The sequence below is a fragment of the Aliidiomarina haloalkalitolerans genome (assembly GCF_003987315.1).
Lineage (GTDB): Bacteria > Pseudomonadota > Gammaproteobacteria > Enterobacterales > Alteromonadaceae > Aliidiomarina > Aliidiomarina haloalkalitolerans.
Genome location: NZ_PIPI01000006.1, coordinates 115,344 through 166,561, shown reverse-complemented (window position 1 = coordinate 166,561; position 51,218 = coordinate 115,344). Strand labels below are relative to the sequence as shown.

General features: G+C 49.6%; 55 protein-coding genes (1 of these 55 only partly in view). 29 read left to right on the top strand and 26 right to left on the bottom strand.

Annotated elements, in window-relative coordinates; genetic code table 11:
• Positions 1-705: 705 nt before the first annotated feature.
• From CWE06_RS09435 to CWE06_RS09415, 5 genes are all read right to left on the bottom strand, one after another.
• Entirely contained in the window at positions 706-3,036 is a 2,331-nt protein-coding gene (locus CWE06_RS09435) for an AAA family ATPase (RefSeq protein WP_126793466.1), read from the bottom strand.
• Positions 3,011-3,676, bottom strand: a complete 666-nt coding sequence (locus tag CWE06_RS09430; RefSeq protein ID WP_126793465.1) for an ABC-three component system middle component 1 — start codon at positions 3,674-3,676, stop codon at positions 3,011-3,013. Before CWE06_RS09430 ends, CWE06_RS09435 begins: the two co-directional genes overlap by 26 nt.
• Complete coding sequence (locus tag CWE06_RS09425; RefSeq protein ID WP_126793463.1) at positions 3,657-4,889, bottom strand: ABC-three component system protein; 1,233 nt, start codon at positions 4,887-4,889, stop codon at positions 3,657-3,659. The genes CWE06_RS09430 and CWE06_RS09425 overlap by 20 nt, the downstream gene beginning before the upstream one ends.
• A gap of 147 nt (positions 4,890-5,036) precedes the next feature.
• On the bottom strand, positions 5,037-5,699 hold the full coding sequence (locus tag CWE06_RS09420) for a hypothetical protein (RefSeq protein WP_126793461.1): 663 nt from the start codon (positions 5,697-5,699) through the stop codon (positions 5,037-5,039).
• Positions 5,700-5,800: 101 nt separating this feature from the next.
• Positions 5,801-6,232, bottom strand: coding sequence for an Imm32 family immunity protein (locus CWE06_RS09415; RefSeq protein WP_126793459.1), 432 nt, complete (start codon positions 6,230-6,232; stop codon positions 5,801-5,803).
• A gap of 885 nt (positions 6,233-7,117) precedes the next feature.
• On the opposite strand from CWE06_RS09415, the gene CWE06_RS09410 reads away from it, so the two are divergent.
• Entirely contained in the window at positions 7,118-7,504 is a 387-nt protein-coding gene (locus CWE06_RS09410) for a thiol-disulfide oxidoreductase DCC family protein (RefSeq protein WP_126793457.1), read from the top strand.
• Positions 7,505-7,583: 79 nt separating this feature from the next.
• Here the strand turns inward: CWE06_RS09410 and CWE06_RS09405 are convergent, their stop codons facing one another.
• On the bottom strand, positions 7,584-7,991 hold the full coding sequence (locus CWE06_RS09405; protein WP_126793455.1) for a hypothetical protein: 408 nt from the start codon (positions 7,989-7,991) through the stop codon (positions 7,584-7,586).
• Between the two features lie 121 nt (positions 7,992-8,112).
• Here CWE06_RS09405 and CWE06_RS09400 point away from each other — a divergent pair, with 121 nt between their 5' ends.
• Both CWE06_RS09400 and CWE06_RS09395 read left to right on the top strand, forming a co-directional pair.
• The gene (locus tag CWE06_RS09400; protein WP_126793453.1) at positions 8,113-9,027 is read left to right on the top strand and encodes a DMT family transporter; all 915 of its coding nucleotides are present in this window, start codon (positions 8,113-8,115) and stop codon (positions 9,025-9,027) included.
• Between the two features lie 191 nt (positions 9,028-9,218).
• Positions 9,219-9,566 (top strand): flagellar protein FlaG, encoded by a 348-nt coding sequence (locus tag CWE06_RS09395; protein ID WP_126793451.1) that lies wholly within the window; start codon positions 9,219-9,221, stop codon positions 9,564-9,566.
• A gap of 117 nt (positions 9,567-9,683) precedes the next feature.
• On the opposite strand, the gene fliE is transcribed toward CWE06_RS09395, so the two are convergent.
• Positions 9,684-10,019 (bottom strand): flagellar hook-basal body complex protein FliE, encoded by a 336-nt coding sequence (fliE, locus tag CWE06_RS09390; protein ID WP_126793449.1) that lies wholly within the window; start codon positions 10,017-10,019, stop codon positions 9,684-9,686.
• A 205-nt stretch (positions 10,020-10,224) separates the two neighbouring features.
• Here fliE and fliF point away from each other — a divergent pair, with 205 nt between their 5' ends.
• From fliF to fliR, 13 genes are all read left to right on the top strand, one after another.
• Positions 10,225-11,994 carry a flagellar basal-body MS-ring/collar protein FliF gene (fliF, locus tag CWE06_RS09385; protein WP_126793447.1) on the top strand — a complete coding sequence of 590 codons (1,770 nt, stop codon included), beginning with the start codon at positions 10,225-10,227 and terminating at the stop codon, positions 11,992-11,994.
• Positions 11,981-13,006 carry a flagellar motor switch protein FliG gene (gene fliG / locus CWE06_RS09380; RefSeq protein ID WP_126793445.1) on the top strand — a complete coding sequence of 342 codons (1,026 nt, stop codon included), beginning with the start codon at positions 11,981-11,983 and terminating at the stop codon, positions 13,004-13,006. Before fliF ends, fliG begins: the two co-directional genes overlap by 14 nt.
• Positions 12,999-13,787, top strand: coding sequence for a flagellar assembly protein FliH (locus CWE06_RS09375; protein WP_126793443.1), 789 nt, complete (start codon positions 12,999-13,001; stop codon positions 13,785-13,787). Before fliG ends, CWE06_RS09375 begins: the two co-directional genes overlap by 8 nt.
• Complete coding sequence (fliI, locus tag CWE06_RS09370) at positions 13,784-15,178, top strand: flagellar protein export ATPase FliI (RefSeq protein ID WP_126793442.1); 1,395 nt, start codon at positions 13,784-13,786, stop codon at positions 15,176-15,178. The genes CWE06_RS09375 and fliI overlap by 4 nt, the downstream gene beginning before the upstream one ends.
• On the top strand, positions 15,175-15,645 hold the full coding sequence (gene fliJ, locus CWE06_RS09365; RefSeq protein ID WP_126793440.1) for a flagellar export protein FliJ: 471 nt from the start codon (positions 15,175-15,177) through the stop codon (positions 15,643-15,645). Before fliI ends, fliJ begins: the two co-directional genes overlap by 4 nt.
• A 3-nt stretch (positions 15,646-15,648) precedes the next feature.
• Positions 15,649-17,139, top strand: coding sequence for a flagellar hook-length control protein FliK (locus CWE06_RS09360; protein ID WP_126793438.1), 1,491 nt, complete (start codon positions 15,649-15,651; stop codon positions 17,137-17,139).
• 96 nt (positions 17,140-17,235) lie between these two features.
• Positions 17,236-17,736, top strand: coding sequence for a flagellar basal body-associated FliL family protein (locus CWE06_RS09355; protein ID WP_126793436.1), 501 nt, complete (start codon positions 17,236-17,238; stop codon positions 17,734-17,736).
• 17 nt (positions 17,737-17,753) lie between these two features.
• Positions 17,754-18,836 (top strand): flagellar motor switch protein FliM, encoded by a 1,083-nt coding sequence (fliM, locus tag CWE06_RS09350; protein ID WP_126793434.1) that lies wholly within the window; start codon positions 17,754-17,756, stop codon positions 18,834-18,836.
• Positions 18,829-19,230, top strand: coding sequence for a flagellar motor switch protein FliN (gene fliN, locus CWE06_RS09345; protein WP_126793432.1), 402 nt, complete (start codon positions 18,829-18,831; stop codon positions 19,228-19,230). Before fliM ends, fliN begins: the two co-directional genes overlap by 8 nt.
• A gap of 22 nt (positions 19,231-19,252) precedes the next feature.
• Entirely contained in the window at positions 19,253-19,666 is a 414-nt protein-coding gene (gene fliO / locus CWE06_RS09340; RefSeq protein ID WP_126793430.1) for a flagellar biosynthetic protein FliO, read from the top strand.
• Positions 19,667-19,669: 3 nt separating this feature from the next.
• Positions 19,670-20,416: a flagellar type III secretion system pore protein FliP gene (gene fliP, locus CWE06_RS09335; RefSeq protein ID WP_126793428.1), complete on the top strand. Its 747-nt coding sequence runs from the start codon at positions 19,670-19,672 to the stop codon at positions 20,414-20,416.
• A gap of 15 nt (positions 20,417-20,431) precedes the next feature.
• Positions 20,432-20,701: a flagellar biosynthesis protein FliQ gene (gene fliQ, locus CWE06_RS09330; protein ID WP_126793426.1), complete on the top strand. Its 270-nt coding sequence runs from the start codon at positions 20,432-20,434 to the stop codon at positions 20,699-20,701.
• Between the two features lie 37 nt (positions 20,702-20,738).
• Entirely contained in the window at positions 20,739-21,536 is a 798-nt protein-coding gene (gene fliR / locus CWE06_RS09325) for a flagellar biosynthetic protein FliR (RefSeq protein ID WP_126793424.1), read from the top strand.
• Positions 21,537-21,632: 96 nt separating this feature from the next.
• Here fliR and flgL read toward each other — a convergent pair whose 3' ends face one another.
• The 11 genes from flgL to flgB form a co-directional block, all read right to left on the bottom strand.
• Positions 21,633-22,844, bottom strand: coding sequence for a flagellar hook-associated protein FlgL (flgL, locus tag CWE06_RS09320; protein ID WP_126793422.1), 1,212 nt, complete (start codon positions 22,842-22,844; stop codon positions 21,633-21,635).
• 16 nt (positions 22,845-22,860) lie between these two features.
• Positions 22,861-24,462 (bottom strand): flagellar hook-associated protein FlgK, encoded by a 1,602-nt coding sequence (gene flgK / locus CWE06_RS09315; protein WP_126793420.1) that lies wholly within the window; start codon positions 24,460-24,462, stop codon positions 22,861-22,863.
• Between the two features lie 80 nt (positions 24,463-24,542).
• Positions 24,543-24,863: a rod-binding protein gene (locus tag CWE06_RS09310; RefSeq protein WP_126793419.1), complete on the bottom strand. Its 321-nt coding sequence runs from the start codon at positions 24,861-24,863 to the stop codon at positions 24,543-24,545.
• The gene (locus tag CWE06_RS09305) at positions 24,863-25,969 is read right to left on the bottom strand and encodes a flagellar basal body P-ring protein FlgI (RefSeq protein WP_126793417.1); all 1,107 of its coding nucleotides are present in this window, start codon (positions 25,967-25,969) and stop codon (positions 24,863-24,865) included. Before CWE06_RS09305 ends, CWE06_RS09310 begins: the two co-directional genes overlap by 1 nt.
• An 8-nt stretch (positions 25,970-25,977) precedes the next feature.
• Positions 25,978-26,655 (bottom strand): flagellar basal body L-ring protein FlgH, encoded by a 678-nt coding sequence (locus CWE06_RS09300; protein WP_198679076.1) that lies wholly within the window; start codon positions 26,653-26,655, stop codon positions 25,978-25,980.
• Positions 26,656-26,728: 73 nt separating this feature from the next.
• Positions 26,729-27,511, bottom strand: a complete 783-nt coding sequence (gene flgG, locus CWE06_RS09295) for a flagellar basal-body rod protein FlgG (protein ID WP_126793415.1) — start codon at positions 27,509-27,511, stop codon at positions 26,729-26,731.
• A 27-nt stretch (positions 27,512-27,538) separates the two neighbouring features.
• A complete protein-coding gene (gene flgF / locus CWE06_RS09290) occupies positions 27,539-28,279 on the bottom strand; it encodes a flagellar basal-body rod protein FlgF (RefSeq protein ID WP_126793413.1) in 741 nt (246 codons plus the stop codon).
• Between the two features lie 75 nt (positions 28,280-28,354).
• On the bottom strand, positions 28,355-29,587 hold the full coding sequence (flgE, locus tag CWE06_RS09285) for a flagellar hook protein FlgE (RefSeq protein ID WP_126793411.1): 1,233 nt from the start codon (positions 29,585-29,587) through the stop codon (positions 28,355-28,357).
• A 70-nt stretch (positions 29,588-29,657) separates the two neighbouring features.
• A complete protein-coding gene (locus CWE06_RS09280; protein ID WP_241972532.1) occupies positions 29,658-30,329 on the bottom strand; it encodes a flagellar hook assembly protein FlgD in 672 nt (223 codons plus the stop codon).
• Positions 30,330-30,333: 4 nt separating this feature from the next.
• The gene (gene flgC, locus CWE06_RS09275; RefSeq protein WP_126793409.1) at positions 30,334-30,750 is read right to left on the bottom strand and encodes a flagellar basal body rod protein FlgC; all 417 of its coding nucleotides are present in this window, start codon (positions 30,748-30,750) and stop codon (positions 30,334-30,336) included.
• A 14-nt stretch (positions 30,751-30,764) separates the two neighbouring features.
• Complete coding sequence (flgB, locus tag CWE06_RS09270; protein WP_126793408.1) at positions 30,765-31,175, bottom strand: flagellar basal body rod protein FlgB; 411 nt, start codon at positions 31,173-31,175, stop codon at positions 30,765-30,767.
• A gap of 247 nt (positions 31,176-31,422) precedes the next feature.
• On the opposite strand from flgB, the gene flgA reads away from it, so the two are divergent.
• The 4 genes from flgA (at position 31,423) to CWE06_RS09250 (ending at position 33,743) form a co-directional block, all read left to right on the top strand.
• The gene (gene flgA, locus CWE06_RS09265; RefSeq protein ID WP_126793406.1) at positions 31,423-32,157 is read left to right on the top strand and encodes a flagellar basal body P-ring formation chaperone FlgA; all 735 of its coding nucleotides are present in this window, start codon (positions 31,423-31,425) and stop codon (positions 32,155-32,157) included.
• A gap of 154 nt (positions 32,158-32,311) precedes the next feature.
• Complete coding sequence (flgM, locus tag CWE06_RS09260) at positions 32,312-32,590, top strand: flagellar biosynthesis anti-sigma factor FlgM (RefSeq protein ID WP_126793404.1); 279 nt, start codon at positions 32,312-32,314, stop codon at positions 32,588-32,590.
• 108 nt (positions 32,591-32,698) lie between these two features.
• Complete coding sequence (locus CWE06_RS09255) at positions 32,699-33,166, top strand: flagella synthesis protein FlgN (protein WP_126793402.1); 468 nt, start codon at positions 32,699-32,701, stop codon at positions 33,164-33,166.
• Between the two features lie 10 nt (positions 33,167-33,176).
• Positions 33,177-33,743, top strand: coding sequence for a hydrolase (locus CWE06_RS09250; RefSeq protein WP_126793400.1), 567 nt, complete (start codon positions 33,177-33,179; stop codon positions 33,741-33,743).
• A 60-nt stretch (positions 33,744-33,803) separates the two neighbouring features.
• Here CWE06_RS09250 and CWE06_RS09245 read toward each other — a convergent pair whose 3' ends face one another.
• Positions 33,804-35,147 carry an amidohydrolase family protein gene (locus CWE06_RS09245; RefSeq protein ID WP_126793398.1) on the bottom strand — a complete coding sequence of 448 codons (1,344 nt, stop codon included), beginning with the start codon at positions 35,145-35,147 and terminating at the stop codon, positions 33,804-33,806.
• Positions 35,148-35,402: 255 nt separating this feature from the next.
• On the bottom strand, positions 35,403-36,281 hold the full coding sequence (locus tag CWE06_RS09240) for an ion transporter (protein WP_126793397.1): 879 nt from the start codon (positions 36,279-36,281) through the stop codon (positions 35,403-35,405).
• Between the two features lie 230 nt (positions 36,282-36,511).
• Here CWE06_RS09240 and CWE06_RS09235 point away from each other — a divergent pair, with 230 nt between their 5' ends.
• Genes CWE06_RS09235 through mnhG form a run of 7 tightly spaced genes read left to right on the top strand, consistent with a single transcriptional unit; the run spans position 36,512 to position 42,569 of the window.
• The gene (locus CWE06_RS09235; RefSeq protein ID WP_126793395.1) at positions 36,512-39,088 is read left to right on the top strand and encodes a putative monovalent cation/H+ antiporter subunit A; all 2,577 of its coding nucleotides are present in this window, start codon (positions 36,512-36,514) and stop codon (positions 39,086-39,088) included.
• Complete coding sequence (locus CWE06_RS09230; protein ID WP_126793393.1) at positions 39,085-39,516, top strand: Na+/H+ antiporter subunit B; 432 nt, start codon at positions 39,085-39,087, stop codon at positions 39,514-39,516. The genes CWE06_RS09235 and CWE06_RS09230 overlap by 4 nt, the downstream gene beginning before the upstream one ends.
• Positions 39,517-39,528: 12 nt before the next feature.
• Positions 39,529-39,876 (top strand): Na+/H+ antiporter subunit C, encoded by a 348-nt coding sequence (locus tag CWE06_RS09225; protein ID WP_126793391.1) that lies wholly within the window; start codon positions 39,529-39,531, stop codon positions 39,874-39,876.
• Positions 39,873-41,381 (top strand): Na+/H+ antiporter subunit D, encoded by a 1,509-nt coding sequence (locus tag CWE06_RS09220; RefSeq protein ID WP_126793389.1) that lies wholly within the window; start codon positions 39,873-39,875, stop codon positions 41,379-41,381. Before CWE06_RS09225 ends, CWE06_RS09220 begins: the two co-directional genes overlap by 4 nt.
• On the top strand, positions 41,378-41,851 hold the full coding sequence (locus CWE06_RS09215; RefSeq protein ID WP_126793387.1) for a Na+/H+ antiporter subunit E: 474 nt from the start codon (positions 41,378-41,380) through the stop codon (positions 41,849-41,851). Before CWE06_RS09220 ends, CWE06_RS09215 begins: the two co-directional genes overlap by 4 nt.
• A gap of 15 nt (positions 41,852-41,866) precedes the next feature.
• A complete protein-coding gene (locus tag CWE06_RS09210; RefSeq protein WP_126793385.1) occupies positions 41,867-42,136 on the top strand; it encodes an MrpF/PhaF family protein in 270 nt (89 codons plus the stop codon).
• Positions 42,129-42,569, top strand: a complete 441-nt coding sequence (mnhG, locus tag CWE06_RS09205) for a monovalent cation/H(+) antiporter subunit G (RefSeq protein WP_126793383.1) — start codon at positions 42,129-42,131, stop codon at positions 42,567-42,569. Before CWE06_RS09210 ends, mnhG begins: the two co-directional genes overlap by 8 nt.
• Positions 42,570-42,682: 113 nt before the next feature.
• Here mnhG and cysK read toward each other — a convergent pair whose 3' ends face one another.
• Positions 42,683-43,666 (bottom strand): cysteine synthase A, encoded by a 984-nt coding sequence (gene cysK, locus CWE06_RS09200; protein ID WP_126793381.1) that lies wholly within the window; start codon positions 43,664-43,666, stop codon positions 42,683-42,685.
• Entirely contained in the window at positions 43,666-44,595 is a 930-nt protein-coding gene (cysE, locus tag CWE06_RS09195; protein ID WP_126793379.1) for a serine O-acetyltransferase, read from the bottom strand. The genes cysK and cysE overlap by 1 nt, the downstream gene beginning before the upstream one ends.
• Positions 44,596-44,767: 172 nt before the next feature.
• Here cysE and CWE06_RS09190 point away from each other — a divergent pair, with 172 nt between their 5' ends.
• Complete coding sequence (locus CWE06_RS09190; RefSeq protein WP_126793377.1) at positions 44,768-46,063, top strand: metal-dependent hydrolase family protein; 1,296 nt, start codon at positions 44,768-44,770, stop codon at positions 46,061-46,063.
• 104 nt (positions 46,064-46,167) lie between these two features.
• Here CWE06_RS09190 and CWE06_RS09185 read toward each other — a convergent pair whose 3' ends face one another.
• Both CWE06_RS09185 and yihI read right to left on the bottom strand, forming a co-directional pair.
• Positions 46,168-46,623 carry a DUF2489 domain-containing protein gene (locus CWE06_RS09185; protein ID WP_241972531.1) on the bottom strand — a complete coding sequence of 152 codons (456 nt, stop codon included), beginning with the start codon at positions 46,621-46,623 and terminating at the stop codon, positions 46,168-46,170.
• A gap of 26 nt (positions 46,624-46,649) precedes the next feature.
• Positions 46,650-47,183, bottom strand: a complete 534-nt coding sequence (gene yihI / locus CWE06_RS09180) for a Der GTPase-activating protein YihI (protein ID WP_126793373.1) — start codon at positions 47,181-47,183, stop codon at positions 46,650-46,652.
• 930 nt (positions 47,184-48,113) lie between these two features.
• On the opposite strand from yihI, the gene CWE06_RS09175 reads away from it, so the two are divergent.
• Complete coding sequence (locus CWE06_RS09175; RefSeq protein WP_126793371.1) at positions 48,114-49,934, top strand: DUF885 domain-containing protein; 1,821 nt, start codon at positions 48,114-48,116, stop codon at positions 49,932-49,934.
• Between the two features lie 19 nt (positions 49,935-49,953).
• Here CWE06_RS09175 and CWE06_RS09170 read toward each other — a convergent pair whose 3' ends face one another.
• Both CWE06_RS09170 and yihA read right to left on the bottom strand, forming a co-directional pair.
• Positions 49,954-50,850 carry a DMT family transporter gene (locus tag CWE06_RS09170; protein ID WP_126793369.1) on the bottom strand — a complete coding sequence of 299 codons (897 nt, stop codon included), beginning with the start codon at positions 50,848-50,850 and terminating at the stop codon, positions 49,954-49,956.
• A gap of 91 nt (positions 50,851-50,941) precedes the next feature.
• Positions 50,942-51,218, bottom strand: partial view of a ribosome biogenesis GTP-binding protein YihA/YsxC gene (yihA, locus tag CWE06_RS09165; protein WP_126793367.1) — the end only. It continues 377 nt past the right edge of the window; only the last 277 of its 654 coding nucleotides appear in the window; its start codon lies off the right edge, out of view; it ends in the stop codon at positions 50,942-50,944.

Sequence of the window (51,218 nt, the reverse complement as noted above, 5' to 3'; positions counted from 1 at the left end):
GCTTACCAGTTGATTTAGTTAGAAAAAGAACGGAATTTCGGTATTCCGATCACCGATTACGGGAATCCGAACAGCGATTTCGGAAAAAGGCTAAAAGTGATCGGATAAAACCGAAACAGGTGATCGGATTGAACCGAAATGGGTGATCGGATTGAACCGAAATGAGTGTTCGGATTCATCCGAAACATGCAATGAACAACGCTTTCTAACGAGTTAGTCACGCAGCAGGATGATGATCAACGTCTAACTGGATCATGACGGAGTGTGCTGAAAACCGGCGTCTGCTGACTGGATATACAACCCGCAAAGCCGATTTCTACACCCACTGCGAAGCCCGTCGCTTTGATTATCCATCCTGCTGGCGTGCATCAATACTCTGAGCAAGTGTGCTTACACCGGTACTGAACCTGAAACTAACTGGGACTAAACTGTAACCCGCTTTTTGACTAGGACAGATACCGGTTAACCGATGAATGTCTAGTGCCCCAAACCAATCTACAAGGAGCGGCCTGGTTTGGCAGTGGTCAACAACCACGCTAAGAGAGCCTCAATAGGTGTTTGCTGTAAGCCACCAACAGCCAACGATGACAGCCGAAGCAGGCTCACTAGCTCAGAGATTTGGGATTGGCCGCTCCGCGGCGGCCAACTCATCCACATTACCATCACAGAAACCCAGCTCTACCAGGTAGCCACAAGCGTTTTTTATCAAGTTTCTTTCGCCAAGAGCTGCATGTTGAGTGAACTTGTTTTTAAGCCTGCTCTGTTAAACCGATAGCGCATATAGGCCGAGATATCGTCCTCATGCGAGGAGACAATTAACTGGCAATGCTTGAGTTCGCAACGTAGTAGATCGGTCAAGGAAGCAACGTTGATTTCATCCAGAGATTGCGACGGGTCATCAATCAAAATGAGAGGTACCTTAGCATAGACCTTGTTGAGCGAAAGAAAGAATGCAAGGCTAAGAGCGGACACCTGACCAGAGCTCATGGACATGACTGCGTCGTGTTCAGACTTCTCGGCAGTCAGAAATCTCAACTGTGTACCTTCGCGGCTCTCGATAAATAAGCCCAAACCACGCTGGTAGTTTTGGATTAGGCGGCCACTATAGATGTGAAATATAAGTTCAATAGCCGAAATTGTCTGGTCGGTATACCTTTGTTCTGTTTCCTTGAGTGTGTCGCGTAGCTTTTTGATTTTACCTTGTGCTTTTTGGGCCGATAGGGTTTCTTTTTCGATATGTTTAAGATCGGAAATACAGGTTTGGAGCCTGGCATTTTGAGACTCGTTAGCTTTAAACGCTATGTACAGCTCTTTATCCCTCAAATCTTCAGCCGTGATTATGTAGAAGTCCTGTAGATCTTTGAAGGCGCTGTTTATTGTTTCTCGCCAGCCCTCCGGCAGCGCTAATGCATCGACTTCAATCTGCTTTTTATTCCTTAGGTTCGTTTTGAGCTTTTCAAGTCGTTCATTTACTACGTCATCATTTTCCGTAAATGAGTCAGTACATTGAATATCGTTGCTTTTCAGCTTCTCCATTAGCTGAGTTATTGCTGGGAGCCGAAGCTTAATTTTGGTCAGCTCTGCATGAAGCTTGGGTTCAAATGTGGGATTAAGAACTTTTAAGCTGTCTTGGATATGGGTGTCAATAAGCTTCAGCTCAGCATCCATAACAGCAATAAGATCAACTAAATCCTTACCGTCCTTGCTTAGTGATTCAGAGATCTGCTTGGTTCTTTCTTCAATGGCAGCTACCATTGATTTGTGATCTTCCCAGTCCGTACCGCAGAGAGGGCACAACTGCTCATCAGGATAGGACTTCTTATGTTCATCAATCAGCTGCCTTTTCAAGCGTTCCAATTCGGTTACGAAGTTCGCATTGGCACTGCTTTTTTTTCGTAGGCTGTTTCGGGATTCAATTTGTAACTCAAACCACTCAAGGCGCCCATCCACCCAGTTTGGTAGTGATTGAGCTTCTTCGACCTTAATTATCGAGGCTCCGCGCTTGATTATAGCCGCTGAACGCTCCAGCTCATTAATCCGTTTCTTGATTGCTTCAAGCCCATCAAGCTTATTAAGATCTTTACCGAACTGAGCCAAGCTTCTCAGAGATTCTTCGTTACGTTCGATGTAGGCATCGATTGCCTCGTTGTGAACCCTAATTTTTATCGTGGCTTTGAGCGGTAGAAGGGCAATAATTTTGCGAACTGATTCCTGATAGGCAGCATGATCTGCCGCTGAGTACGTTGAGAATAGGGTCTCCGTGTCCCATATTGGCTGGACATCAGTCGTTGAAAGTTTTTTGTACTCAACGTTATTTGTCTCTGCCTGCAATGTGCTTTTTAAGCTGGCTATCTCTTCTTTAAGTGATAAAGCTTTTCCCGTGCGTTCCGGATTGTTGATGTACCTTGTGAACTTATTGTATATGGTGTTGCAGTTTTCAATCTCAGCTTCGATATCGCTGATGTTAAAGAGGTTTCCTAGTTTATCCTTACGTTCATCTACTCGAGTGTGTAACAGCCGGTTTTGTCCTTGCTCCAGATAGTTAAGGAAGGAGAAGTTTTCCCTGAAGTTTTTACCGAAAACTTTGTCAAGGAATTTGTTGTCTCGCAGATTACTCTTCGTAAAGTCAGATGATTCAAATTCTGGCAGCTCGTAAAGCTTAAAGTTTTCATACTTGTCTGCACGATTGTTCGCTGGTTTTTTGAATATAGCAGCTGGACAATGCCTCGCTAAAACAAGCTTTTGATCATCATTAATGAATTCAATCTTAATGCAGAGATCGTTCTCGCCGGAGCGGTTGTTCCAGAAGAGATTGTCAGCGTAGTCCCTTTTGTTCTTGGTTAGTAAAGTAGAGAATAGGTTTTGTATTCGATTGATTTGGCCAGTGAGCAGCAGTTCAATAGCGTCGAATATGCTGGTCTTACCATAACCGTTCGGGCCATCAAGAGTTAGCAAGGACGACTCGCCAAGATCCAAGTAGATACGCTTGAATGCTTTGAAGCTAGAGACTTCAATCTTGGATATTTGCCAGTTCATTTTTAATCATTTCCTCAATCATTTCGTCGGCGTTTGCGTTTGTGACTTGCTGAATAGTCGAATATGTATCGCTCAGGCCTACTTCTGCAACGGCCTCAGTTGCTTGTTGTCTCAAGGACACGAGGTTTCCTTGATGACTAGGTAGCTCCAAGAAAGGAAGCTTGATAAAGGTCTTGGCAGCGAAGCTGTATTGTGAAGCTTCAAGAGGGTTTTCTTTGTAATTAAGAAATTCATTTTTGTCAGCAATCACAGATACAAGTTTGTCGTAGGTAAAATCAGTGAGCGCACTTTCTTCCGCAGCACTGTAATAAAGGACATATTTTTTATAAAAGTGCGGATCTTCTTCGATTGCGAAGATCTCTTCTTCTTGATCCTTGAATTCGGCCAGAACATTAAGGCGATGAATGCAAATTAAATCACAGTTTTTCTTGAAGCTTGGGTTTCTGAGAAATTCATCAGGAGCAAGGTGATTGATTTGGCTATTCAGATCGGCAGGTGTAGTGAGCTCGTCAAGATTATGTACGACTGCGAACCTGATGGAAGATCCAGACTCGCGAACATAAAAGCTGGTGGTCTCCAGCTTGAGTTTACTCACAAAATCATGGGCAACAAGTGCTTCATCAATAAGTTGTTTTATCATTCAGTCGAGCCTCCGCGTCGTCTTTTGTCATTACGCTAATGCATAGCGACCTAGTGATGTTGCTTTCAAGCTTTTCAGTGGCCTGCTTGTCGTCGAAATCATCTGAGTTTGTGAATTTTGTATTAAAGGTGAATGATGAATCTGCTTTGCTGGCGATTAGATGGTTGTACTCAAAAAGTAGTCTCAGCAGATCTCCGTTGTTTTTCATTTCATTGATCATGTCAGCCTCACACTCTTCGTTTTCATCAACGTCAAGCGCGGTAGGTACGTAGAACCGATTTTCAGTGTCGAGATAGTGCGGGAGATGGTTGAATATCGGCTCCACCGAAATAGCCTGTATAAGCTTGGTGTATCGCCTGATGTCGTTCGTTTGAACGTCTTGAAACCGCTCGGATGGCTTCATCATCTGGCATAGGATTTGTAATTCGTTGGGGGACGTTTCGCGAATATGCTCACAAAGACGCCTAGCCCTCTCATAAGTGGCGTCACTCATTGTTGGTAGCGCCTGATCCAGTCTTTCTTCTAAATGGGTTTGGAGCCTAGCCTTTAATTCAACAGCATAGTAATCCCTATCTTGGTAGGGGTTTTCGGCCAGCAATTCCTTTAGCATATCTCTTGCATTGATACGGCCTTCGTAAGCAGCTTTGTTTTCTGAAAAGCCACCGACTTGATTTAATTTGTGATTATGGATCGCCTTGGTACTTATTTTTTCTGAGAGCAAGCAATAGTTAAAATTTATGAGCTTATCACTGACCGTGATGGACTGTTTCTCACATATTTTTCTTATTAGTGATTTGGTCAGTCCTTCAATTTCACCCAGTCCACAATGAAAGTTGTCTCCATAGCGGTAGAATTTCACTGTTTCTCCGCTAGTCCCTTTGTAATCATCTGTGTTGTCTAGCTTTACGGATACGTGAAAGTAACGGGGCGTCCCTTTTATTTTGTCGTATTCGATTGAAGTGGACTGCTCGAGCGCCGTGGTGTAGCCACTACGATATTTACTAATCTTCGCTTTAACTTGATGGGCGGTATGTAGCTTTCCATCTTTATAAATAGCGAAGTCGTCGCTACTGTCTAGCTGGAGTTCGAAGTCCAAGTCTCCATCGTCAATAAGCTTAAGTGAGTGATATAGTGCAATTTTCCCTTGATAAACAAAGCCGCTCCACGAGGATATGGCGCTGGCAGGGTATTTCTCATCATCTTCTTGACTCACATGAACTCCTTTCCCTGGGATCAACATGATCGTTCCTAATAACCGCTTTGGGTCGGAAGCGGACTTTGTACGACCGACGTATAACGCCGCCAACACAGGCGGAGCGAAGCGACGTCCCAGCCTGCAGGGCTGAAGTGATTGGCCTTGTTATAAATCATATGCGCCAAGCACATACCTGAAACTTTCAAGTTCTTCCTTTGAGGCCTTCGATTCAAATTCTTCCACACCAACAATTTTTATCATCCGCATACTGAGTGGTGTATATTTTTGAATCCAATATCCTACCTCTAACTTTCCTAGCCACTCTGTGTCCTTTCGAGCAGATGGGAGCTCAGCCAAAAGTTCAGAGTAGTATCTGATGGAATTAGTTAAAATAGCTACATTGTGAACCAATGCCAGGATGGCCACCTTTGCATCATTGTCCGCCTTTGCAGCACCATTAGAAATCGCATAGATCACATCCTTAAACGAAGCACCATGGTATTGCTCGCCTAAGCTTAAATTGTTAAAAGGTACTTCAAACTGTTTTTCAAGTTGGCGATCCAAACGAGATAGGCTTTCTCTTATGAGCTGTAATTTTTGCTGATGGGCATTTGCTGCAAAACTGACATACACGAAATACCCTGATAAAAGCGCAGCTATAGGGGTGAAAATACCACCAATATATGATCCTAAACTGCCCCAGTCTTGGCTATTTGCGCTTACACCAAAATTTCCCTTCAGATACATTACCGTAAAATACGCCCCAAGCGTAAGCACATACAAAAAAGCAAATACGATCAAAGTGAGCTTAAACTTTCTCAATTTCACTCCTTGATTTATAACGCCCGGCTTTGGAGCGGGCTTGTAGCCGCGTAGCGGCGGAAAGACCGTCCCAGCGCCGAAGGCGCGACAACAGCCGCTTGTTAGCCCTACAACTGAGGGTCTTGCGAAGACGGATCAAAGTTATCTCCGTGCACGGTATATTCTATACTGTAGTCCGTGGAAAAAGCCTCTTTAGATAAGCAGTCCGTTGAGCCGATCTTAGAAATGAAAACTTTACTTTGAAAGAAGTTAGCAAAGTTTCTAAGTTGCTCTGGCGTGCCGCCTATACCTCGCTCATCAAGAGTGAAAGAATCCATTGCCGTTAATGTTAAATACCAATGTGGCAATAAATGCTCATGATCACCATACTCTCGATTTTCGTCAGCGAACTGTTTGATCAAATCGCAAAGTTTGAGCAGCCCATTTTTTGAGCCGTGAAGTTCCCACTTCTTTTTAGCCTCGTGAGACATATAATAAAATCCCAACTTGCGCCATTCCGCTCGGGTTAAATCTGCTGCTTTTCCAGATAGTTTATCCATAGTCTCAAAAGGGCTAACGCCCGGCTTTGGGGCGGACTTGTAGCCGCGAAGCGGTGGAAAGGCCGTCCCAGCCCCGCAGGGGCGACAACAGCCGATTGTTAGCTCTCATATTGCTCTAATTCCTTTAGGTTCCGCCTCAAGACCTCTAGCTGCTGCTCCGCAGTAATTGAGTACTGCTTGCCTCGTAGAACTATAGTTCTTGCCTCCATTGGGAAAAATAGGCATCGCGCTAGCCTTATGCAGGTCTCAAACACAGTTTCGGCCATCAACCGATAACGATCGTCACCCGAGTTGCTCCTAAGAATGCTTCCCGAGTAATCAAAGGCTTTCAATATTTCCGACTTTTCGACGTTCAAAGAAACATCGTCTTGAAGCTGGCAATCATGAAGACTTTTGAAAAGGGCGTCTCTCGCAAGGTCATGGTATTTTTCATCTACTTCATTCACTGAGGATTCTCCGTGAAGCTAACATTGTATTACTACGCACGCCGTGTATCTTCGATACACGTGCATGCTCGTTATCACCCCGCCTCAACTCGCTTAATTAGACGTCGAAATTGAATTCAGGCGCATAAAACAAAGCGCTCGAAGCGGGCATGGCACACGCAAATAGGGTGTTAGGCAAAGGACAAATCGTGCATGAAAGCGAGAAAATAATGGAGGGCTCTTCCATGAGGAAACAAACTGAGCGGACCCAATTAGCTACTCGAACGTAGCTATCGCTTTGCCAACATTCCCTTGGCGTGCGTTAATCTAAAAGTTAAATTACTCTGAACTTATGCTGAAATCAACAACGTACGCATAGATCGAAGTGCAAGGTTCGAGCTAATCCAACCCCTACTCCGGCACGTATTGGAATACACCAATCCTAAAACTGGAAAGAACTATGGCGCAACTGACAATATTTTACGACGGTGGTTGCCCTTTATGTGTCCGCGAAATGCGTCACCTAAAGCGGTTAGACCAGCGCCAGCAAATGACCTTTGAGGACATTAATGCGGAAGATTTCAATCAACGCTATCCACACGTGTCGTTCTCTCGGGCGAATCAAATCCTGCATGGCATGAATGGCGAAGGTGACATGCTGTATGGCCTCGACGTTACCCATGCAGCTTGGTCGTTGGTTGGTCGTGGTTGGTTAACGGCGCCGCTGCGCTGGCCGCTCATACGCTGGTTCGCCGACAAAGCGTATTTATTCTTCGCTCGCAATCGGAATGGCATTTCCAAGTTATTAACCGGTAAAAGCCGCTGCGACGTCTGTTCCCTTGATTAGCAGGCATTGATTAGCAAGCATTCATTAGCAGGTACAAAAAAGGCTCCCGCAGGAGCCTTCCTCATGCCGAACGCTGTGACTAACACTCATTCACATGCACGGTAACGGTGGCAATTTGCTTACCGTCTTTACCACGATAGGCATAAATCGCGTTGATGTTGTTTTCAACAAAAGCGGCCATGTCTGGTGACGTGCAAACCGCTTCTTTTAAGTTTGGCTCAAGCGCTTGCTTAAATAAGTCTGGGTCTAAGTCTTCAGCGTTATAGCCGATTAGGGTGTAGATATATAAAAACGCACGATTTAACGCGACGGTTTCGTCCCAACGCGTGTCTTCGTCAACCATCATTGGCAATAATGGGTTCAATTCGTTGGCGCTTTCAATCAATGCGAGGTCTATTTCGCTTTCATTCAGCACTTCAGCCTGCGTGTTAAAGCTGGCTGTCAGTAGCAACGCTGCCGCCATGGCGGCGAATTTTTGGATTTTCATAAGTGTCCTTGTACTTTTATTATGCTTGCATTCGCAAGCTTATACGAAGTCACGCGTGCGCACTAGCATTCAATGCATATCTCGATATAATTCACCGAACTCTTCGTTATAAGGCACTGAAATGAAAGCCACTGCGCAGTCTCACGCACAACACGAACGACTCGGTCGCGGTATTCTGTTTATGGTGCTCGCGGTGTTTTGTTTTGCGATCATGGACGTGGCCATGAAAGAGCTGGCGAGTCGCATGAGTGCCATGCAAGTGTCGTTTTTCCGCGGCGCAACGTCTCTTCCTTTTGTGTTGTTGTGGCTGATTATGACTAATCGCCTACCCCGAATTAAACCGAATAAATGGCATTTGCACCTAGTTCGTGGTGTCGTCAGTATTGCCTTTCTAACCTTGACTGTCATTACCTTGCGCGAGCTTCCACTTGCTAATGCGTACGCGATTTTCTTTGTTGCGCCATTATTAATCACCTTGTTATCTGTGCCATTACTGAAAGAAAAAGTCGGTGTTCACCGCTACAGTGCCGTTGCGGTCGGCTTTATTGGTGTCGTGATCATGCTCAATCCGAATGCCATGGGCTTTCTGTCTTACGGTGTCATTACCGGGCTACTTGCAACCCTAGGTTATGCGCTGATTATGGTAATGGTTCGATATATGCACCGCAGTGAAACATCAGAATCACTCATGTTTTACTTTGTTTTAAGCCTAAGCGTCGGCTGCGGGGTGATCGCCCTGTTTGACTGGCGACCAGTCTTACTGACCGACATGCCATGGCTATTTGGTCTTGGCGTGTCTGGCGCAATTGCCCAGTATTTATTAACAGAAGCCTATCGCATGGCGCCACCGTCACTACTGTCTTCATTTGAATACACCGCCATGATCTGGGCACTGGCTTTAGGCTATCTGCTGTGGGGTGACTGGCCTGGGGCGTATGTTCTCATTGGCGCTGGCGTGGTGATTGCCAGTGGTATTTATATTAGCCACCGCGAGGCAATTAAAAATAGCGCCATTCGGAAAACCGAGTTGCCGTAAACAAGCATTTTCTGTATAAAAATTGAGTATAAAATGTTCGGAATAACAGCGTTTTAATAATTTCTATAGCCCACAGCCTAAAGTTTTTTTAGCGCGCACCGATAAAATGATTATCAGAAATATTGTGGCCGTTTGCCGATAGGTAAAACGGCCAGTTGTGAGTACGGCAACATAATAAAGGAAGACTCACTATGACCACCCCAATTAGCGAACTTTCCGGCAACTGGGCTGCTTCATTTGCAGCATCAGAAAAGCAGCGTTCCGACAAAGTTATGCAGCATTTACCGGCAGCTAAAGGCAATGACACGGCCGCTCAAAAATTGAACGCCGAGCAGTTATTGCCTCCCTTGCAGCAAATTAATGAAGTGTTGAACCCGTATGGTGTGCAATTCCAAGTGTCAGACGGTGAACCTGTGGTCGTCCAAATCATCGACTCCAAATCTGGGGAAGTGATTCGTCAGATTCCATCGGAAGAAGTACTGCGTGCGGCGGAGCAACTTGCGCAATTACGCGGTGTTTTGATTAGCGGTGAAGCCTAAGGGCTCCGATTCTTTAGGCTTTTCGGACGCAGCAAGCGATTTTCGACTACCAGCGATTTTTATTAAAAAAGGGAGGCTTGCCTCCCTTTTTGCTATTCAGCGCAACCTGTTGCCAGCTTACACGTTCATATTCATCACTTCTTTGTAGGCATTCACAAGGCGGTTACGCACCTGTACGCCCATCTCGAATGCGAGCGACGCTTTTTGTGCGTCGACCATAACGTCATTAAGCGACACACTTGGGTCGCCTAGCTGAAAAGCTTGGGTTTTTGCCGCCGACGTTTGTTGTAACTCGTTAATACGATTAATCGATGCTTTCAACTCAGTGGCAAAGCTCCCTTCGGGCTTTTGCACCTGTGCAGCAGCACCCGCCACATTGGGCTTTTGCCCAGTCGCTTGCGTTTGTAGTGTTTGCATTTGTTGTAACGCAGCTTGGATTCCCGCGACACTCATTGCACTTCCCCTTAATTCCAACGACGCATTTTTTGATGAAGGAAAGGTTAGCAGCTGATTGCAAATTCAAAGGGTTTAAATAACGCAAAAAAATAGCCTTATTTAACGCTTTGATTTGCGCTCGCCTGAGGATAATGGCAATCACGAAAAAAGCCTCTAACGAGGTTGCAGTAGTCACCCGAATCAACAAAATTGCGACGGTTTCATGGACACAACGGTAAATCAACAGGCTCAACCCGCAGCGGCAAGCAGCGCTAATCCAGCTTTCGACAAAGCCAAGGCGATGCTGCGTGGGAATTCGATGTTGCCGATACTCATTGGCGGCGCTGCCTTTATTGCAGTCGTCGTAGCTTTGATTATGTGGGCGACTACGCCTGAGTATCGTGTACTGTACTCAAACTTGTCAGAGGCCGATGGCGGGCGCATTGTCAGCGAACTCGAAACTCAGCGCATTCCCTATCAGCTCACTGCGGGTGGCAGTACCATCATGATCCCTGGTAATCAGGTTCACCGCGTGCGCTTAAGTATGGCTGAGCAAGGTATTCCTGCCGGCGGTAATGTTGGCTTTAGCTTGATGGACAATCAAGCGTTCGGTATCAGCCAATTTGCCGAGCAAGTGAATTTCCAACGCGCTCTTGAAGGCGAATTAGCCAGCTCGATGGAGTCACTTGGCCCGGTGCATCGCGCTCGTGTCCACCTTGCCATGGCTAAGCCTTCGGTGTTTGTGCGTGAACGTGAGCCAGCAAAAGCGTCGGTGGTGTTGAGTTTGCATGCAGGTCGCGTGCTCGGCGACGGTCAGGTCATGGCGATTGTGCATATGGTCGCAAGCTCGGTACCTGAGCTGACCGCCGACAATGTCACAGTCGTTGATCAGCACGGTAATTTGCTGTCGAGCAATGGCCAGAAGTCTGACTTAACCGGCACCGAGCTAACTTACACCCAAGAAGTTGAGCGTGCTTATCAACGTCGCATTGAAGACATTTTGGCACCCATTCTTGGCCGCGAGAATGTCCGTGCGCAAGTTGTTGCGCAAATCGACTTTTCTCGTGTTGAGGAAACGTCAGAGCGCTACACCCCCAATCAAAACCCTGAAAATGCTGCCGTGCGCAGTATTCAAAGTAACTTATCGTATCAACGGAATGGCGAAAACACTGGCGGCGTTCCAGGCGCCTTAAGCAATACACCTCCGGGCGTTGTCACTGCGCCAATTGAGCTTGAAGCAGGCGCTGAAGGTAATGGTGAAGCGGCAGGCCAACCTTCAAATGTTCGCCAAGACAACATTGTGAACTATGAAGTCGATCGCAGCATTGCTCACATTCAGCACCAACGTGGTCGCCTCGAGCGCTTATCGGCAGCCGTTGTTGTCAATTATCGCAATGGTTTCAACGAAGAAGGCGAATCCATTCAAGTGCCATTATCACCAGAAGAAATTGACCGCATTGATCGCCTTGTTCGTCAGGCAATGGGTTACAGCGACGGCCGCGGTGACCAGCTCGAGATCGTTAACAGCGCATTCGTTGAACAGCACTCGCCATTGTTTGTTCAGCGCGAGTGGTGGCAAGAACCAGAAATGCAGGCGCTACTGATGCAGGCGAGTCGTTATGTGCTTGCTGGCCTAGGTATACTATTATTCTACTTATTGATTTTACGTCCGATGCTGAGAAAACGTTTCGGCACTGCGACTGCGAAGAAAGGTAGTGACGCTGGCGATGACGCTGAAATGGATGAAACTGAAGCACTGACGGCGAAACGCGGTAAGCTGCGTGCAATTGTTGGCGACGACGATGACGCAGAGGACGCCAAAGCGAAAGACGAAGATATTGAAGAGATGACCTTCAACTGGCCGAAGAAGAAAGATACGTCTGCCTATGAAGCGGCATTGAAGAAAACGCAAGAAGTGGCACGTCAGAAACCACGACAAGTGGCTCGAATTGTACAGAATTGGTTAGCGGAGGACGAACATGTCCGAGATTGATACGGCAGCGCAAGAAAAGTTTGGCAATATGACCGGCTTGCGCAAAAGCTCCATTCTGTTGTTGTCGCTTGACGAAGATACAGCTGTGGACGTGTTTAAACACTTCACGCCGCAGCAAATTCAGAAAATCAGTAAAGAAATGACGCGTTTGCAGAACGTGTCGCGCGACGAAATCAAATGGGTTCTCGAGCAATTCCATGCGGACTTTGAAGAGATGCCACCCGTTGACGAGTATGACGGTTACATTCGCTCTGTTCTTACCAAGGCACTTGGTAGTGAGCGGGCGTCGTCGCTCATCGAAGACGTGCTGGATCAGAAAGCCGGCAACTACGGTATCGATGCCCTGAACCTGATGGACACACCGGAAGTTGCTGAACTGATTCGTGATGAGCATCCGCAGATTATCGCAACAATTCTTATTCACCTCGATCGTACCCAAGCGGCGAGTGTTCTGGAGATGTTCGACGAGCGCTTGCGTAATGACGTTATTCTGCGAATTGCCACCTTTACTGGTGTGCAGCCAGCTGCTTTACAAGAACTGACCGAAGTGTTGGGCGGTATGCTCGACGGTCAGAACCTCAAGCGCAGCAAAATGGGCGGCGTAAGAACAGCGGCGGAAATCCTCAACTTAATGAACGGCAGCCAAGAAGACACTGCGCTCGAGAATATCCGTGCTTACAACGAAGAGTTGGCCAGCAAAATTGTCGACGAAATGTTCCTGTTCGAGAACCTTATCGAGCTCGACGATCGCAGCGTTCAGGTACTTCTCAAGCAAATCGATACCAACTCTCTGGTTATCGCCCTCAAAGGCGCCGAGAGCGAGTTGGTCGACAAGTTCTTACGCAATATGTCGCAGCGGGCAGCACAGTTGGTGCGCGAAGAAATGGAAACCCGTGGGCCCGTGCGCTTGTCGCAAGTGGAAACCGAACAGAAAGCCATTCTTGCCATTACGCGCCGCTTAGCCGACTCGGGCGAGATTATGCTGAGCAGTGGAGACGACACCTATGTTTAAGCCGTTTTCACCACAGGATTTGAAAAAAGTGCAAGGCGACTCGGTGTCTGTCGACACGAGCGAGTCAACTCAACCGGCACAAACAGAAATCCTCACGGGTGAAAACTGGCAGCGTTGGAGCTTGGACTCTCTGCGCTCTAAACTTGCACAAGTTCAACAAGGCACTGAACCGAAACCTGCAGCGCAAGGTCGTTTTGTGCGCGATGCCGAACTTGCTGCTCTCAAGGAACAAGCCCGCCAAGAAGCGTGGGAGCAAGGTCACGCCGAGGGTTATAAAGCGGGTCATGAAGCTGGATACAGTGATGGTGCGCGCGAAGCCAATGCAGCCATTCTCGCTGAAAAAGAGCAAAAAATCGCCACAGTGGTCACGCCTTTGCAACAACTTGCCACTAACTTTAGTGCAGCGCTCGACCTCGCTGATACCCAAGTGGCTGATGAAATTGTTGCATTAGCCGTGAGTATTGGTACCGAGCTCGCACGCCAACAGCTCGATGCGAAACCGGAACAAATTGCCGACTTGGTTCGTCAGTTGCTTCACGATGAGTCGCCGTTTAACGAGAAAGCGGTGTTGATTGTGCACCCAGACGACGTTCAATTCATTGAGCAGCACTTAAGCGACGAACTCACCCAGCATGGCTGGAAAATTAGCAGTGACGACCGCATTACACGCGGGGGCTGCAAAGTCAGCAGTAAATTAGGTGAGCGTGATGCGACGTGGGAGTCGCGCGTGCGTGTCATTCTTGAACAACTTCGCCACCGTCAGGAGTCGCCATCGTCATGAGTCCGCTGCAAAGCACCGAATCACGCCAACAACACTGGAGCTTCGTTCTCCAGAAAGTGCGTGCGCGGGTGCAGCAAGCGAACACTGTGGTGCATAGCGGCCGCGTTGTTCGTGCGACCGGCATGGTACTTGAAGTGGTCGGCCTAGAATTGCCGGTTGGCAGCGCTTGTCGCGTCGAAGTCAGCCAAGCACAGGCGCAAGAACCCGTGTATTGCGAAGCGGAAGTTGTTGGCTTTGCTGGCGAACGCTCGTTTTTAATGCCGCTCGAAGAAATTCATGGCCTCACCCCTGGCGCTCGCGTTTTACCATTGCAGTCGTGTGGTCAGTTTGAAGGCCGTCGCTATCCAATGGGGCACGGTTTGCTCGGCCGAGTCGTCGACGGCACCGGACAGCCTTTGGACAACAAAGGTGCCATTCAGAATTCGAAGTTTGCGCCATTGACGGCCAAAACCTTAAATCCAATGCTACGAGCGCCGATTGAAGACTCAATCGATGTCGGCATTCGCACCATCAATGCCCTATTGACCGTCGGTCGTGGCCAACGCATGGGCTTGTTTGCCGGTTCAGGTGTTGGTAAATCCATGCTACTCGGTATGATGGCACGGTTTACCACAGCCGACGTGATTGTGGTTGGTCTGATTGGCGAACGTGGCCGCGAAGTACAAGACTTTATTAACAATATCCTTGGCGCTGAAGGGCTGCAACGAGCCGTGGTGGTTGCCGCACCTGCCGATACTTCGCCCCTGCAACGCTTGCAAGGTGCCTCCTATGCAACGCGCATTGCCGAAGACTTCCGCGACCAAGGTCTGAATGTGTTGCTGATTATGGACTCACTGACCCGTTACGCGATGGCCCAACGAGAAATCGCACTCGCAATCGGTGAGCCACCGGCAACCAAGGGCTACCCGCCTTCGGTATTTGCCAAGTTGCCAGCCCTCGTTGAACGCGCGGGTAACGGCCCGCAAGGCGGCGGTTCAATTACCGCGTTTTATACGGTGTTGACCGAAGGTGACGACCAACAAGATCCGATCGCTGACAGTGCCCGTGCAATTCTCGACGGTCACATTGTCTTGTCGCGCAACCTGGCGGAATCAGGTCATTATCCGGCGATTGATGTTGAAGCGTCGATTAGCCGCGTCATGACATCGGTCGTACCGCTAGAACAAGTACAGCAAGCACAAAAATTCAAAAAGCTGTTTTCTACCTATCAGCGTAATCGCGATCTAATTAGTGTGGGCGCATACAGTCCAGGACATGATCCAGTGCTTGACCAAGCGGTGAACTTGTATCCGCGGATGGAAGCATTTTTACAGCAACAACATACCGAAGGCGCCGACCAAGTAAGTTCGCTTGACGCCCTCAGCCATGTGATAGGAGGTCTACCGTCGTGACATCTGCCGCATTAGAAATCTTAACGGATTTAGCGCGAGAAGCGCGCGATAAAGCGGGTCAACTGCTGGCGTCAGATCGCCGCAATCAGCACCAAATTGAACAGCAGCAAGAATTGTTGCTGAACTACCGTGCTGAATATGCACAGCAGCTGCAAGATCTCATGATGGCGGGTATTGACCCGGTGACGTTGCAGAACTATCGACAATTTTTGATGTCGCTCGATGACTCTATTTTGCAAGCGAGTCGGGCGTTGCATCAACAGACACAAAAAGTGAAGCAAAGCCAAAATCAATGGCAGCAAGAACAAAAGAAATTATCGTCATTCACCACGTTGAATGATCGTCGGGCAGCGGCTGAGCGAGTAAAAGAGAATCGCAAAGAACAGCGCCTCAACGACGAATTTGCCAGTCAACGCCACGGTCGCAGTACCGGGTTGTCGTTGGTAAAACCAGAGAATAAGGATTAAGTCATGTTGGACATCATGCTCAAAGGTATGCCGTCAGGGGCGTCAGCCGGTTCGAAAAACGGGTCGCTTGCGAATGCAATGAATGGCCTGCAGCAAGGTCACGGCAAAGGGCAAAAGCTCGGTGGCGCTGCGCCAGCGGATCAAGTTCAACAGCTCCAATTTATCGACGTGCTGCGCAATCAACCTGGGCAGCCTGGGCAACCGGGACAACCAGAAGTACCAATCACATTACCGGGCGTACTTCCGGGCATTTTGCCGGGTGAAACGACAGGTAAGGTTCCCGGCGAAGCGCCCGTTATAGCTCAACCGGTCGACATAACGCCTGAACTGCCAATCGACGAGGTTATTGCTGAACCGCTGCCGGGCGATCCCGAATACGCATTGCCGTTGCCGCAACAACTGAACGACCCGAACCTATCAGGCCAATCAGTTCAAGCCCCAACGGCACAAGCAACGGCAACAACGAATGGCGCAGCTCTGTCAGCAAGTCATGCACAAGCAATTGCCACACCAGCGACAGCAGCAGCTACGCAAGGCGCCAATTTGGCACACGACAGTCAGGCCGGCGCACGCCTTACCTCTGAGGCTACTGCGGCAGGAAATGGAACCTCCGGCGTATTTGCTGGCGTTAGCGCAACTCAAACCGTTCAGGTTGCAAGTAATAGCCCGTTAATGGCGGCACTCGAACGAATTCAGCAAGCGCACGCACAAGTCGCACGAATCAACACCACCGCAAATGGCAGTCAAGCGCAAGCAAACGAAACGCCGTTAACCCAACTGGATAGTCGTGCGCAAATAAATACAGCAACCATGACCTCGGTGGCACCGCTCATCAGTGCGACAGCACAAGCGCAAGGTCAACCAAGCTCTCTCAATGCAACCAGCGCTACCAACGCGGCAGCGACCTCGGGTATGGTCATTGGTGCTAGCGAAGGATTAACTGGCGTTGCGACCGCGGAAGCAAATGCTGCACAACTGGCCGCACAAATGAATGCACAAGCCATGACGCAAACTGCTAGCAGCCAAGCAACGCCGCAAGGTGCACTAACGGCACCACTCGCTACCCCGGCATGGCAAGCGCAGCTTAGTCAGCAAGTAGGCGAACAAGTCAATCAATTGGTGAATATGCGTTTTCATGGCGATCAAGTCGTGCGCTTACGTCTGCACCCAGCCGAGTTAGGACCACTGATGATCACGATGAAAGTCGAGGATCAAGCTGCGCAGTTACAGTTTATGTCAAACCACAGCCAAGTTCGCCAAGCGGTTGAGCAAGCCCTGCCGCAGTTGCGTGAGTTACTCGCAGAACAAGGTATTGATTTGAATGAAAGTTCGGTCAGTGATCACGGTCAGCAAGAACAGCAAACCGCTAGTCGCGAAAATAACGCCACACAAGGTTCAGAAACTTCGCAACTAGCCGATAACTCAGCTGATATTCCAGTAGAAAATGAAGTTCAACTGCAAGTTGGTCCTGGGCGAGTTGACCTGTTTGCATAGTTGACGAGTGAAATAGCCGTCTCAAGCGCTTTTATTTAAGCTTTTGGTTGACGCGCTTTGACGCATAATGAAATGAATTAGAGCAAGGGTAATTGCATGGCTAAACCACAAGCACAGAAAAAAGAGAAAGGCGACAAACAGAATTCGATCGTGCTGGTACTTACCGCATTGGTCGTTTTACTTGTTGCTGCGGTCGGCGTTAATACATGGTTATTGCTCGACACCAGAAACACCACACTGGCAGCGTTACAAGGACACATCGGTCCAAGCCAACAAGCGCCAGCACCGGTATTGGTTAAGCTTGAACCACTGTCAGTGAACCTACGCAGCGACCAGTTTGGGCCACGAATTTTGTACACGGCGATTACCGTTGAAGTACAAGACGGCATTAGTCGCGAAACCATTATGGCCAACATGGCACAGGTTCGTAGCCGTTTATTGCTCTTATTGTCAGGTATGAACGCAGAATACATCAGTAACCAAGAAGGCAAACTCGAATTAGCCGAGTTGGTGAAGCAGCGTTTAAGCGAGCCGTATAGCAACGGCCAAGAGATTTTAATTCACAACGTACTGTTTACTGAGTTCATTGTTCAGTAACCAAGGGGCAAGTGACTATGTCGGGTGACAAACCGCTTTCACAGCACGATATTGACCAGCTTTTAGGTGCAATATCGAAGCCTAAAGCGCCTGCGCAAGACGTGAAAACGTCGACGCGCAGCGAGCGCTCTAGCGGTGTGAAACAAAAACAAGTGAACGAGCGGCCATTCGACCCAGGCTCGCAGCATCGTGTTGTGCGCGAGCGTTTGCATACCCTTGAAATTATTAACGAACGGTTCGCGCGCCAATTCCGCATGAACTTGTTTAACTTGTTACGCCGTAACGCTGACATCACAGTCGAGTCGGTGCGTTACCAGCGTTTCCAAGACTTTTCTGACAATATCCCAAGCCCGATTAACCTCAATATTGTCTCCATGAAGCCATTGCGTGGTACAGCGTTAATCGTGTTTCCGCACAACATGGTGTCGATGATCGTCGAAAACCTGTTTGGTGGCGATGGTCGTTTAATTTCACGTAACGAAATTCGTGAATTTACCGCAACTGAGCAGCGGATTATTAATCGTGTGCTAAATTTAGCCATGGATGCATACCAAGAAGCATGGCGAACCGTTTTTCAGATCAAAATGAGCTACATTCGCTCGGAAATGCAACCTAAGTTTGCCAGCATTACAACCTCACCAAGTGAGCTTGTTATTGCGACCACCTTCCATTTAGAGGTCGGACACTTAGAAGCAAATTTCCAGATTTGTATGCCCTATTCAATGATCGAGCCTTTGCGCGACCGTTTAACGAATTTACGCGCCGATGGTTCAAGCTCTTCAGACCAAGCTTGGCGCAAACGCTTTAGCCAAGAAATTCAAGAGTCCGAAGTCGAGCTGGTTTCTGAGTTTTTGCAAATTCCTGTGCGCTTACCACAGATTATGGGATTGAAAGTTGGTGATGTGCTGCCTGTTGAGTTACCCACCACAGTAACGGCGACAGTGAGCGGCATCCCGGTACTTGAATGCGAATATGGCGCTGTGAATGATCATCGTGCATTGCGCGTTGAAAAAGTGCTAGAAAATCATGTTATGCCTACCCAGAAGCGGGAAATAGGCTCGGTATTTAAAGCCCCTGCTGAGGATTTTGAAAATGAGTGATACGCCAAAGAATGACCAACCTGAGCAGTCAAACGACGCTTGGGAAGATGCAGCGCAAGAAGAAGGCCTGAGCGGAAAAGCCAGTGACCAAGTTTTCAAACCACTGCAAGACAATGCTCAGCGTGCAGCTGCCAATGAGCTCGATATCATCATGGATATTCCGGTACGGTTGAGCGTTGAGCTTGGCCGCACCCGCATTACCATTAAGCAATTGCTCGACTTAGCTCAGGGCTCGGTGGTGGAACTTGACGGCTTAGCCGGCGAACCCATGGATATCTTGATCAACGGTTATTTAATTGCACAAGGTGAAGTCGTGGTGCTCGATGACAAATACGGTATTCGAATTACTGAGATTGTCACCCCGGCTGAGCGCGTGCAAAAACTGAATCGTTAAGCCCACAGAGAAACCAACCGCTATGAGCGCCACCTCGACACTTACGCAAACAGCCGCCACGCCAGACATGGCGTCAGGCTTAGCTACGCTTGGGAAAGTGTCGTTCACACTGTTCGCAATCATTGTCTTTATCTTAATGTGCGCGTGGTTAGTGCGCCGCTTTGGCAGCGGTTATCTGCCGGTTGCTGGTTCAGACATTCGCATCGTCGCCAGCGCCAATGTGGGTCCAAAAGAGAAAGTGGTGATCGTCGACATGCTCGGTAAACGCGTAGCGCTTGGGGTGACCGCTCAGAACGTTACCGCACTCAGTGAAAGCGAAATCCCTGCTGATGCTGAAGAGCAAACAGTCGAAGGTGCGACCAACAGTCAGTCCCAAACACCTAGCTTTGCCCAGCTGTTGAAGAATTCACTTACCCGTCCAAAGTCTGGGAGTTAATCCATGCGTCGTATGTTGTGGACCATCCTTGGCTTGAGTATTTTTGCTTGGCTACCGGCCGACGCCTTTGCCCAAGCGCTACCAACTATTACCAGCCAAACCGCAGAAGACGGCAGCCAGCAATGGTCAGTGCCGCTGCAAACCTTATTGTTATTAAGCAGTATGGCATTTTTGCCAGCCATGCTGTTAATGATGACTAGTTTTACCCGCGTGATTATTGTATTTGGCTTATTACGTACCGCGATGGGTACGCAGTCTGCACCACCGAACCAAGTACTGCTCGGGCTCGCCTTGTTTTTGACCTTTTTTATTATGTCACCAGTACTCAGCCAAATTTATGAAGTCGCTTGGGTGCCGCTCACTGAAGACACCATTACGTTTGAGCAGTTTATGACTCTCGCCAGTGAGCCATTGCGAGAGTTTATGCTTGCACAAACGCGCCAAGACGATTTGGCCTTGTTCATTCGCTTAGCCGATATCGGGCCTGTCGCTGGCCCAGAAGAAGTGCCGATGCACGTTTTAATTCCCTCTTTTGTTACTAGTGAATTGAAGACTGCGTTTCAGATTGGTTTCACTATTTTCATTCCATTTCTGATTATCGACCTGGTCGTTGCGAGTGTCTTGATGTCGCTCGGTATGATGATGGTACCACCAGCAACGATTTCACTGCCGTTCAAACTCATGTTGTTTGTGTTAGTCGACGGTTGGCAACTGCTTGTGGGTTCCTTAGCCCAAAGCTTTTTTGTCTAGTGAGGAGGTAGAGCTATGTCACCAGAACAAGTCATGACCATCGCCTATCAAGGTATGCGCGTCACGCTTTATCTCGCCGGCCCACTGTTGTTAACTGCTCTCCTCATTGGTTTAACGGTGAGCTTGTTTCAGGCTGCCACGCAAATTAACGAAATGACCTTATCATTTATTCCCAAGATCTTAGGCGTGGTGATTGTTCTCGTTATTATCGGTCCGCTGCTGCTGCAATTGATTATGGACTTTACCCGTGAGCTGTTTACCAATATTCCGCTCATGGTTTCCTAGTCCGCCGCCATGCGCTTATCGGTAGGCTGGAACCCGTATGATTGAAGTCACGTTTACACAGCTGCAAGAATGGATAGCCGCATTTTTCTGGCCGCTGGTGCGTGTACTTGGCTTCATGGCGATTGCACCGATTCTAGGTCATTCACGGATACCGAATCAGCTTAAAATTGGCTTTGCTGCCCTGCTCGCCATTGTCATCAGCCCTATTCTTCCGCCCATGCCGGACATCCCACTATGGTCTTGGGCCGCGTTTGGCATCATCGTTGAGCAAATGCTCATTGGCGTTGCCATTGGCCTTGTCATGCAAATCACGTTAGCCGCTGTTATGGCTGCTGGTGAGTTTATCGGCTTACAAATGGGTCTCGCCTTTGCGACCTTCTTTTCGCCCGACAGCGGCACGAACAGCATGGTTTTATCACGCGTTTTGCACACCTTCGCGATGCTGATGTATTTGGCGCTCAACGTGCACTTAATGATGATCGAGGTGCTGGCTTTTTCGTTTCAGCATTTGCCCATTGGTACTGCCGGCTTAAACCTTTCAGCGTTTGACACACTAGCGCGTTTTGGCAGCATTGTTTTTATTAGCGGTATTTTATTAGCGCTACCTGTGTTTGGCGCTCTGCTAATTATCAACATTACCCTCGGCATTCTGAACCGCTCGGCACCGCAGCTAACAGTCTTCTCGATTGGTTTCCCTATGTCTCTGACCATGGGGTTATTCTTATTGATGATCCTCACCACCAACCTCGGCGGCTTCCTCCAAGGCTTGTTTGCCCAAGCGATTTCGTTTGTTGACGAGCTGATTCATGCCCTCGCACCAATACCTGTGACCTAAAAGCACCACATAGAAAAACACCCAGTCAACGTTGTGAACTGGGTGTGCTAAATAGCAAAGTCGCGAATTGCGAGGGGATAGAAATCGGCGCTCGAATTAGCGCAAATAATCAAACAAGTTCATGCCTTTAATGTCGACAAAGGTCTTTTGTGCGGCTTGTAGGCCGATCATGCGCATGCTGTAGTCAGACGCTGCTTTCACATAATCAAGGTCGACTAAGTCCGACAGTGTTTGCTCATAGGCAAGCAAGCGGTTGTTGCCAACTAAGTCCAAGGTGTCGAGCTCGTTCAAGCGTGAACCGACTGAAGCGCGGCGGGTCAAAATATTATCGAGCATGTGGTCGAGCTCGCGCATCGACTCACTTAAAACGTTGCGCTGCGCTGCGCGCTGTTCGTCGGTTTCGAGTGGCTGACGAAGCTGTTGAATCACGTCTTCCATGGTGCGGAACAGGTTCGGATCCATTTCTGCGGCACGACCTGCGGTAAAGCTATCACCCGCACTCGGTGTGCCTGATGTGGCAAAGCGCAAACCACCGAACTCGATAGCATCACCGGCATTAAACGCGCCGGTTGCCTGCTCACCTGCGGCAGTTGTGATCGAATAGGTCAAGCCACCTGCACCGTCATCAGCAAACGCGACGGTAAATTTCTCACCAAACTGTGGGTTGGTGGTATCCAATACGTTGGTTGAATTCACCACCAGCGTGCCTTGGTTAGCACTGTCGACTTTCACGTGGTAAGTGGTGCTGCCAGGCGCTGCTGCGAAAACGCGCTCAGCGGTGTCGCGAACGGTCATTTTGCGGTTGTCGTCGATGAACTGCTCGCGCGGCACAATATCCGCCACAAACTGGGCGCGGCCGTCAATTTTGACCACCGGCGCAGAGTCGTCTTTTTGGCCAGCAAACAAGAAGCGGCCAACACCATCGGTTACGTTCGCTTGGCCGATCATGGCTTCGTACAGCCCTTCCAGTTCCGCAGCAATCGACGCTTTATCCAACTCACTCATCGCACCGTTAGACGCCTGCACTAACAAGGTTTTCGAGCGCGTGATCATGTCGCCCAAGCCATTTAAAACACTTTCTTGCTGTGACAAGTTATTCCGTGCTGAAACACGAGCGTCGAGCATTTGCTGCGTCGTCGCTTTGGACTGCTGCACGTTCACTGCCCGCGAGGCAGCTTGTGGGTCATCAGAGATATTCACAACCCGACGACCGGTCGCTAACTGGTTACCGACTTTCATGAACGCAGACTGCTGCTGGCTCATCGACTTCATGTTTTGGTCAAAAATAATCTGTGTACTGACTCGCATGGGGTCACCTTATTCGTTAGCGTAGCTGCAGCAGCTCTTCCATAATCGTAATACCAGCCTGAATTACCCGTGCATTCGCTTGGTAGTATTGCTGATAACGCATTAAGTTCGCGGCTTCTTCGTCTAAATTCACACCAGACTCGGCTTGCTGGAGCATTCGTAATTGGTCCGCTAGGCCTTCTTGGGCAGCTAAATTGGCATTCAACACACTAATCCGTGTGCCGGTGTCACTGACAATGGCAGCATATGCTTGAGTAAACGTCGCCGAACCGCCCACAACCGCGCGGTTCTGTAAGGACTGCAATTCCATCGCATTGGTGTTGTCACCGCTATTTGGCGAGGTTGCAGCTGCTAATTTCGCAGCGTCCGTAATATTCAAGCCAAAACCAGAAGCAATATCTTGCACCGGATAGACACGGAATCGATCACCATTCTCCGGCGTGCCATCGAAGCTCATGTTCAGGCCACCGAAACTAATGCTGTTGTCAGGATTAACCGTCACCGCAACCGCTTGGCCATTATCGCGACGAATCGCGGTGAACTCGCCATTGCTGAAGTTGACGTCATAAGCAGACGAGTTGAGCTGTTGGACGTTTTCAAAGGAAACTGTAGCGACTACTCCGCTTTCATTGCGGCTATGTGAGTTAACTCGCGGTTGACCAATGGTAAATAAGTCTTCACCCGCTTGACCATTCAAGTCAAAGCCGGCGTTATGTACTTCGTTGTAAGCTTGCGTCATCGACACAGCCATTTGGCCTAGTTGACCTTGCAGCTTGTCCAACGATTCTGTGCGGAATTGCATTAAGCCACCAAGCGTACCCTGTGTGAAAACACCTTCTTCCAACGGGATATTTGCGCCGGTGCGGCTAATATAGCCAAGGGTAAGACGATTTGGGTCGGCGGAATCACGCATTGGCTGCAACGTTGTCGCCGTTTCACCTGCAACTAACGACAAGCCATTCCCAAAGGAAATATTGTATTGGCCATTACCTTGGGCATTGACGCGAATGTCCATGATCTTGCTGAGCTCAGCTACCGCGTGGTCGCGCTGATTCAACAGCATGTTTGGTTCTTGTCCTGCCGCCGCACGCATTGCGGTAATGTCACCGTTCAGTGATGCAATTTGCTTAGCTAGCTCATTCGCTTTGGTGACTTCACTGGCGATTTGACCATTGATATCGCCTTGCATGTCGTTCAAATAGTTATTAAATGCGCGAAACTGTGCGGTTAAACTATTCGCCGTTCCGAGCACACCTTCACGCGCCGCCGCGTCTGCAGGGTTGGACGACAAGTCACTTACCGCCGAGTAGAAGCGTTGCAGCATTGGACCGATTCCGGCGTCGGCATCGGACAGCAGGTTATCAATTTGGCTAATCTGTGCTTGGTAGGCTTTCAGGCCATTGAGATTGCTCTCGGCGCTGTTGAGTCGTGAGGCGATAAACTGATTAAACTGACGTTCAATCGACATCAATTTCACACCGCCCGTGCTGTTTTCGCCAAACTGCACGATTTCACGGTTGTAACCAGGGGTGTATACATTGGCAATGTTATTACTGGTCGCATACAAGCCCGCTTGTGCTGCTTGCAGCCCGCCAACACCAATATTAAATACACTCATACAAATAAAGCCTCACAACAAATTCATCTGTTTAGAATTATCGGCAGCGGCACAACAAACTTGAGCCCTAACTACCACTTTTACTTTTGCGGCTGTTTGAGCTGTTGCACCAACTGTTCCGCGAGGCCAATGCCTTTGGTTGCCATGTGACGAGCTAGTTGTTCGTCATGCATCGACATGAGCGTATCGCGTTCGTGACTATCAAATAACTCCGACGGTCCACTCGCTTCACGCATGGTTTTGAGCATCATGTGCAAGAACAAGGCTTCAAATTCTTCCGCCGCTTGTCCTAAGCCAGCGTTCGGGTCGTGGCGGTTCACGGTTTTAATGCTTTCCAGCTGGGTCACATCCATGGCTAAACGTTGACCGAGCAACTGGTTATTCACCGAAATATCTGCCATTAGATAATCTCCAAACTTGCCCGCAATGAACCGGACGCTTTCAAGGCTTCAAGAATTGCCATTAAATCTGCTGGTGTCGCACCCAATGCGTTCAAGGCATTGACGACTTCCATCAAGTCCGCACCTTCAACGATATTTAAAGTGCCGTCGTCTTGTTGAATATCAATCTCAGCTTGTTCGGTAATCACCGTGCGGCCACGGCTCAAAGCGCCAGGCTGGCTCGCTTGTTGGCGCGATTGAATCGCAATCGACAAATTACCATGGGCAATCGCCGCTTGGCGCAAGCGAACCTGACCGTTCAACACAATAGAGCCGGTTCGCGAATTTAAGACAACCCGCGCTGGGCCTTCCGGTGTATCAATTTCAATTTGTTCGATTCGAGCCATAAAGCTCACGCGCTCATTGGCATCGTTTGGACCAAATAAACGAATGGTGCGACCGTCGACCGCTGAGGCAACAAATAGTCCGAACTCTTCGTTAATGCGTTGCACAACGCGTTCAACCGTCGAAAAATCGTTGGTTTTTAACTGTAATTCGAGCTCACCTTGATTGCCGCCCATGACCAGTGGAACTTCACGTTCAACAATTGCACCACCGGCGATGCGACCAGCCGATTGGTGGTTAATCACTTGCGAGCTACCTGCAGCTTCAGCACTGGCGCCACTGATCAGTAAGTTACCTTGAGCCAAGGCATAAATTTCCCCGTCGGCTCCGCGCAAAGGCGTCATCAGTAACGTGCCGCCACGCAAACTACGTGCGTTACCTACTGACGACACAGTGATATCAAGACGTTGACCTGCACGCGAAAACGGCGGTAAGTCAGCGGTAACCATTACTGCTGCGACATTACGCAACTGCATATTTGTTCCAGGTGGAACCGTGACACCAAGCTGCGACAACATGTTGCTCAAACTTTGACCGGTAAACGGCGCTTGGGTGGTTTGGTCACCCGTACCATCAAGGCCGACAACTAAGCCATAGCCGACTAGCACGTTGTCACGCACACCAGCAAAGTCAGCAAGGTCACGAATCTTTTCAGCTTGGGCACTAAAGGTAAGAGTTGCCAATACCAACGCTGCAATCACTTTGATTAGAATGTGTTTCATAGAAACTCCTACAGCGGGCTCGCCCAATTAAAGAACCGTTGCATCCAACCCATGCGTTGGGCGTCATGCACATAGCCGTCACCGATGTATTCAATACGGGCGTCAGCGACTTGCGTCGACAACACCGTGTTTTGTGCGGTAATCGCACGTGGGTTTACCACGCCAGAAAACCGGATGTACTCGGCACCCTGGTTAATCGCAATGTGTTTTTCGCCACGCACGCGCAGGTTACCATTGGGTAGAATCTCTAAGACCGAAACGGTAATCGTCCCTTGGAAACGGTTATTCGCACTTGCTGCGCCTTGACCAAGGAAGCTGTTGTCGGTGCCGACGTTAAAGCCAAGCTCTGCCAAACGGTCGAGAACATCGGGCAAATTCGCTAAATCTGCAGACATCGAGCTGCTTCGGCTCGCGGATGTTTGCGAACTTTTCGAAGCACTCACCTGTTCTTCCAGCAAAATGGTAATAATGTCACCCGTCATGCGTGGCCGGCGGTCTTCAAACAAAGGTGCGTAACCACGTTGGGGCTGGAATATCGAGCCATTAGCAACCATTTCGACCCGCTCCGGATACATCATCGGCTCAGGCTCAGACACCACACGTGGTTTTGGCGGTGAGGAGCATGCCGCCAGAAAAGCAACAGCAACAAGGCACAAGCCCGCCTGCATAAGCTTTGAATTGTTCATGTTCTTGCCCTCACTCACCTTAAATGTTTTCACGTCGTTACAGTAGTCTTTGCAACTGGCATTACAATTGTCATTACAATTGAGTTAAACGCGCCAGCATTTCGTCGCTGGTACGAATACCACGGCTGTTAATTTCGTATGCGCGTTGGGTTTGAATCATATTGACCATCTCTTCCACAACGTTCACGTTCGAGTTTTCAACAAAACCTTGCATTAAACGACCAACACCGTTGTTTCCCGGAATCTGTTCTTCTGGTACCCCAGATGACGCGGTTTCGCGATAGAGGTTGCCGCCAATACTTTCAAGTCCGGCTGGGTTAATAAAGTGCGCCAACGTAATTTGACCCACTTGTTGGTCTTGGTTGTTTCCTGGGGTTGTCACCGACACAATACCGTCTTCGCCAATTGTCACGCTCATGGCGTTCGCAGGTAGGAAAATGCCCGGTTCAATCGGATAACCGTTCGCGGTAACAAGTTGACCGTTTTGGTCGAGCTGGAAGCTACCGTCGCGAGTGTAGGCAAGGTTGCCGTCAGGCATTAAAACTTGGAAAAAGCCTTTGCCGTTAATCGCGATATCACGTGAGTTTTCCGTGTTAATCAAGTTGCCTTGCGTGTGCAAGCGTTCAGTGGCCACCGCCCGAACACCCGTACCCAGCTGCAAGCCTGAAGGCAGGCGATCTTGGGCATTATTCATCGCACCTGGCTGCCGTAAATTCTGATACAACAGATCTTCAAAAACCGCGCGCGAACGTTTAAAGCCGGTGGTATTCACGTTGGCAAGGTTGTTGGTAATCACATCCATTTGGAACTGTTGTGCTTCTAAGCCGGTTTTACCGGTCCATAGTGACTTAATCATCTGCTTTTCTCCGCAATGTCGTGCTGCTTACGACATCGACAATAAACTGTTGGCACGTTGAGCATTTTCGTCGGCAGTCGTAACCACCTTCATCTGCATATCGAACATCCGTTGATTACTAATCATGGCCACCATAGCTTCAACAGAGCTGACATTACTGCCCTCTAATGCCCCACTCACCACGCGTACCGTCTCGCTAGCGGCGAACGGCGCACCGGTGACGCTCCGAAATAGACCGTCTTCGCCACGAGTCAACTGACCGGGGGCTGCTTGAACGAGCTTCAAGCGGTCAATTTCCGCCACTTCATTCGCGTTCTGGCCTTGGCCACGAGCAGTAATCGTCCCGTCGTCACCAATCGTTAATTCAGCGCCAAGCGGTACGATAATCGGACCACCGTCACCCATTACTGGGCGACCGTTACTATTTAAGACGCCATTTTCGTCGATGCTCAGATCACCACGGCGGGTATAAGTTTCGCTGCCGTCAGGCGCTTGCACAGCAAGCCAGCCTTCACCACGAATAGCAATGTCCAGTGGCCGTCCGGTTTGGTTAACCGGCCCAGCCGTGCTGTCAAAGCTCGGTGTGGTTGCCACCGAGGTTGCTCGCGTCGCTAACGTGCCTTGGCCGTCAATGTAGACGGTACGCGTCGCATCAAGCTGTTGACGAAAGCCACTGGTGTTCACATTCGCAAGATTGTGGGTAATGCTGCTCTGTTTATCGAGCGTATTACGAGCCCCGTTCATTGCGGTGTAAATCATTGCATCCATGGTTTGCTCCTGCAGTATTCAGAGCTTCGGCACTCGGTATCACACCGGGTGCCTAGGCTGTTTTATTACTTATAATTAGCGTAAGTTCACCGTGGTCTGCAGGACTTCGTCCTGAGTACGGATACTTTGCGCATTCGCCTGATAGTTACGCTGAGCGATAATCAAGTCGACCAGCTCTTGGTTGAGGTCAACGTTCGACGCTTCAACAACACCTGACGCGATCTGACCAAACTGAGCTTCCCCTGGTACACCAACAATAGGCGCACCTGAATTGCCGGTTTCAACCCAAACGTTGTTACCAATCGCTCGTAAACCTTCGTTATTGCGGAAGGTCGCCAGCGCTAACGTACCAAGCACTTGTTGTTGGTCATTGTTATAGGTACCGACGATTTGGCCTTGTTCGTTGACACTCAAACGTAACAGCGAGCCCGAGGTGTAACCGTCTTGCGCCAAAGCCGCAACTTCAAAGTTATTCGCAAACTGGGTGGTTCCAGTCAGATTCAGCGCGAAATTCACTGGGTCAGCACCATTTTGCGGGTCGAAATTGTAAGCAATGCCAACGCCGTTATCAGGCACCACAATGGTCCCGTCCGCTGCGAATTCCACTGGCTGTGTTGCCACGTCGTACTGCACAGGAATCGCATTTGGGTCTAACGGCTGGTCTTGGTCGGTTAAGAAGCCAACTGACCACTCGTTATCATCATGCTTGAAGAAGAACATACGCACGTCATGACGCGTACCTAATGAGTCATAAACCGACACGTTGCTGACATATGAGTAGCTATTTGGATCGTCAGGGCTAAAGGTTTGGTTGCCAGCGCCGGTTGCAGCAATTGCTTCTGCTCGTGAATCAAGGTTAAACGACGCATCAACGTTGTTTGTGCGCTGAGCACTAATACCGTCAGCTGGGATACGAATCGCTTCAGGTGCTGTACCTTGGGCGGTGCCACGGTTATAACCGGTTAAGCGCGCGCCTTGGGCGTTTTCAATAAAACCGTCTTTGGTCAAACTGAACTGACCATTGCGCGAAAACACGGTTTGGTCGTTCTGAATAAGACGGAAGAAACCGTTACCGTTAATCGCTAAGTCGAGGTTGCGGTTGGTAGTTTCTTGGTTACCGGCATTGAAGTTTTGTACCAAACCACCCACTCGAACACCTAAACCCACGCGGCTGTCCGAGTAAACATCAGCAAACCGAATACCGGTTGACTTAAAACCGACTGTACGGGCGTTGGCTATGTTGTTACTGACCACGTTCAGGCTTTCTGCGGAAACTCGTAAACCGCTTAATGCTTGTGAAAAACTCATAATGAGCTCCTTTAATTGTTTTGATCACGATCCGTCAGGCAACCGCTTGGGGTACTCAGACGGTTGCCCGTCAGACGACCTGACGTATATCTTGCAGACGAACTGGTTCAAAAATTCCACCCAAATCAAGACGGAGACCGTCTGGGTGGCCCTTGCTGACCGCCATGACTTCGGCATAATTCAGCGATTCATAATTAATTGCACGGCCATCATTGGTCGCTGTTACGGCAAACCGGTATGCCCCTGCAGGTGCACGCGTACCATCTGAGAGCTTGCCGTCCCAACCTATTGTTTGCAGACCTGAACCCGTCGCTCCGGCGTTGAATTCACGCACCACATTGCCGTTCAGATCGAGAATGCGCACTTTGACCTCACTCGCAGGCTCAGCTAAATCAAACGCGATTGGTGTTGGGTTACCCTCGTCACCCATCAGCAGTTTGTCACCCGGTACGAGTACCGCTTTACCGATGAGTGAGGACGCTTGCATAAAGCGATCGGACTCGATTTGACGGTTAATCACGTCCATCGTGTCGTTGAGTTTTTCGATCCCGCTGACGGTATTAATTTGCGCCAACTGCGAGGTCATTTCGGCGTTTTCCATTGGGTTCAATGGATCTTGATTGCGCAGTTGTGTCGTCAACAAGGTCATGAAGTTCTTGTGCAAATCATCAGCTTCAGAGCTACGGCGTGTTTGCTGGCCGTTGACGTTCTGTAAAACCGACGTATCAATTTGGTTCAACATGGTCTTATTCTCCAATCGTCAGTGTGCGGCTAAGCAACTGTTTGGTGGTGTTCATGACTTCAACGTTGGCCTGATAAGAGCGCGATGCCGAAATCATATTGACCATTTCCGCAACTGGGTCGACGTTAGGCATGGCGACGTAGCCGTCTTCATTGGCCAACGGATGCCCTGGGCGATACTCCATCCGCAATGGCGATTGGTCTTCCACCACTTCCCTTACCTGCACACCGGCAACACCGTTACGCGAGTTTTGCGCGTCTTGTAGGCGGCTTTCAAAAATGACCTGTTTGGCGCGATAGGGCTGACCGTCAGGGCCGGCGACGCTGTCCGCGTTCGCAAGGTTACTGGCCGACACATTCATGCGCTGCGACTGGGCAGTCAATGCTGAGGCCGAAATATCAAAAATCGAGAACATACTCATGGCTTTTGCTCCGGTTATTCTGACTGCATTGCAGTTCGCAGGCCTTTAATACGACCATCAATAAATTGCAGGCTTGCTTGATAACGCACCGAGTTGTCGAGAAAACGACTGCGCTCCATATCCATGTCGACCGTATTGCCGTCCATTCGCGCTTGATGCGGGTTACGGTACTGCAAGTTGTCGACGGTAAACTGTGGTTTACCACCTTGGATATGACCTTTTTGCGTCGTCGCAAGGCCGGTACCCGTCGTATTGCGGCCTTGCTGCACTGCCCGCTCCAACTCACTACGAAAGTCGAAGTCGCGCGCTTTAAAGTTTGGCGTGTCGGCGTTAGCAATGTTATTGGCCAACACCTGCTGGCGTTCGTGCCGCAAATTCAAAGCTTCCTGATGGAAGTGCAAAGTGCCTGTTAACTTATCGATCATCTCGATGCCTCTCAGTTGTTGTTCGTCCCATCGCTTGCTTGGTTATTTTTTAACCAACTCTTGCAAGGGGGATTTCGCACCGTGAAGATTAACTGCACGCGAGTAAAGTCAATGGCTCAAAAAAGCCACTTTTTTCACCTTATTTCTCGCCTTTGCCACCACCACAACACCGTATAATGCTCGCCATATTCACGCTGCCGACACACCGCAGCACAGCATTAGGGACCGTGACCGGAATTCTAAGCGCATGATTAATAAAGCATTTGGCGTAACAGCTTGGCTGCTTTCGGTGCTCCTTGTGGGCTTGCCGAGTTTGCTTGTGCCTGTTGCTCACGCCAATGACACCCACGCGCAATTAGAACTCGCAGTGCAAGAATTCTTATTGCAAGAACTTGCCACTGCCGAACGCACGACGACTTTGGTGCCTCCTTATTCACAAGCCACGGTTAGCATGACGTTGCCGCCTGCAGGCCTGCCCTGTGATAATCCGCAGCTTTCATTGCCGAACCGCCAGCAACGTTTCCTTGGCCGGGTTTCTGTGGCCGCAACCTGTGCGGAGAACCCGCAGCTCGTGCGTTATTTGCAAGCGACTATTGAATTGATTGGTGAGGTTGTCGTTGCTCGCCAAGACATCGCCACCGGCCAGTTAATTACAGCAGAATTGCTCACCACTGAGCAGATGGATTTATCCCGAGCCTCACAACAAAGCGTCTATGCGGTGAGCGAGCTTATTGGTCAGGTCAGTCGGCGTCAGATTCGCAGTGGCCAGCCCGTGCAAAGTCACATGGTGCACCAACCACCGGTCATTCAGCGTGGGCAGATTGTCGTAATTCGAGCAGAGGGTAACGGTTTTTCTGTTTCCCGCGAAGGCGAAGCGCTTGAAAATGGCGCCATTGGAGAAGCGATTCGAATTCGTGTGGGACAGCGTGAAATCATTCATGCGCGAGTGACGGGACCAGGACAAGCGCGCGTGCAATTGTAAGGAAAGCGTAAAAGCTGCTTTTTTCACCACTTGACCGTATAATTGCTGTCATGTTTCGCTAAAGTTTCGCTGATTCGTGCCGATAAATTCGGTATGCAGCACATGCGAAGCGCATGTAGAACGATAGATAGCACGAATAGCTAAGGGGTCTACCTTGAAAATTAATGGTACACAGCCGTTACCTCCGAGTTCACAAACGGAACCGAATAAAGGCAGCAAAGTTCAGAAGTCAGCAGGCTCTGAACCTGTTTCCTCACCGGCGGCGGTGACGCATTTTAGTCAAACCACACAAGACACGAGCCAAGACATTGATATGACCCGAGTGGCGGAGTTGCGCGAAGCAATTCGTGACGGTAAGCTCGATATTAACGTAGACAAAATTGCCGACGGCTTAATTGCTAGCGTGCAAGATCTACTGAAATCACAAAGCTAATCAAGGTCGCAAATCATTGCGGCCTTTACCTCGCTCACTCGGTATCCAAATTCACTGTTCGGCTCTTTCGGTTATTGTCACTAGGGTCTTAGCGATAAGGAAAATAGAGTGAGCACAGCATTATCTCAACGCCTAAATCAATTCCTCAGCAGCCAACACGCGCGTTTGCAGCAACTCACCGACTTGCTTAATCAAGAGCAGGAACTGCTTGGTGTTGGTTCTATCGACGGCAAAGCGCTAGAAACTATTGCGAAAGCCAAAGCTGAACATTTTGCGGCTCTGCAAGAAAACGAACAGCAACGGCGCACTCTGCAAACTGGCCAAGGCCTCGGCGAAAGTCGCGAAGGTGCTGCAAAGCTTGCACAAATTGCTGGCTGCAGCGACGTCTGGCAGCAAGTTCTGGAACTCGCACGTGAGGTGAGCCGGCAAAATCAACTCAACGGCGAATTAATCCAACATCGCTTGCAACATAACCAACAAATGCTCAATATTATTCGTGAGGCAGCCGGCACGCCGCTTTACGGTGCTGACGGCAAATCCACATCTGGAGGCTCGCGAATTAATTCAAAGGCCTGAGGAGGTTTGCATGTTCGACTATCGTTCTGCTGATGCGTTAAATCGCCTCGAGTCAGTGTTGCTTGTTATTGATATCCAAGAGCGTTTGCGCCCAGCAATCGCCCATGCCGACAGCATTGTCGCGAACAGCGAAAAACTTGCCCAAGTGAGTCATTTACTCGAAATTCCCGCCCTGATTACCGAACAGTATCCACAAGGCCTCGGCCATACAGCCGCGAGCTTAAAGGAGCATTTGACCCACGCCAAGGTCATTGAGAAGATTCATTTCAGTGCCATGCGCGAAGAGCACTTGCCGCTTGCTCTTGAGGAGCTCAAGCGTAATCAGGTCGTGGTTTGTGGCACTGAAACCCATGTCTGCGTCTTGCAAACCGTGCTTGATCTGCTCGAGGCCGAATATACGGTGTATGTGGTTGCCGATGCCGTTGGCTCGCGCAATGATGGTGACAAAGCACTTGCCCTGCAACGTATGCAAGCCGCTGGTGCGCATGTGGTCAGTTATGAAATGGTGGTGTTTGAATGGCTAGAACGTGCCGGTACCGACACGTTCCGCCATATTTCCAAACACTTTATCGTGTAGCTGGTAAAGTAGCCGTTAAAGTAGCTGGTAAAAAAGCCATCTGCAGGCCGCTGCTGCGGCCTACTCTGCTCGATACGCCGCAGCAATCTCAGCGAGTTTGGCCTCAATTGCGCTGCGGCTATGCCACTGCCCTTGGGCCATCACGCCAACTGGCTCATACAGCGTGCTGATATTCTCAAGCGGGTTCTCGCCGACCAACAACAAGTCGGCGCGATGTCCTACGCGGACTTGACCAAACTCGTCTTGTTGAGCGAAATACTGACCAACCGCCACCGTACCCGAATAGATAATGTCATATGGCGTCATACCAGCGTCGACCATGAATGGAATTTCCCGGCGCATCGACAGGCCTGGCACGCTAAATAACTGCGGTGCATCGGTACCCAAAAGAATTTCTGCGCCAGCTTCATACAATGCAGCAAGAAGGCGTTGACGGTTTTCCTGATGCACTGCCGCTGTGTTACCGGTGTAATACACACTTTGCGGATCGTCTAAAAAGTTAAACCAACCAGCGCGCACCTGTTGCGGTACGTATTGCAGTTCAGGGTATGCCCGCATTGCCTCCGCGTCACCAGCGCCAATTAAGGTCGCCCACAAGGCTTGGGTTGGCACCACGCCAACACCATGGGCAACCGTAAATTCTGCCAATTCTTGTAACACTTCATCACTGACAGGCTGCTCAAAGCCGTCCACTTCCGCCAAGTAACCGTCAAGGTGGTCGATAGTGCGACTTCCAAGGATAATTGCGTGACGAATACCTACATCCGTCGGCACATGGCCGGCAAAGTCGATGCCCTGCTCGTGTGCTTCTGCGGCAATCGCTTGGTATTGGTCAAGGCTTAAACCCGGATGAATTTTTAACAGATCCCAACCTTCTTCCGCATGCTCACGAACTCGCTGCCGTGCCTGCGCTCGGTCACGCACGGTGTTGCTGTTAAAACTTGGGCCGGCAAGGTACAGCGTTGGACCAATACGACGACCTTCCGCAATATCGTCTTTCAACTGCAACTGATGAGGATGCCCAAGCATGCCGCGGACGGTAGTCACCCCGCCGGCAAGGTATAAATACAAGACATCGTCTAAATAGCGCTCAGGAATTCCCGTAAATGACTGGGTTGGCGGCACATGACCATGCATTTCCGCTAAACCGGGCAATAAATACCGACCTTCACCAGTAATGCGTTGTGCATGGGCGGGAATCTCAACATCGCCCTGTGCACCCATTGCAATAATCCGGTCACCCTGAATCACGACCGTTTGTTGGCGTAGAATTTGCCCTTGGTGTTCCGGCTGCATGGTCAGAACATGAACGTTTTCAAATACTGTCACATGCTCATTTGCAGTCGCAGCGGTTACGCTGAGTCCGAACAGCAATGACACCAGAAAAGAACCTAGCTTTGCCATGTTTAACCTTCCTATCTGAATACTTGCCGTTGTCACCGATTCTTGCTGAATCGCATTGAACGGTAGGTGTGAGATTATGCGAAACCACATCGCTAACATCATGTAGAAAACGATAACGTTGCAATCAGTATAGTTGGATCTCACACGACTTCACGTCGGATTTGTTCGTCTTACTGTCTCAAATACTGCGGTCTTAAATACCACTGCCTCTAAAACCAGTGCCTCGAATAGCCGGCGGAACTGGTGTTAATTTGTTTAACGGTCTTTCTGCTCTGTCGATAAACGCTCGACAGAACCTTCAGGCGTGCGCTTAGCCGGCACAATTTGTCTGTGCATGTCCTGTATTTGCTGTTGCATCATAGCCATCTGTTCACGCATCCAATGAATATCCGCGGCTTCTCCTTTGCCGTCCTCCACTTCTTGGGCAGCACTCTCTTTTTGCATCGTTTCGAGCACAATACCGATCATCATGTTCAAGAAAATAAAGGCACTGAGGAAGATAAAGCTGACGTAATACAGCCAAGACATCGGATAGACTTCCATGGTCTCGTACATGATCGACGTCCAGCTCTCAAACGTCGCTATACGGAACAGTGTGAGCATGGCAATGGTAATATTCTCCCAATAGAACGGGTTAATATCACGGAAGATAAAGCTGCCAACGGCGCCGTAAATATAGAAAATAATGAACATGAACAAGGCAACATAGCCCATGCGCGGCAGCGCTTTCAAAAACGCATTCATGAGCACACGCAGCTCCGGCACAATCGAAACTAAGCGTAGCACTCGGAAAACCCGCAGCAAACGCGCCAAGAGCACGCTTTGACCACCATCGACTGGAATTAAGCTCGCGACCACAATGACAAAGTCGAAGATGTTCCAACCCGACTTAAAGAAGTCGCGGTAGCGCTTTTCGGCAAGCATGCGAATTGCAATCTCAACCACAAAAAATACCGTGACCGCCCAATCCAGTACATCCATGATTTGGGTAAAACGGGTTGTTTCCTCGTAGGTTTTCGCACCCACAACCAAGGCCGAAAAAATAATAATCGCCACGACAATAAGCTCAAAAACCTTATTGCTGCGTAAGTTTTCGAAGCGTACTTGCCAAGTTTGGTAATCTGCTCGTTCCATTTTTACGTTTACTTCTCTTCAACACGGAATTAGGGCGCAATCTAGAGCTGGAAAGACTAATTTGCAAGGGTTAAATAAGGGTGCGATCACGCAATTGCAATGATGAATGATTAAACTTTTCGGACGAGTTTACTTACAGATTTTTTATGATTTATGCTAGATTATCCCGTTCGACGCGCCGATATTTTCGGTAACTTATTGATTTTGGGTTTGCTGAAAGAGGAAAACGCATGCAACTAGCCGTTCTGGTGATCTACCTTGCAGCACTCGTAACCCCTTGGTTATTCGTGCAGCATCAGCACCGAACCGCCTACTTAATGGCTATTGTGCCCGCAGCCTTGACCATTTGGTTCGCCGGACACATTCCACTCATTGCTAGCGGTGAAGTACTGATCCACGAGTTTGCTTGGATTCCCGGTCTCGACATCTCGTTTACTATGGTGCTCGATGGCTTATCACTGATGTTTGCATTGCTCATTTGCGGTATCGGTACATTTATTGTGCTATACGCAGGAGCATACCTGAAGGGCCATGAAGACCAGAACCGCTTTTTAGTGGTGCTCCTGTCGTTCATGGGCTCCATGCTTGGCTTAGTCCTGGCTGATAATCTCATTACCCTCTTCGTATTCTGGGAGCTCACCAGTATCACCTCGTACTTGTTGATTGGTTTTAACCATCACCAAGAAAGCGCTCGGAAAGCGGCGTTACAAGGGTTAATCGTGACCGTTGCCGGTGGCCTCGCGCTGCTTGCTGGTATTGTCATGCTCGCGATTGCCGGTGGCTCGTACTCAATTCAAGAAATTCTCAATAGTAGCAACAGCGTGACCAGCCATGCGCTGTACACCGGCATGCTCATTTGTTTGCTACTGGGTGCCTTTACCAAATCTGCTCAGTTCCCATTCCATTTCTGGTTGCCAAATGCCATGGCAGCGCCAACGCCAGTGAGTGCTTACTTACACTCTGCGACAATGGTCAAGGCTGGTATCTATTTATTGGCGCGCCTGCAACCGCAACTTGGCGGTACTGAACTGTGGACAATTATTCTTAGTACATTTGGTGCCTTAACCTTATTTACCGGTGCCTTTATGGCCTTGCGCAGCACTGACTTGAAAAAGTTGCTGGCCTACTCCACCGTCATGGCTCTCGGTACCTTAACCTTGTTACTCGGTATTGGCACCGAGCTCGCAATGCTTGGTTTTGCCGCTTACTTGCTTGCGCATTCACTCTACAAAGGCGCGCTGTTTATGCTCGCCGGGATTGTCGACCACGAAGCCGGTAGTCGCGAAGTTACAGAGCTCGGCGGTTTACGCAAGTACTTACCGGTCACAGCGGTCCTAACCGGGGTTGCCGCGTTGTCTCTGGCCGGTATTCCGCCGTTATTTGGTTTCGTTGCCAAGGAGCTCTTGCTGGAAGCCATGATTGAAGGCGCATTCGCATGGTTTATCTACGCCTTGGTCATCGTCGGTTCCATTTTCATTGTCACCGTAGCGGCCGTCATTGCTCTACGCCCCTTCTTTGGTGCCTTTAAAGCACCTAAAGCGGCGGAAAAGATTCACGAACCGCCCATCGCCATGCTCGCTGGTCCTATCGTGCTAGTGACTCTGTCGCTAGTGGCTGGCCTGCTACCGGGCTTGGCTGGTTACTGGATTACACAACCTGCAACAAATGCCGTTGCTGGCACGGTTGTCGATGGCTACCTAGCACTCTGGCACGGTATTAATCTGCCGCTGATGCTTTCAGCTGTTAGCTTAATTGCCGGTTTAATCTTATTTAAAGTATGGGACGGTACCCGTGCACGCTTACGCGTCCTTGACCCGATTATTGCTCGTGGTCCTGAGCGCGGATACTTCTGGTTTATGGACGCGATTGTTTGGGTCGCCGAATGGCAAACCCGCAAATTGCAGAATGGTTCCATGCGGAACTATTTGCGCACCATCGTCTTAGTATTCGTCGGCTTAACCGGCTACACCTTGCTGAGCCGTTATCAGATTCACTGGAACTTTGACGTGTCGGTGTACTTCCATGAGATCATGGTGCTTGGCGTCCTAGTGGCCGCAGCCATCACGGCCAGCGTCACCCATTCACGCTTGGGTGCGGTTGCCGCTATGGGTGGCGTTGGTTACACCATCGCGCTGGTGTTCATCTTGTTCAGTGCACCTGACCTTGGTATTACCCAAATCCTCGTCGAAACCTTGACGGTTATTTTGTTGGTATTGGTCTTGTTCCGCTTGCCAAGTTTCTCGAACATCTCGACGACCCGCGAACGCATCCGCGATGCGGCGGTGGCGCTGACCGTTGGTGTACTCATGACCTTCTTAATTATGATTACTATCGATGTGCAACTATTTGAGCCGATTTCCGGTTATATGATCGAAAACAGTTATCCGCTCGCGCATGGTCGCAATATCGTCAACGTGATCTTGGTTGATTACCGAGCCCTCGATACCCTCGGCGAAATCTTCGTGCTCGCGCTTGCTGCCATGGGTGTCTACGCGATGATCAAGTTCAATCCGCAAACTGCGCCTGGAGCGAACCACTTCGCCGGTACGTTAATTCTGCCGCCGAAGAAGATCCCAGAGAAAGACATCGTGCATTCGCTCGACGAAATTCATCAAGCCATGTTGGAAAAAGAGAATATCGTTGCGCCTGGTGATTTCGATGCCACCAATGAGCGAAAAATTGCTGCCGCAAGCGATGCAGAATCCAATCCAGACTTAAGTCCGGACGCTTCTGATGGTCATGATGACGACCCGAACGAAGGTGAGCAAAGCGATCAACAACAAGGCAAGGAGGACAAACCGTCATGATGAAACCAGGTACACTGATTTTACATGCCGCTGCGCGCTTTTTAGTGCCTCTGCAGCTGCTGTTCTCTGTCTTCTTGTTATTGCGCGGCCATAATGAGCCAGGCGGTGGTTTTATTGCCGGTCTTGTCGCCTCTGGGGCTTTCGCGCTTTATCTGTTTACTTTTGGTGCCGCTGTTACTCGCGATCTAATGCGTGTCGACCCGCGCAACCTGATCGGTATTGGCCTGTTTTTTGGCATGATCTCGGTATTCCCAGCACTCTTTAATGGTGAGCCATTACTGACTGCACAATGGTGGCCAATCATGTTGCCAGGCGGAACCGAAATTAAGCTTTCGACCCCACTTATTTTTGATATCGGTGTTTATTTCGCGGTATTCGGCTCGGTCATGCTGATGCTCATCGCGCTCACCGAAGCAGAAGAACACTAACAGGAGGCATAAATGGAACCCATAATGGCCATTGTCGTTGGCCTCTTATACGCAGCGGCAATCTACATGATGCTCCGACGCAGTATTGTTAAGCTGGTCATCGGCCTCATGCTGATTTCGAACGCCGCAAACTTATTAATCTTCACCTCAGCAGGGATGACTCGGGGCGGACCACCCTTGATTCCAGAAGGCGCTGTATTGCCTGAAGGCGTCATTGCCGACCCGTTACCGCAAGCATTGATTCTGACCGCGATTGTAATCGCTTTCGGGGTACTCGCTTTTGCTGTTGTACTTATTCACCGCGCGTACAACATCCTGCGTACCGACAACTTGGATCAGATGAAGGATACTGACACGTGAGTTTAGAAGTCGCTCTGCCAATAATTATTCCTTTAATGACCGGCACGCTGTGCGTCATGTTATGGCGCTACAATGTCATTCAGCGTGTCCTTTCACTGCTTGGCAGCTTAGCCTTGCTAGGTGTCAGCATTTGGTTATTGATTAGCGTTATCGACCAAGGCCATGTCGTGATGTACATGGGTAACTGGGTCGCACCGTTCGGCATTACATTAGTCGCCGACATGCTCAGTGCCATTATGGTGGTGCTCACCGGGATGATGGCTGTTGCAATCGCCATTTTCTCGCTGTCGTCAGCTTCCCCAAGCCACGAACGCTTTGGTTATTACCCGCTCATGCACTTGCTTCTTGCTGGTGTAGCTGGCTCGTTCCTAACCGGTGACATCTTCAACCTGTACGTATGGTTTGAGGTCATGCTCATTGCCTCATTCGCACTGCTGATTCTTGGCGGCGAACGAGCGCAAATGGAAGGTGCGGTCAAATATGTCACCTTGAACTTGCTGTCGTCAGCTATTTTCCTCAGTGCCATCGGTTTGCTCTACGGCATTACCGGTACCCTGAATATGGCCGACATCGCGGTGAAACTCGGAGCTGCGGAAAATACCGGCATGGTCGACGTCATTGCCGTGATGTTCATGGTCGCGTTCGGGATTAAAGCAGCTGCCTTCCCACTGTTTTTCTGGTTACCCGCGTCTTACCACACCGGACCGGTAGCGGTGTCCGCTCTATTTGCCGGACTGTTAACCAAGGTTGGGGTGTACGCATTATTCCGCGTCTTTACCCTGATTTTTAACCAGAACGTAGACTTTACCCACGAGCTGCTACTGTGGATGGCGGCGTTAACCATGCTGACCGGTGTTCTCGGTGCGGCGGCGCAGTTTGAGTTCCGCCGAATCCTGTCATTCCACATTGTCAGCCAGATCGGCTACATGATATTGGGGCTCGCGTTATTTACGCCGCTTGCCATCATTGGTGGCGTGTTCTACATCATGCACCACATCATTGTGAAGACGAACCTGTTCTTGATCAGTGGTATTACTCACCGCTTGCTTGGTTGTTACGACCTCAAGAAGCTCGGTGGTATTTATAAAGCGCGGCCGTTCTTAAGCATATTGTTCTTAATTCCAGCATTATCACTTGCGGGAATCCCGCCGCTCTCTGGCTTCTTCGCGAAGTTTATTATCATTCGCTCGGGTGTCGAAGCATCTGCTTGGGTGGTGACCGGTATTGCGCTCCTCGTTGGCTTGCTGACCCTGTACTCAATGATCAAAATTTGGTCTGAAGTCTTCTGGAAGAAACTGCCGAAGGGCCAAGACGATACCGCGTTAACTGCTGGTAAAACACCATCGTCATTGGTCATTCTTTATATTCCGGTGGTCTTGCTGGCCTTGTGTACCTTGTACATCGGCCTTAACGGTCAACCGATTTATGACCTTGCTGAGTTCTCAGCGCGCCAGCTGCTGAACCCACAAGCCTACATTGATGCAGTGTTAGGAGGTGGCTCATGACCGGTTTTATGTGGAACCTGCTACTTGCCGTCACTTGGGTCGTTTTAACCGGTGACGCGGGTGGCGTAAACCTGATCTTCGGCATGCTCGTCGGTTATGCTGTGCTCGGTGTTATGCAGCGCCAAATACCTGGTATCCGCGGCTATACACGGCGGCTTCCGCGCCTGATTAAGTTCATCTTTTTCTTTCTAAAAGAACTGGTAATGGCCAACCTTACCGTTGCGTTCGACATTATCACTCCAGTTTGGCACATGAAGCCGGGGGTGATTGCCATGCCACTGGAAGCCAAAACCGATTTAGAAATTACCATGGTAGCGAACCTGATCTCGTTGACGCCGGGCACATTAAGCCTCGACGTTTCCGATGATCGGCGGGTGCTGTTTATTCATGCCATGTTCCTGGACAACGAGCAGGAGCTCCGGAACAGCCTTAAAGATATGGAGCGTCGGGTCTTAGAGATCTTACGCTAACCAAAAGGAGGACCTGTGCATATTGTTTATTTACTAACCTTTGGGTTACTCAGCATCGCGTTTGTACTCATTTTCATTCGCTTGATTCTGGGTCCGACATTACCTGATCGGGTTGTTGCGCTCGAGTTACTTGCGACCGTAGCGGTAGCGATGACCGGTACCTATGCAATTTTTACCGACCGCTCAAGCTTTATCGATGTCGCGATTGTGGCGGCGTTAACTGCATTCTTAGGTGCAATCGGCTTTGCCCGCTTCTTAGAACGAGGAGGCCCGCGCGATGATTGAGTATATTTTAGACTGGATTATTGCCATTCTGATGTTGTCTGGCGGCATGTTTACCTTGCTTGCTGCGGTAGGTATCTTACGCCTGCCAGACCTGCTGACGCGAATGCACGCAAGTACCAAAGCGGGTGCATTAGGGGTGGCCCTGATGATGGCAGCAGCAATGCTGCACTTTAACGACCTTGTCGTGATTGCTAAAGCGCTTGCGGTGGTGATGTTTATTTTTATCACGGCCCCCATTGCTGCACACGCCATCGGTCGCGCCGGCTACTTCGTTGGCGTGCCTATTTGGGTAAAAACCGTAAAAGACGAGCTGTTTAACCGTTACGACTCAGACACTCACCGCTTACGCAGTGGCTTAGAAACACCGGAAGAGCTCGCAGCGCTGAAACCAAGTAAAGATAAGCCGCGAATTCGCGTCAGTACGAAGAAATAAATTAGCTGCGAAACAGCGAATACAAAGGCCTGCATCAAGAGATTGAAGCAGGCCTTTTTGTTCTTGTAAGGTGGTATTTAATTCTGACTTGCCGCACTCATGTGCAGAATAGTTTAAGGCTCCAGCTCTTCGGCTGTGAACAAGTCTTTAAACAATGGCGTGCTTAAATACCGTTCTGCCGAGCTTGGCAACACCACAACGATGGTTTTTCCTGCGTACTCCGGTAGGCAAGCAATGCGGTTTGCAGCAACCACAGCGGCGCCCGACGAGATACCAGCGAGAATCCCTTCCTCGCGCATGAGCCGATGTGCCATCGCATAGGCTTCATCATTCGTGACTTGCTGAGTGCCAGTAATTAAGCTCAAGTCTAAGTTCTGTGGCACAAAGCCAGCGCTAATACCTTGAATTTTATGAGGGACGTGAGTCAGCTCCGAACCTGCAATGGTTTGACTGATGAGCGGCGAGTCCGCCGCTTCGACTGCCCAAATCGCCAATGGCTGGCCTTGCTTTTTAAAGTAGCGGCCAACCCCGGTTAGCGTGCCACCAGTGCCCACCCCAGCAACAAAGACATCGACCTGCCCTTGCAAGCTGGCATGAATTTCGGGACCTGTCGTTTCTTCGTGAATCGCGGGGTTCGCAGGGTTCTCAAATTGGCGTGTAAAATAGTAGCGTCCCGGCTCTGCCGCCATTAACTCTGCTACCTTCGCTAATGCGCCTTTCATACCATTCTCAGCGGGTGTCAAAACGATCGTTGCGCCGAGGGCTTTCATCAGCTTACGGCGTTCTAAACTAGCCGAGCGCGGCATCACCAATGTCACCTTGTAGCCTTTCGCAGCGGCTACACTGGCAAGTGCGATACCGGTATTACCTGAAGTCGCTTCAATGAGCTCCTGATTGGCGCTGAGTGCACCACTGCGCTCAGCCTCACGCACGAGACCAAGCCCTAAGCGGTCTTTGACACTACCAGCAGGGTTACGGCTTTCCATCTTGGCATACACGCGAGCCTTTGCATCGCTGCTTAGCACTCGGTTTAAACGGACGAGCGGCGTAAAGCCGATGCTGTCGGCGTTGTTCTCAAATACACTTGGAAACGTCATCAGTTACTATCCTTTTTCTGCTGGCTTTCAGTGCTAGCTGTGTCAGTGGCTTCTGCATCAGTGCTTTCTGTTTCAGTGCTTTCTGTATCAGAGCTTTCTGTATAAGTACTTTCTGCATCAGTAGCCTTAACCCGAATCCGTGCCGCTTCTTTCTCGGCCTGAAGAATGTCTTCGTCTTCTAGCTCGATGGGTGGCAGATCGCCACAGACATTGCCACCCATGCGGTTAATCGTTTTGCACATTTCCGCCACACGTTCATCGAGCACGTGTACATGGTCAAGCATCCGTCCCATCACCGTCGCCACGGGGTCGGGGTTGTCCGGCGACACCGCATAGGCATCAAAACCATATTTCTTCGCCATGGCTTCGCGCTTATCTTTTGCATCGGAGTGACTGTCTGCTGCCGCTGGTTGGGCTTGACTAACAATACGACCCGGAATGCCAATGACGGTTGCACCGGCGGGCACGTCGCGAACAACCACAGCGTTCGAGCCAATCCGCGCGTTTTCCCCAATCTGCAGCGGGCCTAAAACTTTTGCGCCAGCACCAATGACGACACCGTTGGCAAGGGTTGGATGGCGCTTACCGTGCTTCCAACTCGTACCACCTAAAGTAACCCCATGGTACAAAGTACAGTCATCACCAATTTCTGCGGTTTCACCAATCACCACGCCCATGCCGTGGTCAATAAAGAAACGGCGGCCAATTTTTGCTCCCGGATGAATTTCCACACCGGTAAGCCACCGCGCAATGGTGGATATCCAGCGTGCCAGCCATTTTAGCTTCCAGCGCCATAAGCAATGGCTAAAGCGGTGAATCCAAATAGCATGAAGTCCTGGATAGTTCGTCAGTACTTCAAAGAAGTGACGAGCGGCTGGATCGCGTGCGTACACACTGGCGATATCTTCGCGAATTCCGCGGAATAACATAAGCGACTCTCTGTCGTTTGCTTAGTCCAAAACACGGCAATGACCTGACCTAGATAATCCATTGCCGTACCACTAATATGTGTTAAGTTGATGCAATTATAACGTTTATCAAGCCCAAGCGGAAAATACACTAAAAATTTCTGCACGGAAGCGCATACAACGAGGAACTTCTATGAAAATAACATTAAAACGAACGCTACTCAGCGCCTGTTGTTTCGCTGCCATGTCTTTACCGGCAGCTGCGGATACGTTAATTCATGCGGGAAAGCTCATTGACGGTACCGGGGCAAATCCACTGACTAATTTAACCATCCGGATTGTCGATGACCGCATTGTTGCCGTCGAGCGCGGCTTCACTGAGCCGACTAGCAATGACACGGTTATTGATCTCTCGGATAAAACCGTGCTGCCCGGCTTTATTGACATGCACACCCATATTACTTCGCAGTCTGAACCGGGCTCTTACTTACACCGCTTTACGCATAACCCCGCCGACACAGCGTTTCGCGCCGCGTATTTTGCCAACATCACCCTCAATGCTGGGTTTACCACGGTGCGCGATCTCGGCGACAGCTTTGCCACCAGCGTTTCATTACGTAACGCCATCAATAGCGGCTATGTTCCCGGACCACGCATCTATACGGCGGCGAAGTCATTAGCGACCACTGGCGGCCACGCCGATCCGAGCAATGGCTATCGCCAAGGTCTAGTGCCAACGCCAGGCCCAATGGAAGGTGTACTGAACGGAACTGATCAAGCCCGCCAAGCGGTTCGTGCGCGTTACCAAGAAGGCGCCAACTTAATCAAATTAACCGCGACAGGTGGTGTTTTGAGCTTAGCTGCTTCCGGTGACAACCCGCAATTTATGGACGATGAGTTAGCCGCCATTGTTGCAACTGCCCGTGATTACGATATGAAGGTTGCGGTACACGCGCATGGAAAGGACGGTATGGTGCGCGCAATTAAAGCAGGGGTCGACTCGATTGAACATGGCACCTACATGGACGAAAGCGTATTTGCCCTAATGAAAGAACACGGCACGTACTATGTACCGACGATTACAGCCGGCAAATCGGTGGCCGAACGTGCGGAGATTCCAGGCTACTTCCCACCTCAGGTTGCCGCCAAAGCACGAACCATTGGGCCATTGATTCAAGACACTTTCAGCCGCGCTTATCAGGCGGGAGTTAAGATCGCCTTTGGCACCGATGCCGGTGTTTTTGACCATGGCGAGAATGCACGCGAGTTTGTCTACATGGTGGAAGCCGGTATGCCGCCTCTAGAAGCCATTACTACAGCGACGAAGCATGCTGCTGAGTTACTCGGCGAGTGGGATAATTTAGGTAGCATTACCGCTGGCAAATATGCCGACATCATTGCTGTTGATGGTGACCCACTCGAAGATATTCGTGTGCTGGGTCACGTCCGTTTTGTCATGAAAGGCGGTGTTGTTTACCGCCATGACTAGGTTGCAATTAAGTGTTTGAGTGCCTAAGTGCTTGAGTGCTTACGTGCTTAAGTACTTAAGTGCGCTATAACCAAACAAAGTAAGGGCGAAATAGTGTCGTCGGCTTAAAGCGCCTGACGACGCTCTTTCACCCAAACTAACAAGGTCGCGACATCCGCTTGAATCGCTTCTTCCATTTCGACCTCATAACCTTCACGCTCTAAGTCCATTTTCCGAATTTCTTTTTTCGGAAATTCTTTGCGTGCGTCATGGGTCGGCATGTGTTTAATCCGATCATGCATCTCATGAATTGCCGGCCAACGGGCGGCGTAGCCCGCTCGCTCAGCGTCTGGCAAATTATCTAAGAGAACGGCAATACGAATACAGCCTTCCGAGAGCGGACACTGGTCTTGCTGCATGGCTAAGGCAATCGTGTGAATGCTTTCATGCAAGTAGTTGTTTCGTTTCGCTTCACCAGCTGCCAGTGCTTTGTTTTGCGCACGCAAGCGCGCCAACAACAGACCAGCATAAACACTCAAGCCAGCTATAATCACGATTCCTAACACTGCTAAAAGCCACATCACTATAGACACCTCATTATTCATAGTTAATCGTTTTTGTCGTCAGATTCGTCGTCAAATTCGAAATCAAACTCATCAACGCTACTGAAGCGCTCACCCGACGTTTCATACTCGACATTATCATCGCCTTCATCCCAATCATCGTCGAGCTCGTCAAGGTCAATGCCAAGCTGTTCAGCGAGCTCTTGATAGCGCGAGAGCTTCTCGTCCACATACGCTTGATCCGCTTTATTGAGTACGTAGCCAGACTCTAACTTGGTCAATAGGTCTTGTAACTTGCGGTCGTTCTCAAGTTGCGCAAATTCCAGCTCTGGCGTGAGCGCTTGCGCAGCCACTTTTAACGCGATCGGTTTTTTCGATCCTAAGCGCGGATCGGATGTGTTTTTACCTTTGGCGGCGCCGTGAAGTTTTTGGCTTTGGACACCGTAGCGACTGCCCGGCTTTTGCCCCTTACCTTTGTCTTTGCCTTTCGGCTCAGTCTTCTTGGCGTCTGTGGGCGTACGCTCCACTTTTCGTGGTGCCAGCGGACCCGGTTTGCGAGACTTTTTAATGCGCGTCATATAACGATGCTTACCCTATAGCGAATCGAGATGGAAAATCTACCCTATAGGATAACGTATTCTGCGTGTTTCAGCATTAAGAGATGAATTTTACGGCAGGGAGAAAATAAAAAAGGCGATGAAATCATCGCCTTGATTTGAACCCGCACACCCCCCCAGGGTGAATTCGAGAACGATTGTCGCTAGTTCCTACATTATTATTATTCTTCCGTGTTTTACTTGCCTCTTTTTATCCGCACTTCAGGAGGAGCCTTGAGGTTCCGCCGGTGCGCCTTTTTCTCAGCAAGAATTTTTTACTGCAAAAACCTTTTTGCTAATAACAGACTGCAACACTTGTCATTATTCGTATTTATGTTTTGTTCGCGCTGTTTTCTTGGTGAAACATTCACGAACTTGCGCTGTTAGCTTTACTGCTATGAAGACCCAAAACAGAAGGTTACGCAGTGCTTTCCCAAAATGTTATGTCGCCTCCTGGCGTATTTTTATTCCCTTTGGTCGTTTTTGTTTTTATTTTTGTTAACGACTTTTTAATTTTCGCTTATTGAGCTCAGCCCTAAGCGTTGTATCGAGAGACTATCACAAAATTACAACAAGTCACCAATTAATTTCTGTTTTTTTCTATTTTTTCTTGGTGAATGCTGTTTCGGCATTCGCTCAGGCCTTATTTCGTCTGGCTTTGAGCGCCCTAACCTGGGTCACTGCCGAGGAGCTCTCGAGGCTTTCCCCTTGTCCTTATAGCGCCCTAGAATACGAAAAATCGAAGTGAAAGCAACTATTGATTCGTTATAAAAATGAGCTTTTTATTCAAAATTGAATATTTTTACAACGATTGTATAACTTTTAATATAGATCTAAGGGGGTGGCAACCTGGCTGATTCCATAGCAGAATGAGGCCTAAGTTTTTGAGTCCGTAATGAAAAGGTATCCTTCATGCAAAAAAAAGCAACGCTTCTTCTCACCAGTGCAATTTTACTTGCCTTATCGGGCTGCCAGAGCACAGCGACTAATTCAGGAACCGCAAGTTCAAATACTAATCGTACAGGCTCTGTTGTAACCGCTGCTGCAGTCACCGCAGACGCTAAGTTTACTGAACTTGCTGAGCAAGCATGGGCCTATAATCAAGGTCAGTATTTAATTGCCCGGGGTGCGGACGGCCGCCCTGGCGATCGATTGAACGACATTTCTCCGGAGGCTCTGCAAGAGCGCTACGAAACTCGTAAAGGGTTTTATCAACAGCTTGCCGCTATGGATGCAAGTACGCTCAGCGCTGACAATCAAATTAACCGTGACATGTTGATGTATGCATTGCGCAATCAGATTTCGCAGTACGAATTCAACATGCACTTAATGCCGCTGACCAATGAAACCGGCCCACATAACACCATCGCCCGCTTGCCACAGCAAGTGCGTTTTAATGGTGCGGATGACTTCAATCGCTATTTGCAACTGCTCAATGACGTGCCGGCCTGGCTAGCGCAGCAAACAGCCTATATGCGTGAGGGTCTCGAGCGCGGCATCGCGCAACCGCAGGTTGTCCTGCAAACCTTCCCTGCTGGCGTACTGGCCTACGTGACCGTTGATCCTGCCGAGAGTATTTTTTATCGTCCAATTCACCAAGCGCAACGTTGGTTAACCGACGAGCAGTTCCGTGACCTCGAAATTGAAGCGCAAACGATCATCGCAACGCAGGTGAACCCAGCGTTACAAGACTTTCATGACTTTTTAGCAAATGAATACGTGCCGAACACACGTACTGACATCGCGGCGACTGACTTGCCGAATGGTCATGCTTTCTATGCAAATCGAGTTAAGCACTACACCACGCTCGACCTCTCCGCCGAGGAAATCCATGAAATTGGGCTTGCTGAAGTCGCGCGTATTCGCGCAGAAATGCAGGAAGTCATTGATGAAGTTGGATTTAATGGCAGCTTCGCCGAGTTTATCCACTTCCTCCGGACCGACCCGCAGTTCTATGTGGAAACTGGCGAAGAGCTCCTGAAAGAAGCGGCGTATATTGCCAAGCGCGCTGATCATGTCCTGCCGCGCTTGTTCCGGCATTTACCACGAACGCCTTATGGCGTTGTGCCGGTACCTGCAGAGATTGCGCCAAATTACACCCAGGGTCGTTACTCAAGTGCATCACGTGACGATGAAGCCGGTGAATATTGGGTGAACACCTATGCTGTGGAAACTCGCCCGCTTTACGAGTTAGAAGCGTTAACACTGCACGAAGGTGTGCCGGGCCACCACTTACAAATCGCGCTCGCGCAGGAAATGGAGAACGTTCCAGATTACCGTCGTTCAACCTATATTTCTGCATTTGGTGAAGGCTGGGGTTTGTATGCCGAGTACTTGGGCTTAGAAACTGGCTTCTACCAAGACCCTTACAGCAATTTCGGTCGTTTGACCTATGAAATGTGGCGAGCTGCTCGTTTAGTGGTCGATACCGGTATGCACGCACTCGGCTGGAGTCGCGACGAGGCTGTGGAGTTTTTAGGTAGCAATACCGCGCTCTCACTGCACAACGTCAACACCGAAATTGATCGTTACATTAGTTGGCCAGGCCAAGCCTTGTCGTACAAGCTCGGTGAGTTGACCATTAAGCGCTTGCGAGCTGAAGCTGAAGCAGCACTTGGAAATGATTTCGATCTGCGTGAATTCCATGACGAAGTACTGAAGAATGGCAGTGTGCCGTTAGCAACACTTGAGCAGCAAATTCGCGATTACATCCAAGGAAAATTGGCGCAGTGATAAACACTGCGCCTTTATGCTAACCGCGAGCTGGAATCGGTTTGCGGTTAGCTAACCACACCCCAAGAAGAATAAAGCCCATGCCGGCAAATTGGTATGCGCCGATAGTTTCCCCACTCAAGACACCGAGGGTCATGGCGACGATAGGAATCAAGTAGGTCACTGAACTGGCAAATACCGTTGTTGCAATTTGGACTAAGTGATTGAACAGAATCAACGCCAACGCAGTACCAACAACACCTAACACAACGACAGCGGTGAATGAGCCCCATGCAGTGGTATCGGTAAGTTTGCTCGCCACTTCACCTGGGCCGATTAAGTACAAGACCGCAATCGGTAAAACCATAAGCAATGACACGCCCGTAATCGTCAATGGTGTTTGATCCGGTAAGTAGGTCTTAATCAAGTTTAAGTTCATGCCATAGCAGAAAGTCGCCGCGACAATAAACAAGGCATAGCTATTGATGGTCAGCTGCCCAGAAGCATTGAGCAACACTAGCATCAGCGTGCCGCCTAAACCAATCAGTAAGCCAAACACCGTACGGCCGGTGACCCATTGCCGGAAAATAATCGCGCCGATAATTAACGTGAACAATGGCGTGAGTGCATTCAGTGCGCCGGTGACGCCGCTGTCGATGCGGGTTTGTGCTAAGGCAAACAGAAAAGCAGGCAAGAGACTTCCGGTTAAACCCACCGATGCGACCACAAACCATTGGTGACGCTTCAGACGGTGCATGCGCACAATCGCAAACGGCGCCAAAAAAGCCGCTGCTGCCGCTAGGCGGACCGCTGCTACTTCAACTGGTGTGAACGTCAATAAGCCCATTTTGATTAACCAAAATGAGCTGCCCCAAATAAGTGCTAAGGTAAAAAGCTTAGCCCATGTGGACCACGGGTAAGGTACTGAATCGGTCATGCTATTCCTGTGTCTGGAGTCTTGCTGTGGCTTTCAACACTGCAGGTGGAACACCTCTCGACTAGTCGAGGCGAGCGCTTCGGTGGAAACGCTACGACTGTATACTGCCTTCCGTGGACGATTGATCATCCTCATCGGCAGGTAAACTAAACCAACCTTGCAAAATTCGCTCTAAGTCCGGCAGCCCACTTTTATTCAACGACGAAAAGGTAATCACTTGCACGTCACCATTAAAGCCTGGCAACGCTTCTTGAATTTGCATCAGTGTCGCTTTCCGCGCGCCGCTTTTTAATTTATCCGCTTTGGTCAGCACCACAAGCACCGGCAAGTCGCTTTCCACGGCCCAATGAATTAACTCTTGGTCCAAG

Excerpts from the sequence above, each read along its gene's own strand:
- CWE06_RS09305 (WP_126793417.1), bottom strand. The coding sequence starts at position 25,969 with ATGAAACACATTCTAATCAAAGTGATTGCAGCGTTGGTATTGGCAACT.
- CWE06_RS09230 (WP_126793393.1), top strand. The coding sequence starts at position 39,085 with ATGATGAAACCAGGTACACTGATTTTACATGCCGCTGCGCGCTTTTTA.
- CWE06_RS09245 (WP_126793398.1), bottom strand. The coding sequence starts at position 35,147 with ATGGCAAAGCTAGGTTCTTTTCTGGTGTCATTGCTGTTCGGACTCAGC.
- flgA (WP_126793406.1), top strand. The coding sequence starts at position 31,423 with ATGATTAATAAAGCATTTGGCGTAACAGCTTGGCTGCTTTCGGTGCTC.
- mnhG (WP_126793383.1), top strand. The coding sequence starts at position 42,129 with ATGATTGAGTATATTTTAGACTGGATTATTGCCATTCTGATGTTGTCT.
- CWE06_RS09430 (WP_126793465.1), bottom strand. The coding sequence starts at position 3,676 with ATGATAAAACAACTTATTGATGAAGCACTTGTTGCCCATGATTTTGTG.
- fliO (WP_126793430.1), top strand. The coding sequence starts at position 19,253 with ATGAGCGCCACCTCGACACTTACGCAAACAGCCGCCACGCCAGACATG.
- fliF (WP_126793447.1), top strand. The coding sequence starts at position 10,225 with ATGGACACAACGGTAAATCAACAGGCTCAACCCGCAGCGGCAAGCAGC.
- fliI (WP_126793442.1), top strand. The coding sequence starts at position 13,784 with ATGAGTCCGCTGCAAAGCACCGAATCACGCCAACAACACTGGAGCTTC.
- CWE06_RS09250 (WP_126793400.1), top strand. The coding sequence starts at position 33,177 with ATGTTCGACTATCGTTCTGCTGATGCGTTAAATCGCCTCGAGTCAGTG.
- yihI (WP_126793373.1), bottom strand. The coding sequence starts at position 47,183 with ATGACGCGCATTAAAAAGTCTCGCAAACCGGGTCCGCTGGCACCACGA.
- CWE06_RS09225 (WP_126793391.1), top strand. The coding sequence starts at position 39,529 with ATGGAACCCATAATGGCCATTGTCGTTGGCCTCTTATACGCAGCGGCA.
- CWE06_RS09395 (WP_126793451.1), top strand. The coding sequence starts at position 9,219 with ATGACCACCCCAATTAGCGAACTTTCCGGCAACTGGGCTGCTTCATTT.
- flgL (WP_126793422.1), bottom strand. The coding sequence starts at position 22,844 with ATGCGAGTCAGTACACAGATTATTTTTGACCAAAACATGAAGTCGATG.
- fliP (WP_126793428.1), top strand. The coding sequence starts at position 19,670 with ATGCGTCGTATGTTGTGGACCATCCTTGGCTTGAGTATTTTTGCTTGG.
- CWE06_RS09410 (WP_126793457.1), top strand. The coding sequence starts at position 7,118 with ATGGCGCAACTGACAATATTTTACGACGGTGGTTGCCCTTTATGTGTC.
- CWE06_RS09215 (WP_126793387.1), top strand. The coding sequence starts at position 41,378 with ATGACCGGTTTTATGTGGAACCTGCTACTTGCCGTCACTTGGGTCGTT.
- CWE06_RS09375 (WP_126793443.1), top strand. The coding sequence starts at position 12,999 with ATGTTTAAGCCGTTTTCACCACAGGATTTGAAAAAAGTGCAAGGCGAC.
- CWE06_RS09240 (WP_126793397.1), bottom strand. The coding sequence starts at position 36,281 with ATGGAACGAGCAGATTACCAAACTTGGCAAGTACGCTTCGAAAACTTA.
- flgB (WP_126793408.1), bottom strand. The coding sequence starts at position 31,175 with ATGATCGATAAGTTAACAGGCACTTTGCACTTCCATCAGGAAGCTTTG.
- CWE06_RS09235 (WP_126793395.1), top strand. The coding sequence starts at position 36,512 with ATGCAACTAGCCGTTCTGGTGATCTACCTTGCAGCACTCGTAACCCCT.
- CWE06_RS09355 (WP_126793436.1), top strand. The coding sequence starts at position 17,236 with ATGGCTAAACCACAAGCACAGAAAAAAGAGAAAGGCGACAAACAGAAT.
- CWE06_RS09300 (WP_198679076.1), bottom strand. The coding sequence starts at position 26,655 with ATGAACAATTCAAAGCTTATGCAGGCGGGCTTGTGCCTTGTTGCTGTT.
- fliM (WP_126793434.1), top strand. The coding sequence starts at position 17,754 with ATGTCGGGTGACAAACCGCTTTCACAGCACGATATTGACCAGCTTTTA.
- CWE06_RS09190 (WP_126793377.1), top strand. The coding sequence starts at position 44,768 with ATGAAAATAACATTAAAACGAACGCTACTCAGCGCCTGTTGTTTCGCT.
- flgF (WP_126793413.1), bottom strand. The coding sequence starts at position 28,279 with ATGGATGCAATGATTTACACCGCAATGAACGGGGCTCGTAATACGCTC.
- fliE (WP_126793449.1), bottom strand. The coding sequence starts at position 10,019 with ATGAGTGTCGCGGGAATCCAAGCTGCGTTACAACAAATGCAAACACTA.
- CWE06_RS09360 (WP_126793438.1), top strand. The coding sequence starts at position 15,649 with ATGTTGGACATCATGCTCAAAGGTATGCCGTCAGGGGCGTCAGCCGGT.
- CWE06_RS09170 (WP_126793369.1), bottom strand. The coding sequence starts at position 50,850 with ATGACCGATTCAGTACCTTACCCGTGGTCCACATGGGCTAAGCTTTTT.
- CWE06_RS09280 (WP_241972532.1), bottom strand. The coding sequence starts at position 30,329 with ATGTTGAACCAAATTGATACGTCGGTTTTACAGAACGTCAACGGCCAG.
- CWE06_RS09400 (WP_126793453.1), top strand. The coding sequence starts at position 8,113 with ATGAAAGCCACTGCGCAGTCTCACGCACAACACGAACGACTCGGTCGC.
- CWE06_RS09185 (WP_241972531.1), bottom strand. The coding sequence starts at position 46,623 with ATGTGGCTTTTAGCAGTGTTAGGAATCGTGATTATAGCTGGCTTGAGT.
- flgC (WP_126793409.1), bottom strand. The coding sequence starts at position 30,750 with ATGAGTATGTTCTCGATTTTTGATATTTCGGCCTCAGCATTGACTGCC.
- fliR (WP_126793424.1), top strand. The coding sequence starts at position 20,739 with ATGATTGAAGTCACGTTTACACAGCTGCAAGAATGGATAGCCGCATTT.
- CWE06_RS09175 (WP_126793371.1), top strand. The coding sequence starts at position 48,114 with ATGCAAAAAAAAGCAACGCTTCTTCTCACCAGTGCAATTTTACTTGCC.
- fliN (WP_126793432.1), top strand. The coding sequence starts at position 18,829 with ATGAGTGATACGCCAAAGAATGACCAACCTGAGCAGTCAAACGACGCT.
- fliG (WP_126793445.1), top strand. The coding sequence starts at position 11,981 with ATGTCCGAGATTGATACGGCAGCGCAAGAAAAGTTTGGCAATATGACC.
- cysE (WP_126793379.1), bottom strand. The coding sequence starts at position 44,595 with ATGTTATTCCGCGGAATTCGCGAAGATATCGCCAGTGTGTACGCACGC.
- CWE06_RS09415 (WP_126793459.1), bottom strand. The coding sequence starts at position 6,232 with ATGGATAAACTATCTGGAAAAGCAGCAGATTTAACCCGAGCGGAATGG.
- CWE06_RS09405 (WP_126793455.1), bottom strand. The coding sequence starts at position 7,991 with ATGAAAATCCAAAAATTCGCCGCCATGGCGGCAGCGTTGCTACTGACA.
- CWE06_RS09435 (WP_126793466.1), bottom strand. The coding sequence starts at position 3,036 with ATGAACTGGCAAATATCCAAGATTGAAGTCTCTAGCTTCAAAGCATTC.
- CWE06_RS09310 (WP_126793419.1), bottom strand. The coding sequence starts at position 24,863 with ATGGCAGATATTTCGGTGAATAACCAGTTGCTCGGTCAACGTTTAGCC.
- cysK (WP_126793381.1), bottom strand. The coding sequence starts at position 43,666 with ATGACGTTTCCAAGTGTATTTGAGAACAACGCCGACAGCATCGGCTTT.
- flgG (WP_126793415.1), bottom strand. The coding sequence starts at position 27,511 with ATGATTAAGTCACTATGGACCGGTAAAACCGGCTTAGAAGCACAACAG.
- fliQ (WP_126793426.1), top strand. The coding sequence starts at position 20,432 with ATGTCACCAGAACAAGTCATGACCATCGCCTATCAAGGTATGCGCGTC.
- flgK (WP_126793420.1), bottom strand. The coding sequence starts at position 24,462 with ATGAGTGTATTTAATATTGGTGTTGGCGGGCTGCAAGCAGCACAAGCG.
- flgE (WP_126793411.1), bottom strand. The coding sequence starts at position 29,587 with ATGAGTTTTTCACAAGCATTAAGCGGTTTACGAGTTTCCGCAGAAAGC.